Consider the following 56667-nt stretch of genomic DNA (forward strand, 5'->3'; position numbering starts at 1 on the left):
ACCGGCATTCGGGTCAATACAGTCTTTGACAAGAAAAGTATAGAAGAACGCTTGAAGGCGGAGGGGCCGGGAAGTCCCGCTGATCTGGTATTGACCGTTGATATCGGGCGGTTGAACGACTTGGTCGTGGCCGGTGTGGCGCAGCCTGTTCTGACGGATACACTGAAAGATAACATCCCGGAACAGTATCACGCTCCTGATGGAGCTTGGTGGGCACTGACATCCCGTGCAAGGGTTTTGTATGTTTCCAAGGACCGTGTTCCGCCTGGTGAAATTTCTTCTTATGCCGAATTGGCCGATCCCAAGTGGAAAGGGCGCATTTGCACGCGTCCCGGCGACAGTGACTATCATGTTGCCCTTACGGCAGCCATGATTGCCCATAAGGGTGTTGATGCAACACGCAATTGGTTGAAGGCCCTGAAGGCCAATCTTGCGCGCAAGCCTCAAGGCAATGATCGCTCCCAGGTCAAGGCTGTAAAAGAGGGCGTTTGTGATATTGCCATAGGTAATACCTATTACATGGCTGCGATGATTAAGGACCCTGAACAACGGGCTTGGGCAGAAGCCGTGCGGATTGTTTTTCCGGACCAGAAAGGGAATGGGACGCACGTGAATGTGTCGGGTATGGTTCTGACCAAATCTGCCCCGAACCGCGAGAATGCCATTCAGCTGATGGAATTCCTGTCATCAGACGAGGCACAAAAAATGTACGCCGAGATTAATAACGAGTATCCCGTCAAGCCCGGTGTTGAATGGTCTGCAACCGTTCGTGCGTGGGGTGACTTCAAGGCTGATATAATTCGTTTGGCCGAAGTCGCAGGTTATCGCACCGATGCCTTGAAACTGATTAATGAAGTTGACTTCAACGCCGGGGCATAATGCGCGCGTATACAGTTGTGCCTGACACGACCAAAGGAGCCGGGTGGGCTACGTCCATCCGGGCCTTTTTTGCTCCAAACTATTGGCTTCTTGGCAGCTTTGCCGTGGCCTGTATTGTTTTGTTGCCCGTTGTATCCGTTACGTATCTCGCCTTCTTCCCGGTTGAGAACATATGGCCACATCTTTTTGATACCGTTTTGTTCGGTTATATCCGCAATACGCTTTTGCTGATGATTGGTGTTGGAGTTGGGACGTTTCTGATTGGTACATCAACAGCATGGCTCGTTACAATGTGTCGCTTTCCCGGCCGTGCTGTGCTTGAGTGGGCGTTGCTTTTGCCATTGGCTGTTCCGGCTTTTGTTCTTGCTTATGTCTATACCGATCTTCTGGAATATGCAGGGCCTGTGCAGATAGCTCTTCGGGCATTATTTGGTTGGCAGTCTGCCCGGGATTACTATTTCCCGGATGTTCGTTCCTTGGGTGGGGCTGTCTTGATGATGACATTGGTCCTCTATCCATATGTTTATCTTCTGGCACGTTCAGCTTTTCTTGATCAATCAGTTGCGGTGATGGAAGCAGCCCGGACCTTGGGATGCACCCCGTGGCAAAGCTTTTTCCGGATTGCTTTGCCGATGGCGCGTCCCTCTCTGGTCATTGGATTGGCTTTGGCCCTTATGGAGACGCTGAACGATTTTGGAACCGTTGATTTCTTTGCAGTCAGAACGTTAACTGCAGGCATTTTTAATGTCTGGCTTCTTATGGGTAATCTGGGTGGTGGCGCCCAGGTTTCTCTCGTTCTTCTATTTTTTGTGGTGTCCCTGATTATCCTGGAGAGATATGGCCGGCGTGGTCGTCGTTATCATGATCTGTCAACCCGCCGTATGTCCTTGGTTCGGTTCTCTTTGCCGGGTATACGGCGGTGGATGGCACTTCTGATATGTGCGCTGCCTGTTGTTCTGGGTTTTATTATACCAGCACTTCAGCTTCTTTTTTTTGCGGTCAAGCGCTTTGAAGAAAGCTGGACCCCACAATTTGCTGATTATGCTTTGAACAGCTTGCTGGTGTCATCTGTTGCTGCGGCTGTGGCAGCCCTTCTTGCCTTGTTCATGGGATATGCAGGCACTATACGTCGGGGGCGGAAACTGGCTTCTTTCTTCGTACAGTCAGCATCCTTAGGGTATGCCATTCCAGGGGCGGTTCTGGGTGTTGGTATTCTGGTGCCGGTTGGTTATTTCAATACAGCCTTGCAGGAGTGGGTTTCCGGAACATTCGGTATTTCGATGGAGCAGATCCTGTCCGGATCTTTTATTGGTCTTGTTGTGGCATATGTGATCCGGTTTCTGGCGCTTTCTCTTGGCACTGTGCAGGCAGGCTTTGGTCGTATCCGGCCTTCTCTGGGCATGGCGGCTCGAACACTTGGCTGTTCACCGCGACGTGTTCTTTGGGCTGTGCATGTCCCTATGCTAAGGGGCAGCCTTTTGACAGCAGTTCTTCTGGTGTTTGTTGATTGTATGAAGGAGCTGCCTGCAACCTTGCTTCTTCGTCCTTTCAATTTTGAAACTTTGGCAACGCACATTTACCAGTTTGCCAGTGAGGAAATGCTGGAACAGGCCGCGTTGGCTTCTCTGGCTATCGTTCTTACCGGTATTGTGCCTGTGATTATTCTCAGCTTCTCCATATCAAGCACACGGTCCAGGAAAGATGCGGTCTAGTACTTCGACTTCCACGTCAGGACAAGCTCTGCCTCTGCCCGTTTGGCGGCCATCAGCCAAGCTTGCACATTATTCCGGACCGGCTCTGTTCGTTGCTCTGTAATTGTCATGCCGTCGTACAAAGATCTTTCTTTTTGATCATCGCTCATGATGCACCAAGCAAGCTGCCTTCCACTGTCAGCCCGGATTGTTCCCGCTAAGGCACGGCCATAGTAAATGGTCCCAGTTTTTGCGTGCAGGGGTGATGAGCTTTCCGGCAATTCATCGGGTCTCCCGAAGGGGATCAGTTTCAGGCCGGGAAGCAAAGCTGACAGTAGCTTGCCGTTGACGCGCGTCGTTGCCATGTAACGAACCATTGCAGCGCATTGTCCCGGCGACATGCGGGCCTCGGACGACAAGCCAGACGCATTAGGAAGTTCTGCGTTTGTCCATGATACGTGAGGCATGACATCCTTGACCTTTGATAGCAGTACGCTTGCAGATTTCTCTAACGTCCTTTCACCGGTTACGGAGAGTGACATCATTTCAAAGGCCACATTATTGGAGTAGTGAAAGGCGCGGCTGATTGCTGTGTACAGGCTATCTCCAAGGTAGGACACTAATTCTGTCCCATCTGGAATAGAGTCAATGCGCTCGGGCGCTGACATTTTGATGCCGTTCTTTTCAGCTACAGCACGAAAGACAGCTGCGGCAAAGGGACCGGGATTATTGACTGGCAGCCATTCGCGGCTTCTGTCTGTGTCAGCTGATTCCAGCAGCTGTGAGCTGACGGGAAGGGGACGGAGAGGAATTTCTACCCCCTCTGCCTGACCATTTCTCCAAGCCACCCGATAGCGATTGAAATTGATGGATAATCCTGAAACTCCGGGATTATAGGGTGCATCGGCAGGCTGCTTGGCATTGATGGCAGGATGATGAGGAAGGGCGCCATCATAAAAAAGGAAGCTTCCACTTATGCTTTTAATTCCTTTTTTTTTCAGATCACCAACCATTTTTTCTGCTGCAGGTGTATCAAACATCGGATCCCCGCTGCCGACAAGGACCAGGTTCCCACGCACAACACCCTTGTTAACGGGGCCCGTTGCAATAATACGGGTCTTGGGCCTTTTTGTCACATCAGTCAGGCTTGTCAGAGCGATGAGAGAAGGGATCTTGGCTACAGAGGCTGGTATGAAGGTCTCTCGTGCCTGTTCCGCATCCAGGACGGCTCCTGTTTTGATATCAATCAGGACATAGCCTGTACGTAGCCCCTTTCTGATCGTCTCTGCCATCATGACCAGGGATGGTTCCGCTTTCTCGATGATATCACCTTCCACATATGCATCGGTATTGCTTGAAGCAGCCAGCGAGGTTCCGGCAAAAAGCCAGATCAGGGTGCTCATGCTCAAGAAGCGGGTCCGGGTCATATGCCGCATTTTTTCCATGGTCCAATATCAAGGTGAAGGTGGTCGTGGTGGTCCCTATCAGAGTTTGGGGTCAATACCACACTGAACCATTTACAGGCCGATTGTGACAGTTTTCTGAGGAATTCAGTTTTCTTGCCAGCATCTTTCCAGTCTTTGGCAACAGAGATCCGGGTGCCATCCCTGAGTTCAAAAACGCCGATGTCCAGTGCTTTGCCATAGCTGTGTTCAGACAGCCGTTTGCGGTTTGAGCTGCGACCCCGGCAAGCATAGGCCCCATAGTGGTGGTAGACCTGCACTTCCTGATGAAAGATCTCTCTTGCCAAGGGTTGGATGGAAGCGGTCTCAAAGACTGAAAAGCGTAAGGCTAACGTACAGTCCATCAGCGCGGGTCTGGACAGGGGAACCTGAGTCCCGGACAGGGAAACTGGTGTTTCGACGGGGCAGCCTGTTTTCATGCCGGTTTTCTTTGCCGCAGTATCAAATGCTGATGCATGATAGGATAAAGAAACAAGGCAGGCAGAGCCACGTTCCCGGGGAATAATGTGGCTGTTTGTATCACTGCTGCAGGCAGAAAGGGCAAGTGCGAGTGATATAAGGCCAACAAGGCGGTAAAGTATTCCAGATTGTGTCACGTGGGCACTGCAATCCTTTAGCTGTTCTTTTATATGTGAGAGCACGCCTGAAGATCGGCCTTGTATCCATGGCTCTTGCATGGATTGCCTGCATCGGTTAGGTCTACCTCTTCCCGCTTCTGTTATGTTGCCCAGGCGATCGTATTCCATGTCCAATCTTTCCCATGCCGTATCCCGGCGGCGCACGTTTGCTATTATTTCGCACCCTGATGCCGGAAAAACAACACTGACTGAAAAGCTGCTCCTGTTCGGAGGTGCGATTCAGGTGGCCGGTGCTGTCAAGGCAAGAGGAGAACAAAGACGTGCTCATTCTGACTGGATGAAGGTCGAGCGGGAAAGGGGCATTTCGGTCGCGTCTTCAGTCATGACCTTTGACTATGCAGACTGCACATTCAATCTTCTGGATACGCCTGGTCACGAGGATTTTTCCGAGGATACTTACCGTGTCCTGACAGCCGTTGACAGCGCTGTCATGGTTATCGACGCGGCCAAGGGAATAGAAGAGCAAACCCGTAAGCTGTTCGAGGTTTGTCGTCTGCGTGATGTTCCGATTATGACGTTCATCAACAAGTTAGATAGGGAAGGGCAAGATCCTTTCCACCTGCTTGATGAAATAGAGCAGAGTTTGGCACTGGATGTAACGCCCGCCTCTTGGCCGATTGGAATGGGGAAGGCCTTTCTGGGATGTTATGACCTCTGGAAGGATCAGTTGATTCTGATGGAGCGTTCAAAGGGAGGAATGCCTGGGCTTGGGGCATCCTGTACCGGTCTGGATGACCCCGAGCTGGATCGGCAACTGCCTGCCTTGGCCGTGGAGGCTTTGCGGCATGATGTTGAAATGGCTCGTGCTTTCTGCAAACCATTCGATATCCAGGCGTATCGTGAAGGTCATATGACCCCCGTTTTTTTTGGATCGGCGGTCAATAATTTTGGTGTCCGGGAGCTTCTGGACGGCTTGGCGAGTCAAGCTCCTCCCCCTCGGCCCCAGCCTTGTGTTGAGCGCCCGATCATGCCGACAGAGCCGCATGTTACGGGTGTTGTCTTCAAGGTGCAGGCCAACATGGATCCAAGGCACCGGGATCGTATAGCCTTTGTCAGGCTGGCGTCCGGTCACTTCAAGAGAGGGATGAAGCTCAAGCATGTGCGTTCCGGCAAGATCATGACCATGCACAATCCGGTCATGTTTCTGGCACAGGATCGTGGATTGGCTGAGGAAGCGTTTCCCGGCGATATCATTGGAGTTCCCAATCACGGCAATCTGGCTATTGGTGATGCCCTGACAGAGGGAGAAGAGCTGCATTTTACCGGTATTCCCCGTTTTGCTCCCGAGCTTTTACAAAAAGTTCGTCCACACGATCCCTTGCGGGCAAAACACTTGAGCAAGGCGTTGCTCCAGCTGGCTGAAGAGGGAGCGGCTCGTGTCTTCAAGCCCCGCTTCGGTGCGGACTGGATTGTTGGTGTAGTCGGGGCATTGCAATTTGAAGTTATGGCGGATCGTATTCGTACAGAATATGAGGTGCCGGTTGTTTTTGAACCAACGCCTTTGTATACAGCCCGCTGGGTTGAGAGCACAGATCCTGTAGCCCTGAAAAAAATGATTGATGCCAACCAAGCCTCAATAGCTGATGATCATGAGGACCAGCCTGTTTTCCTCGCCCGCAATGCTTGGCATCTGGATCGTACGGCAGAAGACAATCCTGACGTCCGTTTTCTCAAAATAAAGGGGTAACTGGAAAGGGATAAGCCGGAGACCTCGGTGTGGTTCCCGGCCTATTCTAGAATTTCGACCGGCGGATTGCGTCTGCCTCTCCAGAGTTGTTGAGTGCGTTGAGCGACTGTTGCAGCCTGTCTATTATCATATCATCAATATTGTTGTTGCATGCAATGCCCATGATATTTTTCTCAATCTCAAAGGCTTCTTCGATTTCAACGTCTGCTTTCCGTGCCAAAGTCAGGGCAGAAAATTCTGTTGTTGCCCAGACGTCGATGCTTCCCTGCTCAAGTTTTTTCGGGTTCGCGTCATCAACAGTTTCATAATTGACCTTCAGCCCAAGGCTTTTGACATAGGCGCTGACACTGCCCCCTATATAACCACCAATGGTTTTGCCTTTCAGGTCCCCCAAGTTTTGCAGGGCCAATGTGCTGTCCTTTTTCTTGTAAACAACCCACCGATTCATTTCTATCGGTGCAATCCACTTCAGCTTCTTGCTGGATTCATCAGAGAGGGGCACGGGAAACGAGCAGTTAAAGCTCTTGCTCATCGTCATGTTATAGGATCGTGCCCGTGGATGGACGGCAATTGTGTATGCGATGCCTGCATTCTCGGCCATAAGCCGGACAATCTGTGTCGCAGTTCCCACGAATGTTCCGCGGCTGCTATAGCTGTAGGGGTACCATTCCTCCGTATTGAAGACGAAGGTCTGGGCTTTTACCCCGCCGACATTAAGGACGACAGCCACAGAGACCGCCGCGCCATACAGGGACTTCAGCATCACGACCTCTCGATGAACACATGATCCTCGCAATCATGGCCTGATCCCTGAGAAGGGGAAGCGACCATATGTATCGGTCGCTTCCTTCTGAGAGATCACCGTTTCTTCAGTGGCACAAACTTGCGTTGGGCGTGTCCTGTGAACAACTGGCGTGGGCGGCCAATCTTCTGGTCCGGATCGCCAATCATTTCATTCCACTGCGATATCCACCCGGTTGTCCGGGCCAGTGCAAAGATGCATGTGAACATGCTTACAGGTATGCCCATAGCCCTGAAGATAATCCCGGAATAGAAGTCTACGTTGGGATAGAGCTTCTTCTGGACAAAGTAGTCATCTTCCAGGGCAATACGCTCCAGCTCCATCGCGATCTGAAGAAGAGGCTCATTTTTCATGCCCAGCTCATCGAGCACTTCCTTGCACGTCTGTGCCATGATCTTGGCGCGGGGATCGTAGTTCTTGTAAACACGATGTCCGAAGCCCATCAAGCGGAATGGATCATCTTTGCTTTTGGCGCGTTTGATGCATTCCGGAATCCGCTTCACTGTGCCGATTTCAGCCAGCATTTTGAGAACGGCTTCATTGGCACCACCATGTGCTGGTCCCCACAGGGAGGCAATGCCCGCTGCAACGCAAGCAAAGGGATTTGCGCCGGATGACCCTGTCAGGCGTACTGTTGATGTCGAGGCGTTCTGCTCATGGTCAGCGTGCAGGATCAAGATGCGATCCATGGCTTTTGCCAGTGTTGGGCTGATTTTGTACTCCTCGCATGGAGTGGCAAACATCATCCGCAGGAAATTCTCGGCGTAGCTCAGCTCATTCTTGGGATAGATGAAGGGCTGGCCTATGGAGTACTTATAAGCCCATGCCGCTATGGTTGGCATTTTGGCAATCATGCGGTGCTGGGATATCATGCGATGGTGTGGATCGCTGATGTCCAGTGAATCATGGTAGAAAGCAGACAGCGCACCAACGACCCCGCATATGATGGCCATCGGATGGGCATCCCGGCGGAAGCCTTGGTAGAAGCGTGTCACCTGCTCATGGATCATGGTGTGATAGGTGATCGTGCCCTCGAACTCTTTCAGTTCTTTCGGGTTGGGCAGCTCACCTCTCAGAAGAAGATAGGCAACTTCCAGGAACGTGCAGTGCTGGGCCAAGTCCTCTATGGCATATCCGCGATGACGCAGAATGCCTTCATCGCCATCAATATAGGTGATCCCGGATGCGCAGGACCCCGTTGACGTGAAGCCAGGATCATATGTGAACATGCCTGTATCGGCATAGAACTTGCGGATATCCACGACACTGGGGCCAATGCTGCCGTCCATGACGGGGTATTCCCAGGACTTTCCGTTCCGGTTGTCTGTGACCGTGACTGTCTTCTTGGTTTTCGACATGTTGGTAAACCCCTCTGGAAATGCGTTGGTACAAGGCCTCTTTCTTGAAGAGCAACCTACGGGCAGCAGTGAACATCACGCAATGGCACGGTTGAGCGCATCACGCAGGCGAGCCAGGCTTTCCTGTTTTCCTAAAAGCTCCATAACCTCAAAGATGGGTGGCGATACGGTTGAGCCAGAGAGTGCAGCCCGTAACGGTTGGGCAACCTTTCCCAGTTTCAACAGTTTCTCTTCTGAATAAACACGCGCAAGGTCTTCCAGCGCTTCTCTGGAAAAAGGCTCTGCGCTGTCAAGGCGAACGATCAAATCTTCCAGAACCTGTCGGGCGCCATTGTCGTCCAGTTGCCGCGCTGCTTTTTCCTCAAGCACCAGTGGTCGGGGCTGCACATAGAACAGGGCTGATTGTGCCAGCTCGTTGATCGTTTTTGCCCTTTGTTTCAGGCTATCCATGGCTCGGAGCAGAAGGTCCTTGGCCTTTTTGTCCAGAGATTGGCGTGTCTCTTTCTCAAGGAGCGGAATAATCAGGTCGCACAGGCGGCCATCATCAGCCTGACGGAGGTAAATGCCATTGAGGTTGGTCAGCTTGGCCATGTCAAAGCGGGATGGTGCCCGGCCTACATCGGCAATATCAAACCATTCAATGGCCTGTTGTGTGGAAATAATCTCCTCATCACCACGACCCCAGCCAAGACGCAGCAGGTAGTTGCGCATGGCTTCGGGCAGGAACCCCATGTCACGGTAGGCCTCTGCCCCCAATGCGCCATGACGTTTGGACAGTTTTGCGCCATCCGGTCCATGGATCAGGGGAATATGGGAGAAGACCGGCAAGTCCCAGCCGCATGCATGATAAAGCTGGATTTGTCGGAATGTGTTTGTCAGATGATCATCGCCACGGATGACATGGGTTATGCCCATATCGTGGTCATCGACCACTACGGACAGCATGTAGGTTGGTGTGCCGTCTGCGCGCAGCAGGACCATATCATCCAGTTGTGCATTGGCAACACGCACTTCCCCCTGAACCAGATCGGACAAAACCGTCTCACCGTTCTGGGGTGCCTTCAGGCGGACAACGGGTTTGATGCCGGCTGGCGCATCTGTTGCGGGGCGGTCACGCCAGCGACCATCGTAACGCATAGGCAGCCCGGCGGCTTTCTGCTCGTCTCGCATGGCTGAAAGCTCTTCTGGAGAGCAGTAGCAGTAATACGCCTTGCCCTGCTCCACGAGCGTGCGGGCAACTTCAGCATGCCTCTGGGCTTTGGAAAACTGGAAGACAGGCTCCTCATCCCAGTTTAGCCCCAGCCAGCTCAAGCCGTCAAAGATGGCGTCAACGGCATCCTGGGTTGAGCGAGCGCGATCCGTGTCTTCAATCCGGACAAGAAATTTTCCGCCGTTATGTCTGGCGTACAGCCAGTTGAACAAGGCTGTTCTGGCACCGCCAATATGAAGAAAGCCCGTAGGCGACGGTGCAAATCGTGTAACAACATTCATAGACAAAGCCTAGGTTTGGGGCCGATGCCAAAAAAAGGATCCTATACTGCCCTGCCTCAGAGGCTATTTGCAAGCAGCAGCCCTTCGTAGCATATTCTTTGCGCACTTGCAGCAGGGAGATCGTAAACATGTACGCCCGGACGTGGCTGTCAGCCACGGTGTTCCTTCATCTTTTCCTTCGCATATCACATATTTTTGATCAAATTCGTTGGAAAATGGCGGCGGAGCAGGATTGGGGCTTGCCGTGGGGGGCTGTCTTTCTTGCCAGTGGGGCAGGGGTTTACTTCTCTTTGCATATAGAACCATCCATCTACCTCATCAGCGCATTGGTCTTTATCGCTGTTGTCAGTGCGTGTGTCTTGGCATGGTCTGTTTATGTGCGGCGTGGTTTCTGGATGGGGTGCGCTATTGCCAGCTTGGTTTTTCTGGCTGGTTTTATGTGTGCACATCAGTCTGCGGTGAGGGTCTCCGCCCCGGTCCTGATGCGGGAGGTTCCTCCTGTCATTCTTGAGGGGGTTGTTGTCAGGATCGAGCCATTACCGGTCGGATCCCGTATTCTTCTTGAAGATGTTGTTATTACGGGATTTAAACCTGAAAATACACCAAATCGCGTGCGTTTGATTATGCGCAGGGGCTTTCACGCATTACCAGGCCAGAGAATACGTCTACGGGCGGGTCTTTTGCCACCATCACCGCCGTCTGCACCGGGTAGCTATGACTTTCAGCGTATAGCCTGGTTTGAGAAGATCGGAGCGGTTGGTTACGGTGTCAGTACCCCAGAGTTTATTGGTGAGGATCTGTCTGATTCTGTCTGGGCTTTTGCCGAGACAGTGCGTCAACGTGTTGGCCAGCGACTGAGAGAGGGTATTCCGGGTGATGGGGGGGCTGTTGCGGCAGCCTTGGTGACCGGAGAGCGGCAGGCTATTTCTTCTGCCACAATTGATGCCTATCGCGATGCCGGACTGTCACACCTTTTGGCTATTTCTGGTTTGAATATAGGAATTTATGCCGGAATTATCTTTGTCGTCGTGCGTGGTGGGCTGGCTATGGTACCCGCCGTGGCGTTGCGGTGGGATGCCAAGAAATTGGCTGCGGTTCTGGCTCTGTTGGCAACAACTGTTTACCTCTTGATCTCCGGAAGTGGCATACCAGCTGTACGTTCCTGGATTATGAGCGGGGTTGTGTTGTGTGCCATTGTCCTTGACCGCAAGGCCCTCTCATTCCGCGTTCTCGCGGTTGCGGCCCTGTTGATCCTGCTTTTCCGGCCTGAAAGTATTCTTGGCCCCAGTTTCCAGATGTCTTTTGCTGCCGTTCTGGCTTTGATATCGGGTTATATGATTCTGCAACCGCGCCTGACAAACTGGCGTGCCCAGTCAGGTGGCCCAGTGTCGGCGGCTTGGAGATCAGGTGCTGTTTATGTGTTTGGTATTGTTTCTGCCACTCTGTTGGCAACTGTTGCAACGGCCCCATACGCCATTTATCACTTTCATCGTCTCCCTCTTTACGGGCTTCTGGCCAATCTGGTTGCTGTGCCTGTAACAGCCGTCTGGATCATGCCTTGGCTGGCTCTGGCCTTGGTTCTGGTGCCGTTTGATATGGAAGCGTTGGCCTTGATTCCCTTGGCGTGGGGCGTGGATCTTGTCCGGGAGCTTGCTATTCTTATTTCAGCTCTCCCGCATGCGAGCCTTCATACACCCCCTATGACCTCGGTTGCCTTGGTTGTAGCAACTTTGTCAGGTTTTTGGCTTTGCGTTTGGCAAGGTGCATGGCGTTGGTGGGGAGTACCTGTTCTGCTGATTTCGCTCGTGTCGCCTTGGATATGGCGGGATATTCCCCAGCTTGTTGTCAGCGGAGACGGGAAAGTGATCGCCGTGAGTGACAGCGAAGGATTGATTCTCTTGCCCGGGCGTTCCGGTCGTTTTACCCGCTCTACATGGCTGGAGAGGTGGGGGCAAAGTTCGGAAAGCTGGGATCGCTGGAGTACGGGGGAAGGGCCTTGGCGCTGTGACCCGTATGGTTGCCTGTATAAGCATGGTGGGCATCGTCTTGTACTGGCCTATCGTGAAGAAGCGATCCTTGAAGACTGTAGCCAAGTGGACGTTATTGTGACGCCTCTGAAAGTTCCCTCAAGCTCTTCCTTGCGAAGCAGGTGTAAAGAAAATCGCTTTATTGATGGCTGGGTTCTTGAGCGAGCAGGGACGCATGTTTTCTATTTTGATAATACGGGCATACAGGTCCGTACGGTCGTTGACGACCAGGGGGAGAGGCTATGGAGCCACTCGCAACAGCCCGTATCATGGGGCAATGAAGATGAAACGGAAGGTTCTATGCCAATGGCGGATGTCTTCTGATATCTCTAGTAGCTTCTCAGGAGTCCAACCAGTTGTCCCTGTACCGTAACCCGATCCGGGCCAAATATACGCGTTTCATACGTACGATTGGCGGGCTCGAGCGCGATTGCATTGCCCTTGTGGCGCAGACGTTTGAGGGTTGCTTCTTCGTTATCAACCAACGCAACAACGATAGTGCCGTTTTCGGCTTTCTCGCAGCGCCGTATAATCACGGTATCACCATCAAGAATGCCGGCCTCTATCATGGAATCGCCCTCCACGGTAAGGGCATAGTGATCTCCTCCCGACAGAATGGATGCAGGAACTTCCACCAGGCTTGTTTGGTCACACAGCGCTTCGATCGGCGTTCCGGCAGCAATCTTGCCATAGAGAGGGAGTTGTACGGCCTCGCTGTTACCGGGGATGGGAATCCCTGACAGGGGTTGCCCGAATTTGCTGCGAACATGACTGATTGTCCGCACTGTTTCGTCAGGCCGTCCTTTTGTTCCTGCTTGCCCAGATGATTTTTCGGGCATGCGTATAACTTCAAGCGCCCGGGCGCGGTGGGGCAGGCGCCTTATAAAGCCACGCTCTTCCAATCCCGTAATCAAGCGATGAATGCCAGATTTTGATTGTAGTCCCAAGGCATCCTTCATTTCGTCAAACGACGGTGATACCCCATTCTCGCGTAGCCTGAGATCAATAAAGCAGAGAAGCTGGTGCTGTTTTTTTGTAAGCATGGACCCCACCCTACCCAGCGCTGTAGGCGCCAGCCAAGAGATCAGAAGAACAATAGTATGTTCTACTTTAGTTCTTTCGTCAGGTCAACGCCAACAGGCTGTATGCGAGAAGAGGTTTTACAGCATCATGCGACAGCAAGCCTCAGTGTAGCAGTCTCAACATCCTCTTGGCGCATCAAGCTTTCACCAATAAGAAACCGTCTGGCTCCTGACTGTGCCATTCTGTCGAGATCTGCTTTTTGTTTCAGTCCACTTTCTGAAACAAGGGTGCGATCTTTACCAACCATGGCAGCCAATGCCTCGGTTGTTGCCAGATTGGTTTCCAGGGTTCGCAGATTGCGGTTGTTGACGCCGATCAATCCTGATTGTGTATGACGTAAAGCGCATTCCATCTCAGATTCATCATGGACTTCAATCAGGGCATCCATTCCCAGCGACAGGGCCAGTGACTCCATTTCTGCCAGCAAGGCTTTATCCAGTGCTGCAACAATCAATAAGACACAGTCGGCTCCCATGGAGCGGGATTCAACGATCTGCCATGGATCAAGCATAAAGTCCTTGCGCAGGACGGGCAGGGAGCAAGCGGCGCGGGCCGCAACCAGATAGGCATCCGATCCTTGGAAGAAGGGAACATCTGTCAGAACAGAGAGGCATGATGCCCCACCTTTTTCGTAGGCTTTGGCCAGTGCAGATGGATCAAAGTCGGGGCGTATCAATCCACCGGACGGTGATGCCTTCTTGATTTCACAAATCAGGCCATAGCGTCCCTGCTCCACGTGCTGGTCCAAGGCGTTGGCAAAGCCACGGGCCTGGTCAGCGGCTGTAGCTTTGTCTTCCAAGTCACGCAGGGAAAACTTCTTCTTCCTTTGCTCCAGATCCAAACGGGTTTGTGCGCAGATGCGTTCGAGCACATCACTCATACGTTGACCTCACGCACGCTGACAGAGTGATGCGATCCATAGAGGCGTACCAATGAAGCCAGTATGCTGGATGCCTTGCCGCTGTCGATTGCGCGACAAGCCAGCTCGGCACCTTCACGCAAGGTATTGACCCTTTCGGCTGTCACAAGCGCTGCGGCTGCATTCAAAACCACAATATTACGGAATGGCCCCGGCTCACCCCCCAGTATTTTGCGGATCATTTCCGCATTATGCTCGGCGGTTCCCCCTTTCAACTCAGCTAAAGTTGCCCGCGGCAGGCCTGCATCTTCCGGAACAATCTCAAAGCATCGGACGTTGCCATCTCTGAGTTCGGCGGCATAGGTTGGGCCTGTCGTTGTTACTTCGTCCAAGCCGTCGTGACCGCATACGACTGTTGCCCGCCTGAGTCCCAGCTTTCCCAAACAGTGGGCAACCGGTTCAAGCCACTTGCGATCAAATACACCCATCAGCTGATAATCAGCACTGGCAGGATTGGTCAGCGGCCCAAGGAGATTGAAAATCGTCCTTACCCCAATTTCCCGGCGTGCGGGGGCAACATGCTGCATGGCCGAATGGTGGCGAGGAGCCATCATGAAACCAATTCCAATCGTGTGCATGGCCTTTTCGACAACTGTGAAATCGGCGTCCAGATTCAGGCCAAGTGCGCACAGAACATCCGCAGATCCCGAGCGCGACGATGCAGCGCGATTGCCGTGCTTGGCAACAGGAACCCCTACCGCAGCGACAACAAGGGCCGCAGCGGTGGATATATTATAGGTTCCGCTGCCATCACCACCGGTTCCGACAATGTCGATGGCGCCGGGTGGAGCCTGTATCCGCACAGCATGAGAGCGCATTGTCCTGGCCGCTGCTGTTATTTCATCAACGGTCTCACCTCTCAGGCGCATGGCCATCAGGAAGGCACCGACCTGAGCAGGGGTAGCTCGTCCTGACATGATGACATCAAAAGCCTCGGCGGCCTCTTCTGAAGACAGAACCTCGCCATCAGCCAGGCGCGGCAGAAATTTTCCCAGTCCTCCGCTCATGGTTCAGGCGGCCCTTTCATTGCAAGTATAACCAGCTATATTCAGAAAATTACGGAATATATCATGGCCATGTTCGCTGGCGATGCTTTCCGGATGGAACTGAACGCCATGAATTGGCATGTCGCGGTGCGACAGGCCCATAATCAAACCGTCTTCAGTTTGTGCCGTGATTTCAAGGCAGTCCGGCAGGGAATCGCGAGCGACCAAAAGAGAGTGGTAGCGCGTAGCCCGGAAGGGATTGGGCAGGCCTGAAAAAAGCCCTTGCCCGGTATGGTGGACAGGAGAAATCTTGCCATGCATTGGCTCTGGCGCGCGGACAACACGCCCTCCAAAAACTTGGCCTATGGCCTGATGCCCCAGGCATACCCCCATGACCGGAACCTGTCCGGCAGCCTTTTCAATCAGCTCCAAGCAAATGCCGGCCTTGTCAGGGTCACATGGTCCGGGTGACAGAACAATCCCTCTTGGTTGCCACGCCATGACATCCTTGGCTGTTACAGCATCGTTGCGCACAACTTTTGCTTCCACTCCCAGCTCTGCCAGATAATGCCAGAGGTTCCAGGTAAAGCTGTCGTAGTTATCGATCAAAACCAATGGCATGACTGTCTGTTCCGGGGATTGGGACTGCACGTCTATGGGCATTTTTTTGTTACACCATGCTAACCAGGATACAAGCACACAATGTGGTTGTGCATTTCATTTCTGTTGACCCATATCCCTGCCTGTTATTACGAAGGGATAGCTTCTGACATGCCTACTGCACGTCGCCCGTTCTTGGTACATCGTGCCCGGAGAGATGTCTATGGATTCTCGTCGCACCCAGGTTGCATCGTCTGCCGGTCATATAGGCCTTTCCGTACAGGGGATGACCTGTGTTGCCTGCGCATCACGTCTTGAGAAAGTCTTGTCCAGGCTGGAGGGCGTGGAGCATGCGAGTGTCTTGTTCCCCCTAGAGCGGGCCGATATCTGGATGAGTGCCTCATTCGCCGGTGGGCAGGAGGCGCTGCATCAAGCAGTTCGGGATGCCGGTTTTATTCCAGGAGACCTGCCCGAAACGGCGGCGGGATTTCGGGCCTACGAGCATGAAAAGAAACAGAGACAGCGCCGTGAGATTGTTCTTCTTGTTGGTGTTGGACTGCTTTCTCTTCCCCTTGTCGCTGATATGGTTTTGCACCTGCTGTCTTCTCCATGGCGTGTTCCTGTACTGATACAGGCGGTATTGACGACCGTTGTGCAGATAGCCGGAGGAGCCCGTTTTTATCGTGGTGCCTGGTCTGCCCTGAAGAAGGGGTATGCCACAATGGATTGCCTTGTGGCCCTTGGAACATCTGCTGCGTGGGGTCTGTCCGTCCAAAGGGTCATATGGGGCACCGGGGGACATCACCAGGACTTGTACTTCGAGGGATCTGCGGTGGTTATCACCTTGGTTCTTCTTGGAAAGTGGCTGGAGGGAAGGGCACGTGACGCATCCGGTGCAGCACTGCAGTCCCTGATGAAGCTGCGTCCTGATGAGGTGTGCGTCCATATACCGGACAAGGGGCTGTACATGCTGCCCGCTGCACAGGTAGTCCCGGGAATGGTGGTTTGCGTTCGTCCGGGCGAGAGAATACCGGTTGATGGATGTCTTGAGGAGGGAATGGGCGATGTGGATGAATCCCTTCTGTCCGGTGAGAGTATGCCGGTATCAAAACGTGTTGGTGATGCCGTTGTCGGTGGGTCCCTGAATATCAATGGTGTTCTGAGAATTCGCGCACAGGCCGTTGGTGCAGAATCTGTGCTGAACCGCATCATTCATCTTGTCGAGACCGCCCAAGCTTCAAAGCCACCCGTGCAAGCTTTGGTGGACAGGATTTCAGCGATTTTCGTGCCCTGCATTATGGTTCTTGCCTTGATGACCATTACGGGGTGGTGGGTGATTGCCGGAAATCTCGAGGTGGGGATGATCGCGGCAATTTCGGTGCTGGTGGTTGCCTGTCCTTGTGCACTGGGCCTTGCGACACCAACGGCACTTGTTGTCGGTACATCTGTTGCTGCCCGCCATGGTGTTCTTCTGCGTGATGCGGCGGTGCTTGAGAAGATACGTACGCTCTCTACCGTTGTTATGGACAAGACAGGAACCTTGACGGAAGGCCGACCAGTCGTGGTTGATTGTCTCGCTGATGATCTTGGTGCCATGCTGACTGTTGCCGCCAGCCTTCAGCAGGGGAGCCTTCATCCCCTTGCCCGTGCTTTTGTGGAAAAGGCAGAGGATGAAGGGTGTGAGGTCACGCATGTTACAGACTGGATTGAAATGCCCGGCCTGGGTATACGCGGAAAGATTGGGGGGCGCGGCTGGGTTCTGGGATCATCGGTCTGTATGCAGCAGGAAGGCAAGGAATGTGAGCCATGGCAGGAGTGGGCCGATCTTCGGCGGGACAAGGGGCAGACTTTGGTATGGCTGGCCCCGGATGATGGCCCGGTAGCAGCAGCTTTTGCTTTGGCAGATCGTATTCGTCCTGAATCGCCGGGAGTTGTTCGGTGGCTGAAGTCCCGGGGCCTGGATGTTGTGATGTTGACAGGTGACAGCGTGCGTTCTGCTCGCTCTGTTGCCATGGCTGTCGGAATTTCCAATGTCTATGCCGAGACGCTTCCACAGAAAAAAGCGGACATTATTGTATCTCTCAAAACTGCAGGGCATGGCGTTGGCATGATTGGCGATGGTCTCAATGATGCCCCTGCACTTGCGATGGCTGATGTTGCGATTTCAATGGGATCGGGTGTAGATGTCGCTATGGAATCATCGTCTGTTGTCTTGATGCGCGGGGATATTGCCCTGTTGCCATATGCTTTTGCTATTGCTGAAGCAATTCTGGGTAGAATACGTCAAAATCTTTTTTGGGCTTTTGTATACAATATCTCGGCTGTTCCAATGGCTGTTGCGGGTCTTCTTGATCCGGTGATTGCCGGAGCAGCCATGGCTTTTTCCAGCGTCAGTGTTGTTCTGGGCTCGTTGGTGCTTTTGCGCTGGAGCCCTCCCGATTTATCCCGCAGGTGACACACCGGGATAGAACAGGGGTGGCACCTTGAATCCTTGGCACGTATACTGCCCCCTTTCATAATAGAGTAAAGACAAAACAGGATCAGGACCTTGCCAAAACAGCGCCTTTCGCGTACCGGACCGACGCGCTCCAAGGTTTCGTCTTCCCGCAAAACCGTACGAGGACGAAAGGAAAGGCGAAGTGTCCGGAAAGGGGCAGGTAGCTTGGGAGGGCTTTTATCCTTCTTTCGTTTTTTTGAGAGAATTTCTCAGCGTCCTGCGATATTTGGTGGCATGGTCGCTGTTGTACTGGTTCTGGCTGTCGTCATCGGCTTGGTGATCGGGCATATTTACCGTTCTGGTTCGCCTGTATTTTTAGCTGCTCAGGGCATTGATCCCATTGGAGTCATGGCAGATAACATAACCCGTGGCCGGGATCCGTTGTTTCCAGAACGTGCCGATGTCCCTTTGCAAGGTGTTTCGCCCTTGGCAGAACCAGAGGCGTACTCGGATCAGTGGCGCTCTGCCCCACGCGAAGCGCCTTCAAAGCCATCGCCAAGTACGTCGGCAGAGAGTGCGGTTGCCCCGTTGTTGCCTGTGTCTGACTCTGCCAAGGAGAAGGCAGCGTTACCACAAACACAGAAGCCTGAAGTAAAAATCGCGTCCTTGCCTCCTGCCTCTTCACATCCTAGATCACCACATTCCACTGTTTTTGTTGCTATTGTCATTGATGATATGGGCGTTGACCAGGTTCGAAGTCGGCGTGTTATTGATTTACCGGGACCGTTGACGACATCTTTTCTTACGTTTGCGCGTGACCTGAAGCGTCAGGCGCGTTCTGCTGCCGCTGCTGGACATGAGTTGATGATGCATATGCCGATGGAGCCGAAGGGAAAGGTATCTCCTGGTCCAGATGCGTTGCTTGTTCGCATGGGGAAAGAAGAGATTGCAAGCCGGGTACACAACATGTTGGACCGTATGGAAAACTATGTTGGTATCAATAATCATCAGGGAAGCAAATTTACAGAGGATGAAGCCGGTCTGAAAGTTGTGATGACTGCCCTGAAGCAGCGAAGGCTGTTCTTCCTGGATTCACGCACCAGTGGGCAAAGTGTCGGTGGTCGCGTTGCAGAGGAGGCGGGTGTGCGTACCATTGATCGCGACATTTTTCTCGATCATGAGAACAGGCCGGGTTATGTCGAGAAACAATTGGCACTGACAGAGGCTTTGGCCAAGAGGCGTGGATACGCCATAGCCATTGGTCACCCGCGCGACGCCACCATAGGGGCCCTGCGTCGCTGGTTGCCAACTCTTTCCGGCAAGGGTATCGACTTGGTTCCTGTGTCGATGCTGATTGACATGTGCTACGGAACCCCGGCCGCTGATTTAATCAAACCAAAGAGAGCAGGTAATGGTTAAGCTTACAATAAAGATTTCCGGTATGACGTGCACTGGCTGTGCCCGTACTGTAGAAAAAGCCGTTATGAGCATTCCCGGTGTGAACTCGGCTCGCGTTGATCTGTCGCGCCAAGAAGTAACTTTTGAGGCCCAAGAGGCTCTACAGCTTTCCGCTGTGCAACAAGCTGTAGAGCAAGCAGGATTCGATATTCGGGCAGACTAGGTATTCCAGTCAGATACAGGCTTGCTCTTCTGCTCTGGACAGAGACTCTTCCGCTGTCTGTGCAGAGCGCACGAGCGCCATCGCCTTGTTGATGCACTCTTCATATTCGCTGTCAGGGTTGCTATCAGCGACAATGCCAGCACCAGCCTGTATAATCAATTCACCGTCCTTGATCAGACCGGTCCGTAGTGTAATACAGGTATCAAGCTGCCCGTTTGCCGAGATATAGCAAAAAGCACCCGCATAGAAGCTGCGTTTCTCACTTTCCAGTTCATCAATAATTTCCATGGCCCTGACTTTCGGGGCTCCTGATACTGTTCCGGCGGGGAAACCAGCCATCAGTGCAGCAACGGCATCATGGTTGTCTGCAATCTGTCCTTCGACATTGGAAACGATATGCATAACGTGCGAATAGCGTTCGACAGACATTTTTTGGGTCACGCGAACGGTTCCGGGGCGTGCAACGCGCCCGACATCGTTCCGCCCAAGATCCAGAAGCATCAGATGTTCTGATATTTCCTTTGTATCCGCAAGAAGGTCTTCTTCCAGCAGCTTGTCTTCTTCTGGCGTTGCGCCGCGCTTTCGTGTCCCTGCCAAAGGACGAACCGTTACAGTCTTGTCATGGAGGCGGACGAGTATCTCAGGGCTGGATCCAACCAGCGAGAATTCACCTTGGTCAAAAAAGAACAGAAACGGGGATGGGTTCGTGCGGCGCAGGGCTCTGTAAAAAGAGAGAGGTGATGCCTTGAGCGGGATGCGGAAGCGTTGCGACAGAACAACCTGAAAGACGTCGCCACTTGCAATATACTCCTTTGCCCGTTCCACCATGCCCCTGAATTGTTCGCGCGTTGTGTTCGAGCTTGGAGCAAGGGATCTGTTATTGGCCGGCAAATCTTCTTTCCAAGCTGCGGTGGTTTCCGTGGCGGGCTTTTGCAAACGTGCAATGGCTTCATTGATACGGCCCAAGGCTGCTTCAAACGCATGTTCCGCAGACATCGCACGATCTGGCCTGACAGGCGTTATGATTGTCAGGATATCACGCGCGTTGTCCAGAACAGCCATGATCGTTGGCCTGATAAAAAGGCTATCCGGTATGCCAATGGTATCGGGGTTCGGATTGGAAAGCTTTTCAGCCAGCCGGACCATGTCATACCCCATATAGCCCGCCAAACCGGCTGACATTGGGGGTAGGTGGTCCGGAAGATCAATGTGGCTTTCTTCGATAAGGCGCCGCAGTGATTCCATTGACTTCCCGTCATGCGTAAAGCAGTTGGGGTCAAGGCTGGCTGCGCGGTTAATTTCGGCACTGCCAGACAGACTGCGCCACACAAGATCAGGATTGAGGCCCATAAAGGTATAACGCCCCCTGATAGCTCCACCTTCGACGGATTCCATGATAAAGGCGAGGGGATCTGACTGCTTCAGCTTGATAAAGACGGACAGGGGGCTGTCCATATCTGCGGATATGCTGCGCCAGAGAACCTGTGCTTTTCCAGCCTTCCAAGAGGACTCAAACGTCTGGAATGACACATTGGTTTGCATGGCGCGCAAGACTCCTTATAAGGGAACAGTGCGGGGCCTTGGTGTAAGCCCCGCACACGTCTGCGGTTAAAGCATGCCGTATGATTTATGGCAACAGGTTGTTTATAACGTCTTGATTGACATGCATGCCATAACGGTCAAGCAGAGTATCTGTAATGATTCTGGTTACATCGTTGACCAGTGCAGAGTGTACATTATTCCGCATGGTCGTTACCTCGTGGCTGTCTTTGCTTGGATCTGCCGGTTTGATCATGTCCATACGCAAGACGTAGACATTCTGATCATCCTTGACCACAGAAGTTTTTCCAGTAGGCAGGGTAAAGAGGGCCTGCACAATCTGTGGGGGCATGGGGGTGTCTGTCTTGTTGACTTGCCGTCCGTCCCGGCCAATTCCCGATATCTTGCTGACCGTTATGCCGCGTGCCTTGTTAATGATGTCGTTCGGCACCTTCCCGGATGTCAGTTCGGCTGCAAGTTGTTCGGCCATAGCAGCAGCAGCAGTCTTTTGTGCATTTTTCTTCCACAAGGCCTCAACTTTTTCCCGTACATCTTGAAATGGCTGGATTGTCTGCGCATGAACGGCATTGACCTTCACAACGAAAGCGCCGCCATCCACGTGAATAAGGCGGCTTTCTTCGCCCTGTGCCAACGCAAAGGCTTCTTTCAGAACATCTTCTTCCAGATCGGCTGGCAAGAGGCTCGATCCATCCGCCGCAATTGAATCAGCAGCTACAAGCTTGATGCCGAACGTATCTGCAATCTCCCTGTGGTCTTTTCCAGAGGCAAGGCTATCTTCAATGCGCTGTGCGATATCATAGAATGCCTCGGCAGCTTTTTCACGCTTCAGCTGGGCCTTGATCTCTTCTGACACAGTTTCCAGTCGTTTTGTCTGTGCCGGAACAAGAGGTCCAGCAGAAAAGACATGCCACCCCACAGCTGACTGAACAGGCTGTGACACGCCATTTCCGGGCAAGGACCAGACGACGGCTGCAATATCTTCAGGTAGGCTATTTTTGGTAATGAGCCCCATATCCAAAGGCTTCCCTGAGCCTGTTTTGATCGCGGCATCAGCAAGGCTTGAGCCGGCCTTTACCTGCCCCAAGATATGGTTGGCGGTATCTTCGGTTTCAACAATGACCTGCGTAACCGGCCTGCTTTCTGGGGTCGTGAAGAGATCCTGGTTTGTACTGTAATAGTTGGCAACATCCTCATCGCTAATCGTTATTCTGCTTTCAAGCATGGTTGGATTCATGACGAGAACAGAAAGATCCCGTGTCTCTGGCACTGCAAACACACTTTTATTCTCTTCGTAGAAGGCATGCAGAGTGCCGTCATCCGGCCGAGCTGCCACGTCCTGTGCGGCTGTACTGATTTGCAGGACATGAGCGTCGCGGCGTTCCTCGCGAATGCGGTATAATACTTCTGCCATTTTGAGCGGTGTCACAATGCCGCTGGTCAAGGCATCCTCAAGGCGGGCGCGAACCAAGTCCTTGCGGGCTATGTCAAGCCAGCCTTGTTCTGTCAGGTTATTGGCGGCAAGAACTTGGTTAAATCGTGTACGGTCAAATGTGCCCTCGGCATTCTGGAAAGCTGGCTGTTGTATGGTGACTTCTCTAAGGGCGGTATCAGAAACGACGATGCCAAGATCACGTGCCAGCATTTCCTGAGCGGCAGAGGCTGAAAGCGATGAGACAGTGCTTTCTATCAAGCCAATCTGCCGGGCTGAATCAGCATCAAAACCGGGACCAAAGATCTGACGGAGCCTGTCCATCTGGCGTGCCAGTTGGTCCTTGAGCATAAGGCCGCTGATATCTATAGCGCCTACCGTGATGGCAGGCTTGTTGTTGGCTCTGGAATTGACAACATCCCCGATCCCCCAGATGCCAAAGCTGAGTATCAGAACAGCAAAAAGAATTTTCGCCACCAGAGAGCCGGTGGATTTACGCAGCGCATCAAGCATGTTTGTTCCTGGTTCAGTCCAGAGTGACATCGGGAAGCATATGATAAGCATACCATGGCGTACGGGCAACCGGCATCCTGGATCGAGCGTGATGTTCAGCATGGAAATTTTCTTTGCAAATCCATTTTCTGGCGCGTTCGTTCATTGGAAAGGTGCTCTCAACGTGTTAGATAGGGGGGGCTTTTGTTCGCTCCATTGTTGTGCGAAATCAAGTAGACAGACATGAACAAGAAGGTAAGGAGCTGACCCATGGGGCAGAAGCGCCTTTTGGTTGCCGGAAACTGGAAAATGAATGGCCTGCGTGCCGACGCCGAGCTTATGGTGGAAGGCCTTGCATCCTGCTGCCATGCCATGGGGAATGTTGCTGTTGATATTGCGCTCTTTCCCCCGGCAACCCTGCTGGACTACATGGTACGTGCCCTTGATGATACGCCTGTTGCCATAGGAGGACAGGACTGCCACCGTGCCGAGAAGGGTGCCTTTACCGGTGATCTGTCGGCTTGGATGTTGCGCGATGTTGGTGCTTCTCATGTTCTGCTGGGTCACTCCGAGCGGCGTACGGGACATGCAGAGAGCAGTGCGCAGGTCAAGGACAAGGCTCAGGCAGCCCAAGCTGCTGGCTTGGTTGCGATTATATGCGTTGGCGAGAACAGCTCGGAAAGAGACAGGGGGGAAACTCTTGCTGTTGTCGGGCGACAGGTGCAGGAATCACTCCCAGCAGGTGCGACGTATGCCAACACGATCATAGCGTATGAGCCCGTGTGGGCCATCGGATCCGGTCAAGTGCCGACGATGGAAGAGATTGCGAATGTGCATGGAGAGATACGGCGTCTTCTTGCAAAGATAATCGGGGATGATGCTGGTGCCACACGCATTCTCTATGGTGGTTCTGTGAAGCCTTCCAATGCGGCAGAGATCCTTGGCCTGGGGGATGTTGATGGTGCCCTTGTCGGTGGAGCCAGTCTTATCCTGGATGATTTCTGGGCCATTGTGACTGCCGCTGTCAGATAAATGGTAATTTGTTCTGGCATCCTGACATCAAGGGCATTAAAAATGCCCGTTTGATGATTCAGGCCGTGCGTTGAAGTCCCTGATGTCCATGTGAGTTTGGATTCGGGTGTCGCAGACCAGCCCTTTGACAGGTTGCACTATCTCATGATTACGGTTGTCCTTGTTATTCATCTTCTGATTGCCATGGCTCTTGTGGGCGTCATTTTGCTTCAGCGTTCCGAGGGAGGTGCTCTTGGCATCGGTGGGAATGCGGGCTTTGTCTCGGGGCGTGCAGCGGGCAACATTCTGACCCGCGCTACAGCCCTTCTGGCTGTTGCATTCTTTTCGACCAGCATGATCTTGGCTGTTCTGGCGGGTGGGAACCGGGCTGGTTCCATTCTGGATGTTCCGGAGCAACCTGCTTCTGCACCGTCTGGCCAGCGTTCGGGTGAGCCTTCGGTTCCCCTTTCTGAGTAAAGTCAGGGGTGGCAGACACCCTGCTTGTGCAGGGATTGTCGGGCATTATTCCCTTGGCCTTGTTCTGGTCTGTGGCAGTTCTGCGTGTTGGCTGTATGCAATATCCAGGCTTTGTTCCGGTGCTTGTCAATCTGGGCTTCTGCGTCGTTTTTATTTTGAAGGCAAGAGTTAGCGGACCATGACCCGTTTTATTTTTATTACAGGCGGTGTAGTTTCCTCCCTTGGCAAGGGGCTTGCCTCTGCCGCGCTGGGGGCCAGTCTGCAGGCAAGGGGATACAAGGTACGGCTTCGCAAGCTTGACCCCTATCTTAACGTTGATCCCGGCACCATGAGTCCGACCCAGCACGGTGAGGTTTACGTCACCGATGATGGTGCGGAAACTGATCTTGATCTCGGTCATTACGAGCGTTTTACAGGCGTCGCATCGCGTCGTTCCGATAACGTAACCGCGGGTCGTATTTATCGTACCGTTCTGGAGAAAGAGCGTCGGGGCGATTATCTGGGGGGAACCGTTCAGGTTATTCCCCATGTTACGGACCAGATTAAAACCTTTATTCTGTCTGATCTGACCGATGAGGACTTCTGCTTGTGTGAAATTGGGGGTACGGTTGGTGACATAGAAAGCCTGCCGTTCCTTGAAGCTATTCGCCAGCTGGGTAACGAGCTTGGTCGCGAACGGGCGATGGTGATCCATGTTACTCTTCTGCCCTATATTCCGACGGCTGGTGAGCTGAAGACCAAGCCAACGCAGCATTCCGTCAAGGAGCTTTTATCGGTCGGGATCCAGCCTGATATTCTGATGTGCCGTTCCGATAGGCCTATACCGGAAAGTGAACGTCGGAAGATTGCGCTGTTTTGCAATGTCAACGAGAAGAACGTAATTGCGGCCCTTGATGCTCCCACGATTTATCAGGTGCCAATAGACTATCACGCACAGGGTCTTGATACGCAGGTTTGCCGTCATTTTGGCCTGCCCTCTGATGTTTCCCCGGATCTGGGGCGTTGGCACACCATCGTCGGACGGGTTACAAAGCCCGAAGGGGTTGTGACGATTGGTATTGTTGGCAAATACACAAGCCTTCTTGATAGCTACAAGTCTCTTTCCGAGGCTTTGGTTCATGGCGGTATCGCCAATAATGTCAAGGTTCAGCTTGAGTGGTTTGATTCCGAGATTTTCGAACGAGAGGATGCTGCGCGTTTTCTTGAGTCCGTTGATGGCATTATGGTGCCCGGTGGCTTTGGAGAACGCGGAGCTGAGGGCAAGATCCGTGCCGCCCGCTTTGCGAGAGAGCATAAGATTCCTTATTTCGGCATTTGTTTCGGTATGCAGATGGCCGTTATTGAATGCGCACGCCATCTGGCCAATCTGCCTGATGCGTCGTCCTCGGAGTTCGGTCCGACCAGTGAGCCTTTGGTTGGGTTGATGACAGAATGGCTGCGCGGCACAGAGCTTGTCAAAAGATCCTCTACCAATGACATGGGCGGAACCATGCGCTTGGGGAGCTATGAGTGTCTATTGGCAGAGGGTAGCAAGGTACGGTCTATATATGGGCATGAGCGTATTTCTGAGCGCCATCGGCACCGTTACGAGGTGAATGTTCACTACCGTGAGCAGCTTGAAGCGGCTGGCCTGCGTTTCTCCGGGCTTTCTCCGGATGGCTTGTTGCCGGAAATTGTTGAGTATTCAGATCATCCGTGGTTCATTGGCGTACAGTTTCACCCGGAGTTGAAATCCAAGCCATTTGATCCGCATCCACTGTTCACATCCTTTATTCAGGCTGCGGTTACAAAGTCCCGTTTGGTTTGATGGATTGTGTGGCTTAACCCTGTCAGGACGGTTTTGATGTCAAACCCAGTTACTCCGCCGCGCCATGTTTCTATCGGCAGTCTTGTTCTTGGCAATGATCTGCCGATGGCTCTCGTCGCAGGACCGTGTCAGATGGAGAGCCGTGCTCATGCACTGGATACAGCCGGTCGTCTCGTCGAGATCTGTGCCGAGGCTGGTATCCCGCTGATTTACAAGACGTCTTTTGATAAAGCCAACAGGACATCTTCCAGTGGGAAGAGGGGAGCAGGTCTGGAGGCAGCTCTTCCTGTTTTTGACGACGTTCGCAGGCTCTTCTCGATCCCGGTTCTCACAGACGTGCATGAGCCGTGGCAGTGTGCGGAGGTGGCCTCAGTCGTTGATGTATTGCAGATTCCGGCTTTCTTGTGCCGACAGACAGACCTGTTGGTAGCGGCGGCCGGTACGGGGCGTGTGGTTAATGTTAAGAAGGGACAGTTTCTGGCGCCCTGGGATATGAAAAATGTTGTCTCCAAACTGGATGAGGCCGGGAATTCCTCTGTGCTTTTGACGGAGCGTGGCGCGTCCTTTGGTTACAACACGTTGGTTGTAGACATGCGGGGCTTGCCCATTATGGCGCGTGATACGGGGTGCCCGGTTATTATTGATGCAACGCATGCCGTGCAGCAGCCAGGCGGACGTGGTTCTTCTTCTGGTGGACAGCGTGAGTTTGCTCCTGTTATTGCCCGTGCTGCCCTGTCTTTGGGGCTGGCCGGTGTGTTTATAGAGACGCATGAAGATCCGGACAGGGCACCTTCTGACGGCCCGAATATGATTCCCCTTCACCAGATGCCGGCTCTTTTGCGCGAACTTTCCGCATTTGATCGCTTGGCCAAACAGCATCCGGTACACCTTGCCTGAGGAGTTTGTTCTGCCATGACCGTTATTGTCGACGTGCACGCACGTGAGATCCTTGATTCACGTGGGAATCCGACCGTTGAGGTTGATGTTATCTTGGAAAGTGGTGCTTTTGGCCGTGCTGCGGTTCCTTCTGGGGCGTCAACAGGTGCCCACGAGGCTGTTGAACTGCGTGACGGAGACAAGGCCCGTTATTTGGGCAAGGGTGTTCTGAAAGCTGTTGACGCGGTCAATGAGGAAATTTTTCCAGTTTTGGCCGGTATGGATGCTGAAGAGCAGATTGACATTGACCAAGCCATGGTTGACCTCGATGGCACGCCAAACAAGGCTCGTCTGGGGGCCAATGCGGTTCTTGGTGTTTCCTTGGCTGTTGCCAAGGCTGCGGCTGATGAGGTCAGTCTGCCTTTTTATCGGTATGTTGGTGGCGTTTTCGCCCGGACCCTTCCGGTTCCGATGATGAATATCATTAATGGTGGTCAACATGCTGATAATCCAATTGATATTCAGGAATTCATGATTATGCCGGTTTCCGCCGACAGTATGGCGGATGCAGTACGTATGGGTGCAGAAGTTTTTCATGCGCTGAAAAAGCAGTTGAGCGACGCAGGTCACAACACCAATGTAGGTGACGAGGGTGGCTTTGCCCCCGGTCTGAAATCAGCGGATGAAGCGCTTGGTTTCATCGTGAAGGCTGTCGAGAAGGCCGGTTACAGACCGGGGGACGACATCGTTCTGGCGCTTGATGCAGCCTCGACAGAGTTTTTCCGTGATGGGCGTTATCATATGGAAGGTGAAGGCAAGGTGCTCGATGCGGGTCAGATGGTCCGCTATTATGAGGATCTTTGTGGTCGCTACCCGATCTTTTCCATTGAGGATGGATTGGCTGAGGATGACTGGGGGGGCTGGAAACTTCTTACGGATGCGCTGGGTAAGAAAGTTCAACTTGTTGGTGATGATCTTTTTGTGACCAACGCTGAGCGCCTTTCCCGTGGTTTGAGCGAAGGTGTTGCCAACTCTATTCTGGTTAAGGTCAACCAGATCGGCACGCTATCTGAAACTTTACAGGCCGTAGAGGTTGCGCATAGGGCAGGGTATACTTCTATTCTTTCCCACCGCTCTGGTGAAACAGAAGATAGCACCATTGCTGATATTGCTGTGGCGACCAATTGCGGGCAGATCAAGACGGGTTCGTTGAGCCGGTCGGATCGTATTGCCAAGTACAATCAGCTTATTCGGATTGAGGAGCTGTTGGGCGCTTCTGCTGCTTATGCCGGGCGCAGCATTCTGCGGGGTTAGTCTTTAGTGCATAGCAGGCGGTGCAGAGATGTTACTGCCTGCTGCGCTGTATGGCGTGGCACTATTGACCCACATGAGATTGCCGTGTTTGTTGTAAGACATGTCCATAGTTGAAGAAATACGTCGAAGGCTGAACAAGGCCATTGCTCCACTGTTGGGTATGGCTGCTGTCTTCTATTTCGCATTTCATGCCATCCAAGGTGACCGTGGCCTGTTCTCGTGGTGGCAAATTCGTCAAGAAATAGTGCGAGCAGAATCCGCCCTTCAGGCATTGCAGGCAAAGCGGGCCGATCTTGAAAATCGGGTCTCCTTACTCCGGCCAGAAGGGATAGATCCGGATCTTCTAGAGGAGCGGGCGCGTGTTATGTTCAATATGGGTCGTCCGGGTGAGCAGGTTATTCTCCTTCCGAAATTTTCTACCGAAGATAAGTCCTTGTTGCCTTCCGAGCCGCACCTTTTACAGTGAGAGTGCTGCTCTTCTTCTGCCTTACCTGCGTTCCTGGAAGCATATTTTTGCTGTCAGAGTCGATTTTTAACGCAATAACAGTGGCTGGCAGCTTGGTTTCTGCTTATATCCCATCTACACTTGGTGCTCAGGGCTGTTTTTCACGGCTCTTGCCTTGATTTTGAAGTCACAAAAGCGACTTGGTGCCTCTGAGAGGGCCGGTTGCTGGAAAGAAGAGGTTCATTGTGGAGACGGGCTCATTGCAAACTTTCCCTGTCCTGCCCTTGCGGGATATTGTCGTCTTCCCACACATGATTGTCCCACTGTTTGTGGGTCGTGAGAAGAGTGTCCGTGCACTTGAGGATGTTATGACGGATGACAAGCAGATCCTGCTTGTTGCCCAGAAAAACGCATCACAGGACGACCCGTCTCCGCAGGATATCTATGATGTTGGGACGCTTTCGACGGTTTTGCAGCTGCTGAAACTGCCTGACGGGACGGTCAAAGTTCTGGTGGAAGGTGGGCAACGTGCCCGTATTTCTGCTTATGGTCCGCGTGAAGAGTTTTATGAAGCAGGGGTCGTTCTGCTGGAAGAAGAAGAGGGTGACAGTCAGGAGCTTGAGGCTCTTGCCCGTTCTGTAACCAGCCGTTTCGAACAATACATAAAGCTCAACAAGAAAATACCGCCTGAAGTTCTTGTCTCGATCAATCAAATTGAGGATTCTGCCAAGCTGGCAGATACCGTAGCCTCTCACCTTTCCCTGAAAATTTCCGAGAAGCAGGAACTTCTTGAACTCCAGACCATTACAGAGCGCCTGGAGCGGATCTTGGGGCATATGGAGTCCGAGATTGGTGTTTTGCAGGTTGAAAAGCGTATCAGTAACCGTGTCAAGCGGCAGATGGAGAAGACCCAGCGCGAGTATTATCTGAATGAGCGCATGAAGGCGATCCAGAAAGAGCTTGGTGAAGGTGAGGATGGCAAAGACGAAATTGCCGAGCTTGAGGAGCGCATAAACAAGACCAAGCTTTCCAAGGAAGCCAAGGAAAAAGCTCTGGGCGAGCTGCGTAAGCTGAAGTCAATGAGCCCCATGTCGGCAGAAGCAACAGTTGTTCGCAATTATCTCGACTGGATGCTTTCTATTCCTTGGAAAAAACCCTCTAAAGTGCGCAATGACGTCAAGGCAGCGGGTAAAGTCCTTGATACGGATCACTATGGCCTTGAGAAGGTCAAGGAACGCATTCTGGAGTATCTTGCTGTTCAGCAGCGTACGCGCAAGCTGAAGGGGCCTATCCTGTGCTTGGTGGGGCCGCCCGGTGTCGGGAAGACGTCTCTCGGTCAATCCATCGCAAAATCGACAAATCGTAGCTTTGTTCGTGTCTCGCTTGGTGGGGTGCGTGATGAATCCGAAATACGGGGACATCGTCGCACCTACATAGGGTCGATGCCGGGCAAGGTTATTCAGGGCATGAAGAAGGCCAAGACATCCAACCCTCTGTTCCTTCTGGATGAGGTTGACAAGTTGGGGCAGGATTGGCGCGGGGATCCGTCCTCTGCCTTGCTGGAAGTGTTGGATCCCGAGCAGAATACCACCTTCCAGGATCATTATCTGGAGGTGGATTACGATCTTTCCGACGTGATGTTTGTATGCACGGCCAATACGCTTAGAATGCCGCAGCCTTTGCTTGACCGCATGGAGATTATACGGCTGTCCGGGTATACTGAGGATGAGAAAGTGGAGATCTGTCGGCGCCATTTGATACCCAAGCAAATGGAAGCCCATGGCCTGAAGAAAGATGAATGGTCTATTACGGATCAGGCTCTTCGTGATTTGGTTCGCTATTACACGCGTGAAGCCGGCGTTCGTAATCTGGAAAGAGAACTGGCAACCTTGACCCGCAAAGCAACCAAGGAAATTTTGTTGCGTGGTCTGAAAAAGGTCGCGGTTAGCCCAAAAAACCTGGAGAAATACGCCGGGGTCCGCAAGTACCGCTATGGAGAGGCGGAGCTGGAGGACTTGGTCGGCGTTGTAACAGGCTTGGCTTGGACAGAGGTCGGTGGCGATCTTTTGTCGATTGAGGCGGTTACTGTTCCCGGGAAAGGCAAGTTTACCGTTACGGGTCAGCTGGGCGACGTCATGAAGGAGTCTATAGAAGCGGCTCGATCCTATGTCCGCTCACGGGCAACGACGTTTGGTCTGAAGCCCACCATTTTTGATCGAAAAGATATCCACGTTCATGTTCCCGAAGGGGCGACACCTAAAGACGGGCCTTCTGCCGGGGTTGCAATGTCGACAGCTATCGTGTCGACGCTAACGGGCATCAAAATCCGGGCTGACGTCGCGATGACCGGCGAAATAACTCTGCGGGGGCGGGTTCTGGCAATCGGCGGACTGAAGGAAAAATTGTTGGCGGCTTTGAGGGGTGGTATCAAAACTGTTCTGATTCCGCAGGAGAATGAGAAGGACCTGGCTGAAATCCCTGACAATGTAAGGAAAGGTCTGCGCATCATTCCTGTTTCGACAGTTGATGAAGTCTTGGATCATGCCTTGGTTGAGCGTCCTGTGCCGATCGAATGGTCAGAGGATGAAGAAAACAAGGCTGCTGACATCGCACGTTCCCGTGACGATGATGTGACGGATATTCGACCTCATTGAGTGTTCCTACCTGTCTGAAACACGCGCCTGACGGGGTCCTTTCTGGACCCCGTTTTGTTATTGCATGCTGTTGATGTATGGATTTCTATTGGAAATATATCAATCCACAATTTAGGTAAGAGATGAAAAGAGAGAAATATACTCTTCCTCTATCAGTATGACGTTGACGGAATGCAGCGCTGATGATCTGATTTCTATTGTGCAGGTCCGGTTCTTCCGCAGATTCTGCCAGTTCTGTTTTTGTCATGACAGAAGGGAGCTTCACGTGAACAAAAGTGAATTGATTGCTGCCGTTGCCGAGACAAGCGGGTTGAGCAAGAATGATGCGGGGCGTGCTATTGACGGTATATTCTCCACAATCACCTCATCCCTCAAGAAAGGTGACGAGGTGCGGCTTGTGGGGTTTGGTACGTTCTCCATATCCCGGCGCGCAGCGACAGAAGGGCGCAACCCGCGTACAGGGGATGTCATAAAGATTCCGGCATCCAAGCAGCCAAAATTCCGGGCCGGCAAGGGCCTGAAAGAAGCCGTTCAATAAGAGGGAATTTCGTAAAGAATGCCGGGGCTTTTATCTCAAGGCCCCGGCACTTCTTTATGCGTCAAGTATTGGCAAAAGCGAGGCAATAACGCGCTCAAACATATCAAGCGTTAGACGCCCCGTATTCACGTTGTAGCGTGAGGTATGATAGGTGTTCACGACAATAGCCTTGCCTGGAATATGGTGTATGCGCCCATGGGAAAACGGCCACAGTGACTTTCTCTCATTCAGGACAGTCAACACAGAATCGTGTGCGATACGGCCCAATGCAAGAATGGCCCGCAAATCAGGCATGGCCGCAATATCGGCAGCAAGAAATTGACGGCATTGCCTCTGTTCTTCGGGTGTTGGTTTATTCTCGGGCGGAACGCACTTGACGGCATTGGTAACACGGGCTCCGGATAGCTCCAGCCCATCAGATGGGTCGGCCCGGAAGATACCTTGAGCCAAGCCATATTTTACCAATGTCGGATACAGGACCTCACCGGCGAAGTCACCAGTAAAAGGCCGTCCTGTGCGGTTGGCACCACGAAGACCGGGAGCGAGGCCAACGATAAGCAGCCGCGCATTCTTGTCGCCAAAAGGGTGCACAGGCCCATTGAACCAGCCCGGATTTGTCGTCCGGGCTTCTGCAATATAATGGTTCAGACGTGGGCACAAAGAGCAGTTGTGATCAGGAAGCAGCATTTTCGTCTTGCGTAACAGATACATCTTGTTGTGGTGCATTATGAGCTTGGTAATGCTGGCGTTCATCCTGACGAACAATACCGCTGCGGGAAATCAGGGGTTCGAGGTCCAGAAGTTCGAGGAAGTTGTCTGCTTGTCTGCGGAGGTCATCAGAGGCAATTGGCGATGAGGACTTGACCGTTGAAACAACTGTCACACGCAGCCCACGTTTCTGGACAGCTTCGACAAGTCGGCGCAGGTCGCCATCCCCGGAGAAAAGAACAATGTGATCCAGATGCTCGGACATTTCCATGACATCAACAGCCATTTCAATATCCATGCTTCCCCGTGCCTTGCGTCGGCCAGATGCGTCTACATATTCCTTTGTTGCAGGCTTTGTAACCATTGTGTAGCCGTTGTAGTCGAGCCAGTCGACAAGGGGCTTTATAGATGAATAGGGAGATTTGGTCTGTGGAACCGGTGAAGCCGGTGATTTAGCCGCGTAGTAATCTTGGTCTTCAATCAGTACGGTGTAGTAGAAGGCCCGGATAAGGCGTCCCTTGGTCGCAAACAAGTCCAGAAGCTTGCGGTAATCTATATCAAAGCCCAGTGCCCGGGCTGCCGCATACAGACTGGATCCATCAATAAACAGGGCAATGCGTTCAGCAGGGTAAAAAATCATGTCTTTTATTCCTTCAGTATGTTCGGTCAGGCATTGTGGTGCCGGAACGGTGGCAATACGTGCTGTCGTTAACTTCTGTGAAGGTTATAGTCCAGTGTTAAGAGAGGTCAACGGGGCTGCAAACAATTTTGCAGTATTCATCGCCAGTCTCGTTATGGGTATAGAGGGCAGGGAGCGTTTCTAGTGTCTGTTTTTGTTGCTTTTGGGGCAAATCTGGCAGGGCCTTGTGGTTCCCCTGCCCAAGCATTTGATGCAGCTGTTACATTGCTTGAGCGGCATAGTGTGCCTGTTACACAGCGTTCTTCACTGTGGGAGAGTGCTCCTGTGCCACGATCCGAACAGCCATGGTACGTTAATGCCGTTGTACAGGTTGATACAGATCTGGCGCCCCATGATCTTTTGGGTCTCCTGCATCGTATAGAGAGTGCAATGGGCAGGGTTCGTTCTGAGGCCAATGCTTCCAGGGCCATAGATCTTGATCTTTTAGCCTATCATGCTCAAGTCATTGGCCAGAAAGGTGGAGAGGGATTGATGTTGCCGCACCCACGACTGCATGAGAGGGCCTTTGTCCTGTTTCCCTTGCAGGAAATTGCTCCGAACTGGATTCACCCGGTTTCAGGAGCATGTATCCCCGATATGACGGCCGCCTTAGATCCTTCACAGGAAATCCGTTGCCTTGCCGCGCAGTAAGGATGGTTCTTGTCAGGGGGTGGACACTCGTTTATACAGGCAGACTTATCTGTCCTCCATTTTGTCCCTTGTTCTGTTTGCGGGAGAGCCCGATGGCCCGAGTTACCGTTGAGGATTGTGTTGTCAAGGTACCCAATCGTTTCGATCTGATTCTTGTATCTGCCCAAAGATCACGACAGATATCGTCCGGGGCTCCTGTGCTTGTCGAGCGTGATAACGACAAAAACCCCGTTGTTTCTCTTCGGGAAATCGCAGAAGACAAGGTTGATGTGAATAGCTTGCAGAGCGCTCTTGTCCAGGGGCTGCAGCGTCACGTCGAGGTCGATGAGCCTGAAGATGAAGACTTTGGCAGCCTCTCTGTTGAAGCGGTCGGAGAAATTGGTTCCATGATCATCTTGGATGATACGGATGACAGCTTGACCGTCCAGGATAGTGCGGAGACAAAGGGAGAAGGTGCCTTCGTCATGCAGGACAATGACTTTGATGAAGAAGGTTGATGGTCATATTTTGATATAAATCTCGGGTTAGTATTTGTGTTGCTGAAAGGGCTGTAATACCATGGTTATGGGTATGCAGCCCTTTCTTGTTCTGCCCTTGGCGTGTGTGTACCGGCCCCTTGTGTCGGACATGCTATTGGACTGATCTAGAAGAAAAAACAGGTGCTTGGCAAATGATGCGGCAGTATGAGCTTGTTGAGCGCGTCAAGGCCTATGATCCGACGGCGGACGAGGATGCCCTCAATCGTGCCTATGTTTTCGCTGTCCAAAGGCACGGATCGCAGTTGCGGGCGAGCGGGGACCCGTATTTCTCTCATCCTGTTGAGGTTGCTGGTATTCTTACCCGCTATCGCCTTGATACAGCGACTATTATTACGGCTCTTCTCCACGATACGATCGAGGATACGGATGTAACCCTTGATGAAGTTACACGCCTTTTTGGCGGTGATGTGGCGCGTCTTGTTGATGGTGTGACCAAACTGGCGCGCATAGAGCTTCAGTCAGACCAGACAAAGCAGGCAGAGAACTTCCGCAAGCTTCTTCTTGCTATGAGCGAAGATATCCGTGTTTTGCTCGTAAAGCTTGCGGATCGTGTGCACAACATGCGTACGCTGCACTACATCAAGAAGCCGGAAAAGCGTCGTCGTATTGCTCTGGAAACCATGGAAATATACGCTCCCTTGGCCGAGCGTATAGGCATGCAGGAGTTCAAGGTTGAACTTGAAGAAAGCGCTTTTGCAGAGCTGCATCCCGATGCGCATGCCTCGATTGTGGCACGCCTGCGCTATCTTGAAGAGCAGGGCGGAGATCTGGTTTCCCGCGTAATTGGTGAGCTTCGTGATACTTTGGCTCACGGGGGTGTGCAGGCAACATTATCAGGCAGGGAAAAAACGCCCTGCTCCATCTGGCGCAAGATGCAGCGCAAGGATGTCGCATTCGAGCAGCTATCAGACATTATGGCCTTCCGGGTTCTTGTTCCTTCGGTAGAAGACTGTTACCGGACGCTTGGGTTGCTTCATGCGGCCTATCCCATGGTTCCCGGGCGTTTCAAGGACTATATTTCAACGCCCAAGCCTAACGGTTATCAGTCTCTCCACACCGGTATTATCGGGCCACAGCGCCATCGGATTGAGATCCAGATCCGAACGCATGCCATGCATGATATCGCAGAGATGGGTGTTGCGGCGCACTGGAGCTACAAGCAGGTGGCGGTTCCTGCTGCTGGGACACTGACGGACGGGCGACAGTATCGCTGGGTGCGTGAGTTGTTGGAAATCTTGGATCACGCAACCAATCCAGAGGAATTTCTGGAACATACCAAGCTGGAGATGTTTCAGGACCAAGTTTTCTGCTTCACGCCCAAGGGAGATCTTATTGCCTTGCCGGGAGGCGCAACGCCGGTTGATTTTGCTTATGCGGTGCATACGCACGTTGGTGATACCTGTGTCGGGGCGAAGGTGAATGGCCGGATTGTTCCCTTGCGTTCCATTTTGTCCAATGGTGATCAAGTCGAGGTTATCACCAGCCCAAAGCAAACTCCCAATCCTGAATGGGAGCGTTTTGTTGCCTCCGGCAAGGCGCGCGCCCGGATTCGGCGCTATATCCGCAACCAGCAGAAAGACCAGCATACGGAGCTTGGGCGCAAAATCCTGTCCCAAGCCTTTCGTGATGAAGGGTACGAGATGACAGACAAGGCGCTGTCTGTCGTTCTGAAAAAATTCAAGGTTGATACAATCGATGATCTCTGTGCCCATGTGGGGGAGGGGATTCATACCGGGCGGGAAGTGGTTCTGGCCGTCTATCCGGGTCTCCGCATGGCCAAGCCTGTGGAAGAGACTCTGCCTCGGCCCCGGCATCTGGATGGTCGCCATCGAGAGAAGAATGGTAGCAGGAGGCATGCTGTTGCCATCAAGGGATTAATTCCGGGGATGGCGCTCCATTATGCAAAATGCTGCCACCCTCTTCCCGGGGATCGTATTGTTGGCATTGTAACAACTGGAAAGGGTGTTACAATCCATACTATTGATTGCGAACAATTGGGACCCTTTTCAGACCAGCCTGAGCGGTGGCTTGACTTGGCTTGGGATCAAGAAGGAACAGGGCAGAACTATATTGGTAGGGTTAATCTTGTTGTCTCTAATGAAACGGGCAGTCTTGGCGTTCTATCAACCATAATAGCCAAGAATATGGGCAATATAACAAACCTCAAGATAACTGGTCGAACTGCTGAGTTCTTTGATATGATTGTCGATATTGATGTTCGTGATGTGAAGCACCTTATTAATATAATAGCAGCCCTCAGAGCGACTCCTTCTGTCAGCTCGGTCGAGAGGGCAAGAAAGTAATTGTGCTTGTGATGGATAAGGCAATATGATGCCCTTTAATTGTAGAATCTTCTTCATGGTGGACGCGTGAGAGTTTCTTTTTTCTCGTTTGGCTTCTTTATTCTTTCTCTGTTGTCAGAGGGCGTTCTTGCTTCGTCTTGTCTCCACAAGGCCGATGATGAGGCGATTCGTGTTCGTCAACTTCATGTTGAGCTTATGGTTGCGGCTCTGAAATGCGGAAACGGTGGCTCTGGCCTTCGTGATAGCTATGGCCGTTATGTCCAAGCTCACAGCAGCGCGTTATCAAGTAATGCCAATGAGTTACGTGGCTACTTCAAGCGCTCTTATGGGAAGAACTCTGCCTATCATTTTGACCGCTTTATGACCCGCCTTGCCAATGACGCATCTATCCGCAGTCAGGGCATTACTTCATATTGTCAGGATGCGGCCAAGGTTCTTGATGCCGTCAATGCCTTGGAAACAGCCGAAGGCCTGAAGCGTTTTGCTGTATCTTCTATGCCCGCCCACGATGATAGCCTCCCACAGTGCAAGGTTTCAGGGCAGGAAGCCCGTACGGCAAGCCGCTAGCTCGCTGCTGCGTCCTGCTTCCCCGTAGTATATCAGCGCCACTCTCTGTTCAGGAGATGCCCAAATGCCTGAACCGCAGTCAGGAAGTACTTTGTGCCTGCGACCGGAGGGTTTTCGGCGTATGGCTTGGGTCGAGTGGGGACCGTCAGAGCATCCACTTGTTGTCTGCGCACATGGATTGACGCGCTCCGGGAGAGATTTCGATTTTCTGGCTCGCGCGTTGACACCTCGTTATCACGTTGTGTGTCCAGATATTCTGGGCCGAGGTCAATCCGACTGGCTGGCAGATTCTGCTGGTTATGCTTATCCGGGTTATCTGTCTGATATGACAACGTTGATATCCCGCTTTGGTTCTCCTCCTACCCTATGGATTGGAACATCCATGGGTGGGCTTATCGGTATGTTGTTGGCTGCCCTTTCCGGATCACCTGTTCAATACCTTGTCATGAATGATGTGGGGCCATTTATTTCCGATGCGTCATTAGAGAGTATCCGCAATTATGTAGGAGACACTCCCCTCTTTCCTGATTATTCTGACGCAAAAGCACAGATCCTTGATCGGTATGCAGATTTTGGTCCGATCCCGGAATCCCGCCAAGATCACTTTGTGCGATCTTCTCTCAAGTCGGATTCAGAGGGTGGGGGATTTCGTTTTCATTATGATCCGGCTATTGGGCTTCCATTGCGGGCTGCAGCCGGTCAGGATGTTGATTTATGGCCCGTATGGGAAAGCCTTACAATACCCGTGTTGGTTCTGCGAGGGGAACGATCCAGTCTTTTATCCCGTGAAACAGCGAACCGCATGGGCATGCGGCCCGGTACCAGCGTGATTGAAGTCAAAGAATGCGGCCATGCGCCATCTCTTATGGAGGAAGATCAGATCAGGCTTGTAACAAAATGGATTTTCTCAATACTGTGAATTACCACGGTCATCAGCTTCCTAAGTCACGGCCGATCCGGAAGGCGTCCTGAGTGTATCCCAGACGATAGCGATAAACAGCGACAGCTTCCATAACCCTTTGCACATAGTTACGCGTTTCAGGGAACGGAATGCGTTCGATCCAGTCAAGCATGTCAATTTCTCGGGTGCGGGGGTCTCCGTACTCACGGGCCCAGCGGGCAGGGCGTCCTGGACCTGCGTTATAGGCTGCAATGGCCATGGCATAGGACCCATCGAAGCGCCGTAAAAGCGTCGAGAGGTAATGTGACCCCAATGAGACGTTCAGATCCGGGTTCCGGTTCAGCACCTCGCTGCCTTTCATGGACACGCCGCGCTGCTTGGCCACAGCTTTGGCTGTGGCGGGCATTAACTGCATCAAACCGCGGGCACCGGCCGCACTGATTGCGCCGGTACCAAAGTTACTTTCTTGGCGAATAACAGCAAGAATCAAAGCCTTTTCCGGCCCATCAGGTAACGTAAAATCCGGCAGAGGATATGCCGTATTCAGGTCGTGATGCCCTTTTTGGGCTGCACGGCGCGCGATCGCAACGCCGGCCTCTGTCCCGGCTTCGCGTGCGATGTTCAGGGCAATGGCCCGCTCTCCTGGTGTTTTGGCATCTTCGATCAGGCGAATAAGAAACGGCATCATCTCTTGCTGCCGTCCTAGGGAGGCCAGGGCCAAGGCTGTAAGGGTCAGCGACCGTGCGCTGGCGGTTTCCTTCTCGTCGCCGGAAGCCTGTGGCGCGGGAGGCAGTGACGGTATGGTGCCCGTACGCTCGGCAGCTAGTTGACCGTAGAACGTTGTCGGTTCGTCGGCAGCCCGAAGATAGGCTTTCTTTGCTTCTGCGCTGTCACCAAGCGTTTCCAAGGCTCTCCCGATCCAGTAGTGAGCCCGGGCAACGCTGATAGGAAAGCTGACGGCAGACGCAACATTGCGAAAATGGGGCAGGGCCATTTTGGGGCGATCGAGAAAGCGCAGGGCAATCCACCCGGCCAGCCACTCTAGATCTGCGTAGACGGCTCCACCTTGAATGGCATGCCTACGAGCCATGTCATAGGCCCTGCGATAATTTCCCTTGTCGAGCATCGCTCTGGCCAGAACCAGTCTCTCTTTTGCCCATAGATCCGGTTTTCCCTTGTCCGCAGAGGGGTGACCAAGAAGTTCGGCAGCAGACTCTTCCAAGTTTTTCTGGCGTCGGAACACCATGCGGTCAAAGACAAAGCCCGGGTCGTCAGCGCGGTTGCGGGGAACGTTACGGACAAGCTTGTCTGCGGCACCAGAGCGTTCCTGCAGCGCGATGCGGGCCAAGGCAACCGCGCGGGTATCGGCATCGACCCGTTTCTCCTTCAAAAGGAAACGAGCATCGCCAAGATCCCCGGCCCACAGGCGCTCATCAAGACGTTTTCTGTGGTCCTGATTTCGAAGCCACTTCCCGAACCGGGCGAGCAGGCGGTTTTCATCGCTCCGTGCCAGTCCGTAACTGATCCATGTGTCACGGATCAACTCCTCGGCTTCGCCTTTCCTGCCTGTGGCCAGAAGGGCTTCGGCCATAAACATACGACCACGCCCTGTCCGTGGTGGCCAAGCTCGAAACCATTCGAGGAGATCTTCGGGGTCCTCATCGCCTGTCATTCGCTCCTCAGCCTTGCGCTGCAGGACCGACATCATGGGCCAGTCTGGATATTTTGCGATGAAGTCGCGGACATCGGAAAAGTTTGGGGTGCTGTCGTTATCAGTGAGCCAGCGCCACCTGAGATAGTTCACAAGCACCGGGTTGTCGGCAAGCTGTCCATTGCGCAGGGCATCATCCCATCGGTCAGAATCCGCATCCGACAAGGCCCGTGTATACAGAACCTGATCTCCAGCGTTCAACCCACTGAAATGAACGGATGCCAAGGCTGACGAGGTTGATACCTGTAACCCGGCAACAAAAGCCAGAACCGCGACGGAGTTCCGTATATCCCGCAAGATCAGCAACGCTCGGCTTGCCCCCAAGTTTGCAGGGTATGCCCTGCTTTCCGGAACAACTCTATACTTTTGGCTGTATAGCAGATAGGGCGTACTGTGGCATATGGAATTTGAATGACAGCAACATACTATATGTTTCTTGTTTTCGCAGAATTCATGGTCCAGGAATGCTTGCCCCTGGATTGATGGATCGTTATTGTCTTGCCTTGGCTTGGGGCCTTTGATGTGCCCGAACAAACCATGCCTGACGGAGCCAACCATGTACAGCGGGTCTTTTACAGCCCTGATTACGCCATTTTCTGCGGATGGGTCTGTTGACGAGCGGGCCTTCCAGGACTTTGTCGTGTGGCAAATCAACAAAGGTACCAATGGCCTTGTTCCTGCGGGAACAACGGGGGAGACGCCAGTACTCAGCCCAGATGAATACAAAAGACTTCTGAGATTGTGTGTCGAGGCCGCTTCTGGCCGTGCTGTCATCATGGCTGGATCGGGCACCAATTGTACTGCCGAATCCATAGAGCGCACACGGTACGCAGAACAAGTTGGTGCCAACGCAGTTATGGTTGTAACGCCCTACTATAACAAGCCCACACAGGAAGGACTGTACCAACACTACAAGGCCATACACGATTCCTGTAATCTGCCTGTGTTCATTTATAATATCCCCGGGCGGAGCGTTGTGGACATATCACTGGACACGATGAAGCGTCTTGCCGAGTTGCCGAGGATAGCTGGTATCAAGGATGCGACGGCTGACTTGTCGCGTCCGTCGCAGCTGCGTCTTGCCCTTGGCGACAGTTTTTGCCAGTTCTCCGGGGATGACCATACATCGGTTGCCTTTCTGGCCCAGGGTGGGCATGGCTGTATATCCGTAACTTCAAATATTGCTCCCCGCCTGTGTGCTGACTTGTACCGCGCCTGGGAAGAGGGAAACATGGAAAAGGTGAGTACCTTGCGCGATCGTCTCGTCCCGTTACACAATGCTCTGTTTTGTGAAACCAATCCGGCCCCGGTCAAGTATGCTGCCAGCCTGATGGGGCATTGTTTGGACCGTGTTCGTCTTCCCTTGGTTCCAGCCAGTCAGAATGCCCGGGAACGTGTACGCGCCGCGATGACGGATGCCGGCCTTCTGGAGGCTGTTTCCTGATATGTCAAAGCCTTCCGGGAATGGCCTCATCAGCAAGGGGCCTGTTGCTCAGAACCGTCGTGCACGTTTTGATTATGCGATCAGTGATACCTTTGAAGCCGGCATTGTCTTGACCGGTACCGAGGTAAAATCCTTGCGACACGGGCATTGTAATATTACCGAGGCCTATGCAGGGCGTATGGGCGATGGGATCGATGTCTGGCTTTACAACGCCTATATCCCCGAATATCAGTCCAAGTCCCCCTTCTCGCATGAAACAAGGCGTCCCCGTAAGCTTCTTTTGCATCGCAAGGAGGCGCGGCGTCTTCTTGCAGCCTTGGCACGGCAAGGCATGTCTTTGGTCCCGATGTCCTTGTACTTCAATGATCGTGGCATTGCCAAACTTCAGCTTGGCTTGGGTAGCGGCAAGAAGAAGGGAGACAAGCGCGAAACGGTCAAGGAAAGAGACTGGAACCGCCAGAAGCAAAGGCTGATGCGCGACAAGGGGTAAGAGAAAAGGCTGCATCCGGAAGTCAGATGCAGCCTTCTTTGTTTCAGGCCGGATTGATGGTGGTCAATGCCTGTTCCAAGTCTGCGATCAGATCATCCGGATCTTCTACCCCGACCGACAGCCTGACAACGCTGTCTGTAATCCCCAATGTCTGCCTGCGCTCTTCCCCCAAGCTGGCATGAGTCATCAAGGCCGGATGATTGACCAAGCTTTCAACACCACCGAGGGATTCAGCCAAGGTAAAGACTTCCAGCGCTTCCAGGAAACGCTTGGTTCCAGCCAGATCTGTGTTCAGGCGGATGGAAATCATGCCCCCGAACCCGCCTGTCATTTGCCGTTGTGCAACGCTGTGTCCGGCATGTCCGGGAAGGCCGGGGTACCAGACGTGGTCAACAAGCTTGTGTCCTGACAGGAAGGTAGCCAAGGTCATAGCGCTGCGGCAGTGACGCTCCATCCGCAAGGGAAGCGTCTTCAAGCCCCTCAGGGCCAGGAAGCTGTCAAAGGGGGACAAAATAGCACCCGATGCATTTTGCAGAAATTCAAGCCGTTCTGAAAGTTCTGGTGCGTCTGACGAGGTTACAACGGCTCCCCCAACCATGTCAGAATGTCCGTTCAGGTACTTGGTGACAGAGTGCACAACTAGATCAAAGCCCAGTTCCAGCGGGCGCTGCAGGGCTGGTGAAGCAAACGTGTTGTCGGCAACAGTCAGGATACCATGCTTGCGCCCAAGGGTTCCAATGGCAGCCAGATCAGCGATTTTCATCAGGGGGTTGGTCGGTGTTTCAACCCAGATCATTCTGGTATCAGTCTGGATCGCATCCCGCAGGGCATCGATGTTATCAGCAGGAACATACGAAACCCCGATATGCTGCGTACGTTTGCGAACGCGCTCGAACAGGCGGTATGTTCCTCCATACAAATCATCAACAGCAATAATGTGTGCGCCGGGGTCAAGAAGGTCAAGAATGGCTGCTTCTGCCGCCAAGCCGGATGCAAAGGCAAAGCCGCGGGCACCGGATTCCAGACTGGCAAGGCAATCTTCAAAGGCACGCCGTGTCGGGTTGCCGGATCTTGAATATTCCCAACCGGTGTGTTGCCCCGGGCTGCTCTGGGCATAGGTGGAGGTAGCATAAATCGGGGTCATAACGGCCCCGGTCGAGGGGTCAGGGGCCTGTCCAGCGTGCACGGCACGTGTGGAAAAGCCCCTGGAATGTTTTGAAGAGTGGGAGGACATTGGGAAAGGCTCCGTCAGCGGATCAGGTGTCAAGCCGATTGCGCAGGTGTGTGATCAGGTCTATGCGGGTAATCAGGCCATGGAAGGTCCCATCAGACCCGACGATCAACGCAGCACGGTTATGGTTGAACAGGCGCACCAGATCCCTGAGGGTGGCAGAGGGCAGAACGGTTTCCGGATTTTTTGTCATCGCCGAGGATACAGTGTCGGCCAAAGTATCCGGATCATCCAAGGCTGCGAGAAGGATATCGGACTCATCCAGTACGCCAACAAGCCGGTCGCCTGACAAGACGGGCAATTGGGACACGTCGGCTTGCTTCATCCGGTTACAGGCTGTTTTCAACGTGTCATCCGGGCCAACGGTGATGGTTTCTCCACGTTGGTGACTGCGACTGATCAAGTCACGCAGGTCACCGTGCTTCAAGCGGTCCAGGAAGCCGTGTTCATCCATCCATTGGTCATTGAACATTTTTGACAGGTACTTGTTGCCGCTGTCACACACAAAGGTGACAACACGCTGCGGCGTGTCCTGCTCCTGAATGTAACGTAATGCGGCAGCCAGAAGGACGCCGCAGGAGGATCCCCCCAGTATTCCTTCATGCCGAAGCAGGGAGCGTGCGGTTTCAAAGGCCTCCCGGTCACCGATCGTATAGGCATGTGAAACGTTTGAGAGGTCGGCAATGGGGGGGAGGAAATCTTCGCCTATTCCTTCGACCAGCCAGCTTCCGGCCTGTCCGATCTTGCCGCTCCGGATGTACTCTGCCAGAATACTGCCGCGTGGGTCAGCCAGTACAATACGCGTCTTGGGACTAACTCGTTTGAAAAAACGTGACAGTCCGGTCAGGGTGCCGCCCGAGCCAACACCACACACAACAGCATCAACATTGTGCTCCATCTGTTCCCAGATTTCAGGACCGGTTGTTTCCTCGTGAGCCGCTGGGTTGGCCGGATTGGCAAACTGGTTCACATAGACAGCGCCCGGGATGCTGGCAGCAAGGCGTTCGGCCTTTTCTTGGTAATAATCCGGGTGTCCCTTTTCCACATCAGAGCGTGTCATAACAATTTCTGCACCCATGGCTTTCAGGTGCTGTACTTTTTCTTTGCTCATTTTGTCGGGAATGACCAAGATCAACCGGTATCCACGGGTTGCCGCCACCAGGGCTAATCCAAGCCCGGTATTTCCGGCTGTAGCCTCCACCAAAGTGCCGCCAGGTTTAAGAGCCCCTGTTTTTTCAAAGGATCGAACCATGCTCAGGCCGATACGATCCTTGATGGATCCTCCGGGATTATGGTTCTCCAGCTTGGCAAAAAGACGTGATCCTTTTGTATCAAAAGACATCAGTTCAATCAGGGGGGTGTTGCCAATCAGGTCCAGACAGGTCTTCACAAAGTCGCTCCTGAAATATATAGCCAAAAGGGCAGGGCGATAGATAGCACAGGTCAATCGAGAGAAAACGATAATAACGGCAGAATACCTTTGTTTTTCGCCCGGAAGGCCGAAATCTTTTCTTGCAAACAAGAAGCGGGTGGGCTATTTACTCCCCCGCATCCACAGGTGGGGCGGTTAGCTCAGTTGGTAGAGCGTCGTCTTTACACGGCGAATGTCGGGAGTTCGAAACTCTCACCGCCCACCATGTACCGGGTTGAAAGTCAGCCGGACAGATGCCTGCCGAAATCGCGATTCATAGTCTTTGCTCCTCAGTAATGAGGAGGCTTGCGTGATTCATGGGATGGCTCCAGTGTTTCCAGAGCGTGGCGCAGGGCGTTTACCGTTTTGGCAAGATGCGTGACAGCGTCCCATTGACGGGTCATAACGTCACTCAATTCCTGCTGCGTCTTTTCAAGATGCGCCACGTGGATTTCCAGCTCATCAATACGGTGAAGCAGCTCATGTTCTGTTGTCATGGATGGCATCAGCTTTTCATTTGGATATTTCGTTTTCGGTATCAAGGGGTGCGCTTTCTTTCATTATGTCTTGCGGGGTGAGTTGGCGTCGCTGTGCTATTGTTTTCTGATACAGCCCGCCAAAGCATGTTTCCTTCTTCCATAACCAGCCTTCCATCCCTGCGCATATGTGGGAAATTTCATGTGCGACCATGCTGCTGGCATAGGGTTCCAGGTAATGAAAAACAGCCGACAGAACGGGGCGCAATGGATGCCATCGGGCAGGGCGATGGTAATCTATAAAAATGCAACGCCCTGACGGCGTGAGGCTCTCGAGAAGGTTTCTGACAATGGAAGGCCTGTCCTGCTTCGGAACTTCATGCAGAAGAAAAAAGCATACTACCGAATCATAGCGCTTTTTGGAAGGCTGGCGGGCATCGTGCTGATAAACATGCGCATGCGTGATGTCCTGCATTTTATGCGTTGTAAGTCGTACCTGGACAGGTGCGATATCACGTATATCAAGCAGACCGGTCGGGCCAACAGCGTCTGCCAGCTTACGCGAGAAATTACCGTAGACAGCCGCTGGCTGCATGATGCGGCTACCGGGCTGTATTTCCTTGCAGGCCCACGCGCACAGGCGCGACGCATTGCCCCATAAGATCGTGTTGACGATAGCCTGGCGATCAAAGAAGCGTGTGCCAAACGGTGAAAGATAGGCCCATGCATAGGTTTCCCTGAGATAGGTCGGCACAAGTGCTTCATTAGCTTCTGGCGCGACGCGTACGGGGCCCCCATTTCCATCAGGCATGTGTATTCGCCTCGGTCTTTGCATAGAGCGCATCAGCTCTTTTCTCGAAGGCATCAACAATACGCTGGATTGATGACTCGGAAAAAAGGCCGGAGAGCGTGTTCAAGGTTCCGGAGCGGAAGTCAAAATCCACGTGAAGCGTTACCAAGCATTTTTCGTGTGGCTCAGGCACAAAGGTCCAGTCGAGAAACATGAAGCGAAACGGTGTATCCTGACTTCGCACGGAGATTGACGATGGATAGTCCAGAAAAGTGTCTGTGTGGAAACTATAGCGCAAAGGACCGGCCCTTAGTATCTGTTCGGCCTTGTAGTGTTTATCTGTTGAGCTTTTTACACGAACCGCCTGCCAGAAAGGAACAAATTCAGGGTAACGGGCAACATCTGCAACCAGGGTAAACATCTGGGCTGTTTTATAGGGAACCTTCTTGCCAACAGTCAGGGATGTCATTGTCGTGCCCTCTTGGTTTTTACGGGGCATGTCAGCCCAGCGAGGTTTGCAGGCGTATGGTATGTTTCCGACAGACATATATGATCCAGAACTTGGTGTGTAATACTCCTGCCTACCCTCCTTGTGACGAGATGAAAACACCCCTGTCAATACGCATGTTTTCTTGACTTGGGACAATCACCCGGATTACATCACGCCGTTTCCGTATGGGCCCGTTTTTGCCGGGTTTTTCATCAAGCTTTGTCTCAGGGCATGCTTTATGTGTCTGGGGGGAAGTTTGTAACAGATCAATGACCTGTCCGTTGGATCAGGTCGGGTGTCTGGGTTAATATGGCGACGTTCCAGCGCAAGCTGGGCCCGTGCGGCATTTTGGAGAGAAGCACGCGGGTGGTTGTGTGTTGTACAGGAGAGGTGTGGATACTTCGGGCAGGAATCTATGGTTCTGCCTCCGGTTTCGTTTGATGCAGGCTGTTTGGTCTGTGTGGAATCCGTTGTATCCTCCAGTGTCTTTATCCTGATGCCACACTATCCGCTGTAGCAGGAGGTTGGAGCCACTCATGGAGGATCTGCTCCGCGAATACCTGCCGATTCTGATTTTCCTCGGAATCGCAGTCGCTATTTCAGGGATTGCCATCTTGGCATCCCGTATTGTTGCTTCCCAGCGACCTGATCCTGAGAAGGATTCGGCCTACGAGTGTGGCTTTGAGGCATTTGACGATGCGCGGGCCCGTTTTGACGTTCGCTACTACTTGGTCGCTATCCTTTTCATCATTTTTGACTTGGAAGTTGCCTTCCTGTTCCCGTGGGCTGTCAGCTTCGGAGACATTGGTTTGCTGGGATTTTGGTCGATGATGATCTTCCTTGGCGTGCTGACCATCGGCTTTATTTATGAATGGAAGAAAGGGGCTCTCGAATGGGAGTGAGCGGACAATCCGGCGCCGGTGTTCCGGTTGCGCCTTCCGGTCAGGGCGATTCCTTTGTCCAGACAGTCAATGATGCTTTGCAGGAACGTGGTTTCCTGCTGTCCTCCGTGGACAGTCTTGTCAACTGGGCACGTACTGGCTCCCTGTGGCCAATGACGTTCGGACTTGCATGCTGTGCCGTGGAGATGATTCACGCCTACATGCCCCGTTATGACCTGGACCGTCTGGGCGTGGTACCCCGGCCCAGTCCGCGCCAGTCGGATGTCATGATTGTTGCCGGTACATTGACCAACAAAATGGCGCCTGCCTTGCGCAAGGTGTATGACCAGATGGCTGAGCCACGCTGGGTTATTTCCATGGGCTCCTGTGCCAACGGTGGCGGGTATTACCATTACTCTTACTCTGTTGTGCGTGGATGTGACCGGATTGTGCCTGTTGATATCTATGTTCCCGGTTGTCCACCAACGGCTGAGGCCCTGGTATACGGGATTATGCAGTTGCAGAAGAAAATCCGCCGTACGGGCGGCCTTCACCGCTGATACGTGAAAGACAGTCGGAACAAGACGATGAAGCTGACCGAAGAGCAGGTACAAGCCCTGAAAGATCTGGGAGCGCATATCGCGGCCATGTTGCCCGATGATGTCGTCTCTGTTGCTGTGGTAAGGCAGGAGCTGGTGGTAACCATCAATCCTACCAGTGTCATCAGGGTGATGATGGCCTTGCGTGACGATGCGACCTGCAAATTCACGCAAATGGTCGAGCTTACCGCTGTCGACTATCCCGAAAGGGAAAACAGGTTCGAGATCGTATACTGCTTGCTGTCCATGACGCATAACCAGCGGGTTCGGGTCAAGTGTATGGTTGACGGAGAGATGCCCCTGCCGTCCATTACGTCAGTGTTCTCGGCTGCAAACTGGTTTGAGCGCGAAGTCTGGGACATGTACGGAATCTTTTTTGCTGAACATCCGGACCTGCGGCGTATTCTGACTGACTATGGTTTTCAGGGGCACCCCCTGCGCAAGGACTTCCCTCTGACAGGGTACGTCGAGATGCGCTATGACGAAGACCAGAAACGCGTGATTTACGAACCTGTCAAGTTGGCGCAGGATTTCCGCACTTTTGACTTCCTGAGCCCGTGGGAAAACATGACCACTCGCTGGCTGCCCGGTGATGAAAAAGCCGGCGTTGAACCGCCAAAAGCCGGGGAAAAGTAATATGGCAGAACAGCAGATCAAAAACCTGAACATTAACTTTGGTCCGCAGCACCCGGCAGCCCACGGTGTGCTTCGCCTGGTTCTGGAGCTTGATGGTGAGATTGTAGACCGTGCAGACCCTCACATCGGCCTTCTGCACCGGGGTACCGAAAAGCTGATCGAACACAAGACCTACGTACAGGCCTTGCCCTATTTTGACCGTCTGGATTATTGCTCCCCGATCAATATGGAGCATTCCTACGTCTTGGCCGTCGAGAAGCTTCTGGGCATCGAGGTGCCGGAGCGTGCGAAGCTTATCCGCACGCTTTTTGCCGAATTGGTGCGTATTGCCAACCACCTGCTCAACGTGCCTTCCTATGCCATGGACGTTGGCGCAATGACACCAATGCTTTGGGCCTTTGAGGAACGGGAAAAGCTTTTTGAGTATTGTGAAGCTGTTTGTGGCGCACGCATGCACATGGCCTATTTCCGGCCGGGCGGCGTTTCACAGGATATGCCGGCGGATCTTCCCGGTCGTATCCGGCAGTGGGCACATGAGTTTCCTGCGTACGTTCGTGATATGGAAACGATGATTACCAACAACCGCATCTTCAAACAAAGAACGGTTGATATTGCGGTGGTCACGCCTGAGCAAGCCTTGGACTGGGCCTTTACCGGCCCTAACTTGCGTGCATCGGGGATTGCCTGGGATCTGCGTAAGGCGCAGCCTTATGACTCCTACGAAGACATGGACTTCGATATTCCGATTGGCCAGACAGGCGATTGCTATGATCGTTATCTGGTTCGCGTTGAAGAAATGCACCAGTCCCTGCGCATTGTACACCAGTGCCTGGACCGGCTGGAAAAAGTGCGGGGTCCGGTCAAAACGGATGACAGGAAAGCGACACCCCCACGTCGTGGTGAGATGAAAGCATCGATGGAAGCCTTGATCCATCACTTCAAGCTGTTCACCGAGGGCTTTCGTGTTCCGGAGGGTGAGACCTATGCTGCAACCGAAGCCCCGAAGGGTGAGTTTGGGGTCTACCTTGTGTCCGATGGCACAAACCGCCCTTATAAATGCAAGATCCGTTCCCCCGGATATGTGCATCTTCAGGCGATGGACATGATGTCAAAAGGCCACATGCTGGCTGACATTCCTGCCATTATTGGTTCCATTGACGTTGTTTTCGGCGAGATTGACCGATGAGTTCGCACTATCCAGATCCCAACGTACCCCAGCCGGATACGTTTGCCTTCACGCCGGACATGCTGGCCAAGGCCAAGGTGTTTATTTCCAAATATCCAGCTGGACGTCAGCGTAGTGCTGTTATGCCTCTTCTGGATCTGGCACAACGGCAAAATGGGTGGCTTTCACGTGCAGCCATGGACTACATCGCCGGTATGTTGGAGCTACCGCCCATCAAAGTGTATGAGGTTGCGACCTTTTACACCATGTATCGGTTACGCCCGGTCGGCAAACACCATGTTCAGCTTTGCACAAACATTTCGTGTTGGCTGCGCGGTTCCGATGATGTGAAGCGCGCCGCAGAAGAGGTATTTGGTATTGCGTTTGGTCAGTCCTGTGCCGAAGCAACCCTGGAAGAGGTTGAGTGCGCCGGTGCATGTGTCAATGCGCCGGTTGCCCAGATTGGTGATGACTACTTCGAGGATCTGACCTACGAAAATGCCAAATCCCTGTTTCAGTCACTGAAAGATGGAAAGCCGGTCAAGGTTGGTTCACAGACCGGTCGTCAAACCTCCTGCCCCGAAGGTGGGCCGACCACACTGAAGGGAGGTGCCTGACATGTTGAAAGACAGTGATCGTATCTTCACCAACCTTTACGGGTTCAAGGATCCGTTCCTTGCCGGTGCCCGTGCCCGTGGTGATTGGGACAATACCAAGGCTATTCTTGAGAAAGGTCGCGACTGGATCATCGAGCAGATGAAGCAATCCGGTCTGCGTGGTCGTGGTGGTGCCGGTTTCCCCACTGGAGTCAAGTGGTCGTTCATGCCAAAAGAAGTTGGTGAACGGCCGCACTACTTGGTTGTCAATGCCGACGAAGGTGAACCGGGAACTTGCAAGGATCGTGACATTATGCGTCATGATCCTCACAAGCTTGTTGAAGGATGTTTGATCGCGTCTTTTGCAATGCGGGCCCACGCTGCCTATATCTACATCCGTGGGGAGTTTTATCGCGAGGCCGAGGCTCTCCAGAAGGCTATAGACGAAGCCTATGCCGCCGGGCTTATCGGCAAGAATGCCTGTGGCTCCGGGTGGGATTTTGACCTGTATATCCACCGTGGAATGGGTGCGTACGTCTGTGGTGAAGAAACGGCCCTTATAAACTCCCTTGAGGGGAAAAAGGGTCAGCCACGCCTGAAGCCTCCGTTTCCGGCTGGCGTTGGCGTGTTCGGATGTCCGACGACGGTCAACAATGTGGAATCTATTGCGGTTGCGCCGACTATCCTGCGCCGTGGCGGGGAATGGTTCGCGGGGTTGGGTCGTCCAAACAATACGGGGACCAAGCTGTTCTGTATTTCCGGCCACGTCAACAAGCCGTGTAACGTCGAAGAGGAAATGGGCATCCCGCTCAAGGAGCTGATAGAGAAGCACTGTGGCGGTGTTCGCGGCGGTTGGGATAACCTGCTGGCTGTGATTCCCGGGGGCTCCTCGGTTCCGGTTTTGCCGAAGCATATCTGTGATGACGTGTTGATGGATTTTGACAGCCTGCGTGCCGTTCAGTCGGGGCTTGGTACTGCTGCTGTTATTGTGATGGACAAGTCTACAGACGTCATTCGCGCTATTACCCGCCTTGCAAAGTTCTATATGCATGAGAGCTGCGGGCAGTGTACGCCATGCCGCGAGGGATCCGGGTGGATGTGGCGTGTCATGGAGCGTATTGCCAAGGGTAATGCCGATGTTGGGGAAATTGACATGCTGTTTGATGTTTCGAAGCAGATTGAGGGGCACACCATTTGTGCCCTTGGAGATGCGGCAGCATGGCCAATCCAGGGGTTGATCCGTCATTTCCGGCCGGAGATCGAGGCTCGCCTCGGTCGTCGGGCCGTCGCTGCTGAATAGGGAGTGCAGAGGGTTATGCCCAAGCTGACGATTGACGGCATCGAAGTTGAAGTACCAGCCGGTACAACAATTTTGCAGGCAGCGGAGCAAATCGGAATCGAGATTCCCCGTTTTTGCTACCACGAGCGCCTGTCCATTGCCGGAAACTGCCGTATGTGCCTGGTTGAAGTGCAGCCAGGCCCACCAAAGCCCGCAGCATCCTGTGCAATGCCTGTTGCTGATGGCATGGTGGTGAAGACCAACAGCCCGATGGCCGTGAAGGCCCGCAAGGGTGTGATGGAGTTTCTGCTGATCAACCATCCGCTGGATTGCCCGATCTGTGACCAGGGTGGGGAATGTGATCTGCAAGATCAGGCTGTTGCCTTTGGCTATGATCGTTCTCGTTATCGGGAAGGCAAGCGGGCGGTCAAGGACAAGTATATGGGGCCCTTGGTGGCCACAGAGATGACCCGCTGCATACAGTGCACCCGGTGTGTACGCTTTGCGCAGGAAGTTGCCGGTGTTCCTGACCTTGGTGGGGTTAATCGCGGGGAACACATGGAGATTGGCACCTATGTGGAAAAAGCCATCGGTTCCGAGCTGTCCGGCAATTTGGTTGATCTGTGCCCGGTTGGTGCACTGACCTCCAAGCCGTATGCATTCAATGCCCGTCCCTGGGAACTCAAGAAAACTGAAAGCATCGACGTGTTTGATGCGGTCGGTGCCAATATTCGTATTGATGCGCGTGGCAATGAGGTATTGCGGGTTCTGCCTCGCCTGAATGAATCGGTTAATGAAGAGTGGCTTGGTGACAAAAGCCGTCATGCCATTGATGGTTTGCGCCGCCAGCGTCTTGATACACCCTACGTTCGCAGGGACGGAAAACTGGTCCCCGCAACGTGGCAGGAGGCATTCTCTGCCATAGCCGCCAAGATCCGGGGTATGAGCGGTAACCGCATGGCCGCCATTGCGGGTGATATGGCCGATGCCGAGGCCATGATCATGCTCAAGGACCTGATGTCGGCTCTGGGAAGCCGTAGCTTGGAGTGCCGCCAGGACGGTGCTGCCCTTGATCCCGATAATCGCTTGTCGTGGCAGTTTAACTCCGGGATTGCGGGTATTGATGAAGCAGACGCCATCCTTTTGGTTGGAACCAATCCGCGGTGGGAAGCCCCCGTCCTTAACGCTCGCATTCGCAAGCGTTATCTGACTGGGCAGGTGAAGGTCGCTGCTGTTGGCCCGCAGATTGACCTGACCTATCGCTGTCAGCATCTGGGGACTGGGCCAGAGAGCCTGCAAGCCCTTCTTGATGGGCGCCATGATTTTCTGGGTGTTCTCAAGTCGGCCAAGAAGCCAATGCTGATCCTTGGGATGGGGGCACTGACCCGTAAAGACAGTAAAGCTGTACTTTCCTTGGTTTCAAAGCTGGTCGAAAGCACAGGCATGGTTCGTGCGGACTGGAATGGCTTCAATGTTCTGCACACTGCGGCTGCACGCGTTGGTGGATTGGAGCTAGGTTTTGTTCCCGGACCGAACGGGCGTGACCTGGAAGGCATCTTGTCTGGTGCCGAGAAGGGAGAGATCGAGTTTGTGTATCTCTTGGGCGCAGATGAACTGCCAATGACACGTCTTGGCAAAGCTTTTGTCGTTTACCAAGGCAGCCATGGTGATTCTGGCGCCATGCGTGCCGACGTCATTTTGCCCGGAGCCGCCTATACGGAAAAAAGTGCGACCTACCTGAATACAGAGGGTGTTGTGCAACGTACGGCCCGGGCTGTTTTCCCTCCCGGTCAGGCGCGAGAAGACTGGACTGTTATCAGAGCGTTGTCTGAAGTCATCGGGCGTAAGCTTCCACAAGATACGCTTGCGCAGGTTCGCGACCGGATGGCAGCTGTCAGTCCCGTATTTGACGATGATGCGGCTCCCCCATCTGTAACGTGGAGTTCTTTGGGCCAAAGTGGAGCGGTTGAGGCTGCTCCCTTTGCAAGCCCGATCAAGAATTATTACATGACAGATCCTGTCAGCCGTGCGTCGGCCACAATGGCTGAATGTACGGAGGTGTACGTAAACGGCAACCAACAGCGGAAGACCGGGACCCATGGATGAACTCTGGCAAGGATACGTCTGGCCTGGCGTTATAATTGTCGCCCAGTGCCTGGCTATTATTGTGCCGCTGCTGCTTGCCGTGGCCTATTTGACCCTGCTTGAACGCAAGGTTATCGGGGCGATGCAGATGCGTCGTGGTCCAAACGTGGTTGGTCCTTTTGGCTTGCTGCAACCGATAGCCGATGGCGTAAAGCTTTTCCTGAAGGAAACCGTCATTCCAACCGGTGCCAGCCGTGCTGTCTTTATTATGGCACCGATGGTCACATTCTTTCTGGCTGTTGTGGCTTGGGCGGTTATTCCCGTCAATGACGGGTGGGTTCTCGCCAATCTCAATGTCGGGATTTTGTATCTTTTCGCAATTTCCTCGCTGGGTGTGTACGGCATTATTATGGCGGGTTGGGCGTCCAATTCTCGCTATGCCTTTCTTGGGGCGATGCGCTCGGCAGCGCAGATGGTGTCCTATGAAGTGGCAATGGGCCTGATCATGATTTCTGTTCTTCTGACGGTTGGTTCACTCAACCTGACAGATATTGTCATGGCACAGAAGAACAGCGTGTGGTTCATTGTCCTGCATCTGCCTATGGCCGTTGTTTTCTTCATATCGACACTCGCTGAAACAAACCGCCATCCTTTTGATTTGCCCGAAGCCGAGGCAGAGCTTGTATCCGGTTATAACGTCGAATACTCGGCCATGACGTTTGCCCTGTTTTTCCTGGGCGAGTATGCCAACATGATCCTGATGAGCGGGATGACGGTCACTCTGTTTCTGGGAGGATGGTTGCCGCCGGCTAATCTACCGATCTTTACCTGGATACCTGGGCCAATCTGGTTCTTTATCAAGGTGGTGTTGCTTCTTTATGTATTTATCTGGGCTCGTGCGGCGTTTCCGCGGTATCGCTATGACCAGCTTATGCGTCTGGGGTGGAAGGTCTTTCTTCCCTTCTCGCTGATCTGGCTGGTTCTGACAGCTGCGGTGCTGAAAATGACCGGCTGGTCGCCGCTGGCCTGAGTAGGAGAGGGACAATGGCTTTTATTGACCGTACTGTCCGGTCTTTCCTGCTGACGGAGATTCTGCAGGGTATGGGACTGACCTTGAAGTATTTCTTCAAGCCCAAGGTCACCATTAATTATCCGATGGAAAAGGGGCCGCTAAGCCCGCGTTTCCGTGGCGAGCATGCTTTGCGCCGTTACCCAAACGGCGAGGAGCGCTGTATTGCCTGTAAACTGTGTGAGGCTATCTGCCCGGCCCAAGCCATTACGATTGAAGCTGAGCCGCGGGACGATGGAAGCCGTCGTACCACGCGTTATGACATTGATATGACAAAGTGTATCTACTGTGGGTTTTGCCAGGAGGCGTGTCCGGTTGATGCCATTGTCGAGGGGCCGAACTTCGAGTTTGCCACGGAAACACGCGAAGAGCTGCTCTACAACAAGGACAAGCTGCTTGCCAATGGTGACCGCTGGGAAAAAGAACTGGCAAAGCGGATTGAACTTGATGCCCCGTATCGCTGATTCAGAAGACCCGCTCTATGTGGGATATCTTCTCAAGGTTTGGAAAATGCATTGTCTGATTTATGTACCCGGCGTATTCGGGAAGGGGGACCGATGATCCTGCAGGGCTTGGCATTTTATCTTTTTACTGTAGTGGCTATTTTCAGCGCCGCCATGGTAATCACAGCCCGTAGTCCGGTTCATTCCGTGCTTTGGTTGATACTGACGTTTTTCAATGCTGCGGGTTTGTTCATCCTCCTCGGTGCCGAGTTTCTGGCGATGTTGCTGGTTGTTGTCTACGTCGGTGCGGTTGCGGTGCTGTTCCTGTTTGTCGTGATGATGCTGGATCTCAATACCCTGCGTCTGCGCGAGGGAATGGCCGAATACATGCCGGTCGGAGTTGCAATTGGTGCCATTCTTTTGGCGGAGATTGTGGCAGTAACGGGTGGCTGGGTCTTGTCGCCTGATGTTCAGTCGGTGCGCGAAGCTCCTATTCCTCCGCTCTCGGAGGTTCATAACACAGCGGCTTTGGGTAACCTGATCTATACGGATTACATCTATCTGTTCCAAGCCGCCGGTCTTATACTTCTTGTGGCCATGATTGGCTCCATCATGTTGACGCATCGCGTGCGTCCGGGCGTGAGAAAACAGAACATTACCCGCCAGCTTGATCGTGGGCGTACGGTAGAGCTGAAAAAAGTTCCGACCAGGGGAGGGATCTGATGCTACAGATTGGTCTGTCGCATTATCTGACAGTCGGCGCGATACTCTTCGTGCTGGGTGTGGTCGGGATTTTCCTGAACCGCAAGAATGTCGTGATTATCATGATGTCGATCGAGCTGATGCTTTTGGCCGTCAATGTCAACATGGTGGCTTTTTCCTCCTTTCTGGGGGATCTGGTCGGTCAGGTATTTACCTTGTTCATTTTGACAGTTGCTGCTGCTGAAGCCGCTATTGGTCTTGCAATCCTGGTTGTGTTCTTCCGTAACCGGGGTTCAATTGCTGTTGAAGACATCAACCAGATGAAGGGCTGAGAAAGCAGATGTACGTCGCAGCCATATTTCTGCCTCTGCTGGCAGCCGTAATCGCCGGGTTCTTCCGTCACTGGTTGAAAGATACCGGTGCCCAGGTGGTCACCACATCCGCTGTTCTTTTATCAGCAGCGCTGTCAGTTGCTATTTTCTTTGAAGTTGCCATAGGGCAAAAGCCGGTTACGGTTGAACTCCTGAAATGGATTT

53 protein-coding genes and 1 tRNA gene (2 of these 54 only partly in view) are annotated in these 56667 nt (G+C 53.0%); 35 read left to right on the plus strand and 19 right to left on the minus strand.

The annotated features are described in order from the left end of the window. Both HEQ72_RS01005 and HEQ72_RS01010 read left to right on the plus strand, forming a co-directional pair. On the plus strand, positions 1 to 879 hold the 3' portion of the coding sequence (locus HEQ72_RS01005) for a Fe(3+) ABC transporter substrate-binding protein (RefSeq protein WP_168022341.1). It extends 147 nt beyond the left edge of the window; 879 of the gene's 1026 nt are visible here — the last part of the coding sequence; the start codon falls outside the window, past its left edge; it ends in the stop codon at positions 877 to 879. After that, positions 879 to 2591, plus strand: a complete 1713-nt coding sequence (locus tag HEQ72_RS01010; protein ID WP_168018998.1) for an ABC transporter permease — start codon at positions 879 to 881, stop codon at positions 2589 to 2591. The genes HEQ72_RS01005 and HEQ72_RS01010 overlap by 1 nt, the downstream gene beginning before the upstream one ends. Here HEQ72_RS01010 and HEQ72_RS01015 read toward each other — a convergent pair. After that, positions 2588 to 3973: a D-alanyl-D-alanine carboxypeptidase gene (locus tag HEQ72_RS01015; protein ID WP_168018996.1), complete on the minus strand. Its 1386-nt coding sequence runs from the start codon at positions 3971 to 3973 to the stop codon at positions 2588 to 2590. The genes HEQ72_RS01010 and HEQ72_RS01015 overlap by 4 nt on opposite strands. A 20-nt stretch (positions 3974 to 3993) precedes the next feature. Next, positions 3994 to 4629: an extensin family protein gene (locus HEQ72_RS01020; protein ID WP_209316152.1), complete on the minus strand. Its 636-nt coding sequence runs from the start codon at positions 4627 to 4629 to the stop codon at positions 3994 to 3996. Positions 4630 to 4777: 148 nt separating this feature from the next. On the opposite strand from HEQ72_RS01020, the gene HEQ72_RS01025 reads away from it, so the two are divergent. Next, positions 4778 to 6358 carry a peptide chain release factor 3 gene (locus tag HEQ72_RS01025; protein ID WP_168018994.1) on the plus strand — a complete coding sequence of 527 codons (1581 nt, stop codon included), beginning with the start codon at positions 4778 to 4780 and terminating at the stop codon, positions 6356 to 6358. A 46-nt stretch (positions 6359 to 6404) separates the two neighbouring features. Here the strand turns inward: HEQ72_RS01025 and HEQ72_RS01030 are convergent, their stop codons facing one another. The 3 genes from HEQ72_RS01030 to gltX all read right to left on the minus strand — a co-directional run bounded on the left by HEQ72_RS01030 (position 6405) and on the right by gltX (position 10009). After that, on the minus strand, positions 6405 to 7121 hold the full coding sequence (locus tag HEQ72_RS01030; protein ID WP_168018992.1) for a substrate-binding periplasmic protein: 717 nt from the start codon (positions 7119 to 7121) through the stop codon (positions 6405 to 6407). Positions 7122 to 7216: 95 nt separating this feature from the next. After that, complete coding sequence (gltA, locus tag HEQ72_RS01035) at positions 7217 to 8518, minus strand: citrate synthase (RefSeq protein ID WP_168018990.1); 1302 nt, start codon at positions 8516 to 8518, stop codon at positions 7217 to 7219. A gap of 75 nt (positions 8519 to 8593) precedes the next feature. Beyond that, on the minus strand, positions 8594 to 10009 hold the full coding sequence (gene gltX, locus HEQ72_RS01040) for a glutamate--tRNA ligase (protein ID WP_168022342.1): 1416 nt from the start codon (positions 10007 to 10009) through the stop codon (positions 8594 to 8596). 128 nt (positions 10010 to 10137) lie between these two features. On the opposite strand from gltX, the gene HEQ72_RS01045 reads away from it, so the two are divergent. Next, positions 10138 to 12360, plus strand: coding sequence for a ComEC/Rec2 family competence protein (locus HEQ72_RS01045; RefSeq protein WP_168022343.1), 2223 nt, complete (start codon positions 10138 to 10140; stop codon positions 12358 to 12360). 5 nt (positions 12361 to 12365) lie between these two features. On the opposite strand, the gene lexA is transcribed toward HEQ72_RS01045, so the two are convergent. The 4 genes from lexA to HEQ72_RS01065 all read right to left on the minus strand — a co-directional run bounded on the left by lexA (position 12366) and on the right by HEQ72_RS01065 (position 15645). Beyond that, on the minus strand, positions 12366 to 13079 hold the full coding sequence (gene lexA / locus HEQ72_RS01050) for a transcriptional repressor LexA (RefSeq protein WP_168022344.1): 714 nt from the start codon (positions 13077 to 13079) through the stop codon (positions 12366 to 12368). A gap of 125 nt (positions 13080 to 13204) precedes the next feature. Continuing rightward, the gene (gene trpC, locus HEQ72_RS01055; RefSeq protein ID WP_168022345.1) at positions 13205 to 13999 is read right to left on the minus strand and encodes an indole-3-glycerol phosphate synthase TrpC; all 795 of its coding nucleotides are present in this window, start codon (positions 13997 to 13999) and stop codon (positions 13205 to 13207) included. Beyond that, on the minus strand, positions 13996 to 15045 hold the full coding sequence (gene trpD, locus HEQ72_RS01060) for an anthranilate phosphoribosyltransferase (protein WP_168022346.1): 1050 nt from the start codon (positions 15043 to 15045) through the stop codon (positions 13996 to 13998). The genes trpC and trpD overlap by 4 nt, the downstream gene beginning before the upstream one ends. 3 nt (positions 15046 to 15048) lie before the next feature. Beyond that, positions 15049 to 15645, minus strand: a complete 597-nt coding sequence (locus HEQ72_RS01065) for an anthranilate synthase component II (protein ID WP_168018982.1) — start codon at positions 15643 to 15645, stop codon at positions 15049 to 15051. A 202-nt stretch (positions 15646 to 15847) separates the two neighbouring features. On the opposite strand from HEQ72_RS01065, the gene HEQ72_RS01070 reads away from it, so the two are divergent. The 3 genes from HEQ72_RS01070 (at position 15848) to HEQ72_RS01080 (ending at position 19682) form a co-directional block, all read left to right on the plus strand. Continuing rightward, entirely contained in the window at positions 15848 to 18079 is a 2232-nt protein-coding gene (locus tag HEQ72_RS01070) for a heavy metal translocating P-type ATPase (RefSeq protein WP_245184045.1), read from the plus strand. A gap of 276 nt (positions 18080 to 18355) precedes the next feature. Next, complete coding sequence (locus tag HEQ72_RS01075) at positions 18356 to 19480, plus strand: divergent polysaccharide deacetylase family protein (protein ID WP_209316153.1); 1125 nt, start codon at positions 18356 to 18358, stop codon at positions 19478 to 19480. Next, complete coding sequence (locus tag HEQ72_RS01080) at positions 19473 to 19682, plus strand: heavy-metal-associated domain-containing protein (protein WP_168022349.1); 210 nt, start codon at positions 19473 to 19475, stop codon at positions 19680 to 19682. The genes HEQ72_RS01075 and HEQ72_RS01080 overlap by 8 nt, the downstream gene beginning before the upstream one ends. 9 nt (positions 19683 to 19691) lie before the next feature. On the opposite strand, the gene trpE is transcribed toward HEQ72_RS01080, so the two are convergent. Then, positions 19692 to 21224: an anthranilate synthase component I gene (gene trpE, locus HEQ72_RS01085; protein ID WP_168018975.1), complete on the minus strand. Its 1533-nt coding sequence runs from the start codon at positions 21222 to 21224 to the stop codon at positions 19692 to 19694. A gap of 85 nt (positions 21225 to 21309) precedes the next feature. Further along, positions 21310 to 23286 carry a peptidyl-prolyl cis-trans isomerase gene (locus HEQ72_RS01090; RefSeq protein ID WP_168022350.1) on the minus strand — a complete coding sequence of 659 codons (1977 nt, stop codon included), beginning with the start codon at positions 23284 to 23286 and terminating at the stop codon, positions 21310 to 21312. A gap of 147 nt (positions 23287 to 23433) precedes the next feature. Here HEQ72_RS01090 and tpiA point away from each other — a divergent pair, with 147 nt between their 5' ends. The 8 genes from tpiA to HEQ72_RS01130 all read left to right on the plus strand — a co-directional run bounded on the left by tpiA (position 23434) and on the right by HEQ72_RS01130 (position 32285). Further along, positions 23434 to 24195, plus strand: coding sequence for a triose-phosphate isomerase (gene tpiA / locus HEQ72_RS01095; RefSeq protein ID WP_168018971.1), 762 nt, complete (start codon positions 23434 to 23436; stop codon positions 24193 to 24195). 90 nt (positions 24196 to 24285) lie between these two features. Continuing rightward, entirely contained in the window at positions 24286 to 24651 is a 366-nt protein-coding gene (gene secG / locus HEQ72_RS01100; protein WP_322099166.1) for a preprotein translocase subunit SecG, read from the plus strand. Between the two features lie 178 nt (positions 24652 to 24829). Continuing rightward, a complete protein-coding gene (locus HEQ72_RS01105; protein WP_168018969.1) occupies positions 24830 to 26458 on the plus strand; it encodes a CTP synthase in 1629 nt (542 codons plus the stop codon). A gap of 36 nt (positions 26459 to 26494) precedes the next feature. Continuing rightward, positions 26495 to 27355, plus strand: a complete 861-nt coding sequence (kdsA, locus tag HEQ72_RS01110; RefSeq protein WP_168018968.1) for a 3-deoxy-8-phosphooctulonate synthase — start codon at positions 26495 to 26497, stop codon at positions 27353 to 27355. Positions 27356 to 27370: 15 nt separating this feature from the next. Next, positions 27371 to 28648 carry a phosphopyruvate hydratase gene (eno, locus tag HEQ72_RS01115; RefSeq protein WP_168022351.1) on the plus strand — a complete coding sequence of 426 codons (1278 nt, stop codon included), beginning with the start codon at positions 27371 to 27373 and terminating at the stop codon, positions 28646 to 28648. A gap of 100 nt (positions 28649 to 28748) precedes the next feature. Further along, a complete protein-coding gene (locus tag HEQ72_RS01120) occupies positions 28749 to 29114 on the plus strand; it encodes an FtsB family cell division protein (protein ID WP_168018961.1) in 366 nt (121 codons plus the stop codon). A 290-nt stretch (positions 29115 to 29404) separates the two neighbouring features. Continuing rightward, complete coding sequence (lon, locus tag HEQ72_RS01125) at positions 29405 to 31747, plus strand: endopeptidase La (RefSeq protein ID WP_245184079.1); 2343 nt, start codon at positions 29405 to 29407, stop codon at positions 31745 to 31747. A gap of 265 nt (positions 31748 to 32012) precedes the next feature. After that, positions 32013 to 32285 (plus strand): HU family DNA-binding protein, encoded by a 273-nt coding sequence (locus HEQ72_RS01130; RefSeq protein ID WP_066136840.1) that lies wholly within the window; start codon positions 32013 to 32015, stop codon positions 32283 to 32285. A gap of 54 nt (positions 32286 to 32339) precedes the next feature. Here the strand turns inward: HEQ72_RS01130 and HEQ72_RS01135 are convergent, their stop codons facing one another. Both HEQ72_RS01135 and HEQ72_RS01140 read right to left on the minus strand, forming a co-directional pair. Next, on the minus strand, positions 32340 to 32972 hold the full coding sequence (locus HEQ72_RS01135) for a uracil-DNA glycosylase (RefSeq protein WP_209315581.1): 633 nt from the start codon (positions 32970 to 32972) through the stop codon (positions 32340 to 32342). Beyond that, a complete protein-coding gene (locus HEQ72_RS01140; RefSeq protein WP_168018957.1) occupies positions 32959 to 33633 on the minus strand; it encodes an NYN domain-containing protein in 675 nt (224 codons plus the stop codon). Before HEQ72_RS01140 ends, HEQ72_RS01135 begins: the two co-directional genes overlap by 14 nt. Positions 33634 to 33816: 183 nt before the next feature. Between HEQ72_RS01140 and folK the strand changes: the two genes are divergently transcribed. The 5 genes from folK (at position 33817) to HEQ72_RS01165 (ending at position 38651) form a co-directional block, all read left to right on the plus strand. Continuing rightward, complete coding sequence (gene folK, locus HEQ72_RS01145; RefSeq protein ID WP_168018955.1) at positions 33817 to 34323, plus strand: 2-amino-4-hydroxy-6-hydroxymethyldihydropteridine diphosphokinase; 507 nt, start codon at positions 33817 to 33819, stop codon at positions 34321 to 34323. 92 nt (positions 34324 to 34415) lie between these two features. After that, entirely contained in the window at positions 34416 to 34820 is a 405-nt protein-coding gene (rpoZ, locus tag HEQ72_RS11675) for a DNA-directed RNA polymerase subunit omega (RefSeq protein WP_168018953.1), read from the plus strand. 173 nt (positions 34821 to 34993) lie between these two features. Continuing rightward, positions 34994 to 37165, plus strand: a complete 2172-nt coding sequence (locus HEQ72_RS01155) for a RelA/SpoT family protein (RefSeq protein ID WP_168018951.1) — start codon at positions 34994 to 34996, stop codon at positions 37163 to 37165. Positions 37166 to 37231: 66 nt separating this feature from the next. Beyond that, positions 37232 to 37732 (plus strand): hypothetical protein, encoded by a 501-nt coding sequence (locus HEQ72_RS01160; RefSeq protein ID WP_168018950.1) that lies wholly within the window; start codon positions 37232 to 37234, stop codon positions 37730 to 37732. 64 nt (positions 37733 to 37796) lie between these two features. Then, a complete protein-coding gene (locus HEQ72_RS01165; protein ID WP_168018949.1) occupies positions 37797 to 38651 on the plus strand; it encodes an alpha/beta fold hydrolase in 855 nt (284 codons plus the stop codon). Between the two features lie 13 nt (positions 38652 to 38664). Here HEQ72_RS01165 and HEQ72_RS01170 read toward each other — a convergent pair whose 3' ends face one another. Then, a complete protein-coding gene (locus HEQ72_RS01170) occupies positions 38665 to 40668 on the minus strand; it encodes a lytic transglycosylase domain-containing protein (protein WP_168022353.1) in 2004 nt (667 codons plus the stop codon). A 232-nt stretch (positions 40669 to 40900) separates the two neighbouring features. On the opposite strand from HEQ72_RS01170, the gene dapA reads away from it, so the two are divergent. Further along, positions 40901 to 41788 carry a 4-hydroxy-tetrahydrodipicolinate synthase gene (gene dapA, locus HEQ72_RS01175; RefSeq protein WP_168022354.1) on the plus strand — a complete coding sequence of 296 codons (888 nt, stop codon included), beginning with the start codon at positions 40901 to 40903 and terminating at the stop codon, positions 41786 to 41788. A gap of 1 nt (position 41789) precedes the next feature. Further along, positions 41790 to 42278, plus strand: coding sequence for an SsrA-binding protein SmpB (smpB, locus tag HEQ72_RS01180; RefSeq protein ID WP_168018946.1), 489 nt, complete (start codon positions 41790 to 41792; stop codon positions 42276 to 42278). A gap of 43 nt (positions 42279 to 42321) precedes the next feature. On the opposite strand, the gene HEQ72_RS01185 is transcribed toward smpB, so the two are convergent. Together HEQ72_RS01185 and HEQ72_RS01190 are read right to left on the minus strand one after the other, a co-directional pair. Continuing rightward, on the minus strand, positions 42322 to 43512 hold the full coding sequence (locus tag HEQ72_RS01185; RefSeq protein ID WP_168018945.1) for a trans-sulfuration enzyme family protein: 1191 nt from the start codon (positions 43510 to 43512) through the stop codon (positions 42322 to 42324). A gap of 22 nt (positions 43513 to 43534) precedes the next feature. Then, entirely contained in the window at positions 43535 to 44899 is a 1365-nt protein-coding gene (locus HEQ72_RS01190) for a cystathionine beta-synthase (protein WP_322099458.1), read from the minus strand. 171 nt (positions 44900 to 45070) lie between these two features. Between HEQ72_RS01190 and HEQ72_RS01195 the strand changes: the two genes are divergently transcribed. Further along, positions 45071 to 45146 (plus strand) — tRNA-Val (locus HEQ72_RS01195). Positions 45147 to 45210: 64 nt separating this feature from the next. Here the strand turns inward: HEQ72_RS01195 and HEQ72_RS01200 are convergent. The 3 genes from HEQ72_RS01200 to HEQ72_RS01210 are packed head-to-tail and all read right to left on the minus strand — an operon-like array spanning position 45211 to position 46655. Then, the gene (locus HEQ72_RS01200) at positions 45211 to 45426 is read right to left on the minus strand and encodes a SlyX family protein (protein WP_168018944.1); all 216 of its coding nucleotides are present in this window, start codon (positions 45424 to 45426) and stop codon (positions 45211 to 45213) included. A 7-nt stretch (positions 45427 to 45433) separates the two neighbouring features. Further along, a complete protein-coding gene (gene rquA / locus HEQ72_RS01205) occupies positions 45434 to 46207 on the minus strand; it encodes a rhodoquinone biosynthesis methyltransferase RquA (protein WP_168022355.1) in 774 nt (257 codons plus the stop codon). Further along, the gene (locus HEQ72_RS01210) at positions 46200 to 46655 is read right to left on the minus strand and encodes a type II toxin-antitoxin system RatA family toxin (RefSeq protein WP_168018941.1); all 456 of its coding nucleotides are present in this window, start codon (positions 46653 to 46655) and stop codon (positions 46200 to 46202) included. The genes rquA and HEQ72_RS01210 overlap by 8 nt, the downstream gene beginning before the upstream one ends. A 557-nt stretch (positions 46656 to 47212) precedes the next feature. Here HEQ72_RS01210 and HEQ72_RS01215 point away from each other — a divergent pair. From HEQ72_RS01215 to nuoL, 12 genes are all read left to right on the plus strand, one after another. Beyond that, entirely contained in the window at positions 47213 to 47578 is a 366-nt protein-coding gene (locus HEQ72_RS01215) for an NADH-quinone oxidoreductase subunit A (RefSeq protein WP_168018940.1), read from the plus strand. Next, positions 47569 to 48117: a NuoB/complex I 20 kDa subunit family protein gene (locus HEQ72_RS01220; protein ID WP_245183049.1), complete on the plus strand. Its 549-nt coding sequence runs from the start codon at positions 47569 to 47571 to the stop codon at positions 48115 to 48117. Before HEQ72_RS01215 ends, HEQ72_RS01220 begins: the two co-directional genes overlap by 10 nt. 27 nt (positions 48118 to 48144) lie before the next feature. Further along, positions 48145 to 48792, plus strand: a complete 648-nt coding sequence (locus HEQ72_RS01225; RefSeq protein WP_168022356.1) for an NADH-quinone oxidoreductase subunit C — start codon at positions 48145 to 48147, stop codon at positions 48790 to 48792. A gap of 1 nt (position 48793) precedes the next feature. After that, positions 48794 to 49978, plus strand: coding sequence for an NADH-quinone oxidoreductase subunit D (locus HEQ72_RS01230; protein WP_066135696.1), 1185 nt, complete (start codon positions 48794 to 48796; stop codon positions 49976 to 49978). Continuing rightward, on the plus strand, positions 49975 to 50574 hold the full coding sequence (gene nuoE / locus HEQ72_RS01235) for an NADH-quinone oxidoreductase subunit NuoE (protein ID WP_168022357.1): 600 nt from the start codon (positions 49975 to 49977) through the stop codon (positions 50572 to 50574). Before HEQ72_RS01230 ends, nuoE begins: the two co-directional genes overlap by 4 nt. A 1-nt stretch (position 50575) precedes the next feature. Next, positions 50576 to 51853 carry an NADH-quinone oxidoreductase subunit NuoF gene (nuoF, locus tag HEQ72_RS01240; RefSeq protein WP_168018936.1) on the plus strand — a complete coding sequence of 426 codons (1278 nt, stop codon included), beginning with the start codon at positions 50576 to 50578 and terminating at the stop codon, positions 51851 to 51853. A gap of 15 nt (positions 51854 to 51868) precedes the next feature. Continuing rightward, a complete protein-coding gene (gene nuoG, locus HEQ72_RS01245) occupies positions 51869 to 53938 on the plus strand; it encodes an NADH-quinone oxidoreductase subunit NuoG (protein ID WP_168022358.1) in 2070 nt (689 codons plus the stop codon). After that, positions 53931 to 54947, plus strand: coding sequence for an NADH-quinone oxidoreductase subunit NuoH (gene nuoH / locus HEQ72_RS01250; RefSeq protein ID WP_168022359.1), 1017 nt, complete (start codon positions 53931 to 53933; stop codon positions 54945 to 54947). Before nuoG ends, nuoH begins: the two co-directional genes overlap by 8 nt. Positions 54948 to 54961: 14 nt before the next feature. Further along, positions 54962 to 55450 carry an NADH-quinone oxidoreductase subunit NuoI gene (gene nuoI, locus HEQ72_RS01255; RefSeq protein ID WP_066135681.1) on the plus strand — a complete coding sequence of 163 codons (489 nt, stop codon included), beginning with the start codon at positions 54962 to 54964 and terminating at the stop codon, positions 55448 to 55450. 93 nt (positions 55451 to 55543) lie between these two features. After that, positions 55544 to 56152: an NADH-quinone oxidoreductase subunit J gene (locus tag HEQ72_RS01260; RefSeq protein WP_168022360.1), complete on the plus strand. Its 609-nt coding sequence runs from the start codon at positions 55544 to 55546 to the stop codon at positions 56150 to 56152. Then, on the plus strand, positions 56152 to 56463 hold the full coding sequence (gene nuoK, locus HEQ72_RS01265; protein ID WP_066135676.1) for an NADH-quinone oxidoreductase subunit NuoK: 312 nt from the start codon (positions 56152 to 56154) through the stop codon (positions 56461 to 56463). Before HEQ72_RS01260 ends, nuoK begins: the two co-directional genes overlap by 1 nt. An 8-nt stretch (positions 56464 to 56471) precedes the next feature. Continuing rightward, positions 56472 to 56667: the start of an NADH-quinone oxidoreductase subunit L gene (gene nuoL, locus HEQ72_RS01270; RefSeq protein WP_168022361.1), read on the plus strand. Its footprint extends 1736 nt past the window's final position; the window shows 196 of its 1932 coding nt (coding positions 1-196); its start codon is at positions 56472 to 56474; its stop codon lies off the right edge, out of view.

Source organism: Haematospirillum sp. 15-248 (assembly GCF_012102665.1).
Lineage (GTDB): Bacteria > Pseudomonadota > Alphaproteobacteria > Rhodospirillales > Rhodospirillaceae > Haematospirillum.

What these genes read in the sequence shown, in the direction of transcription:
- nuoE (WP_168022357.1), top strand. Translation starts at nt 49,975, where the DNA reads ATGAGTTCGCACTATCCAGATCCCAACGTACCCCAGCCGGATACGTTT.
- HEQ72_RS01105 (WP_168018969.1), top strand. Translation starts at nt 24,830, where the DNA reads ATGACCCGTTTTATTTTTATTACAGGCGGTGTAGTTTCCTCCCTTGGC.
- HEQ72_RS01135 (WP_209315581.1), bottom strand. Translation starts at nt 32,972, where the DNA reads ATGCTGCTTCCTGATCACAACTGCTCTTTGTGCCCACGTCTGAACCAT.
- HEQ72_RS01210 (WP_168018941.1), bottom strand. Translation starts at nt 46,655, where the DNA reads ATGACATCCCTGACTGTTGGCAAGAAGGTTCCCTATAAAACAGCCCAG.
- nuoF (WP_168018936.1), top strand. Translation starts at nt 50,576, where the DNA reads ATGTTGAAAGACAGTGATCGTATCTTCACCAACCTTTACGGGTTCAAG.
- tpiA (WP_168018971.1), top strand. Translation starts at nt 23,434, where the DNA reads ATGGGGCAGAAGCGCCTTTTGGTTGCCGGAAACTGGAAAATGAATGGC.
- gltA (WP_168018990.1), bottom strand. Translation starts at nt 8,518, where the DNA reads ATGTCGAAAACCAAGAAGACAGTCACGGTCACAGACAACCGGAACGGA.
- HEQ72_RS01220 (WP_245183049.1), top strand. Translation starts at nt 47,569, where the DNA reads ATGGGAGTGAGCGGACAATCCGGCGCCGGTGTTCCGGTTGCGCCTTCC.
- lexA (WP_168022344.1), bottom strand. Translation starts at nt 13,079, where the DNA reads ATGCTTACAAAAAAACAGCACCAGCTTCTCTGCTTTATTGATCTCAGG.
- HEQ72_RS01155 (WP_168018951.1), top strand. Translation starts at nt 34,994, where the DNA reads ATGATGCGGCAGTATGAGCTTGTTGAGCGCGTCAAGGCCTATGATCCG.
- kdsA (WP_168018968.1), top strand. Translation starts at nt 26,495, where the DNA reads ATGTCAAACCCAGTTACTCCGCCGCGCCATGTTTCTATCGGCAGTCTT.
- lon (WP_245184079.1), top strand. Translation starts at nt 29,405, where the DNA reads ATGATTGTCCCACTGTTTGTGGGTCGTGAGAAGAGTGTCCGTGCACTT.
- trpD (WP_168022346.1), bottom strand. Translation starts at nt 15,045, where the DNA reads ATGAGCGGAGGACTGGGAAAATTTCTGCCGCGCCTGGCTGATGGCGAG.
- trpC (WP_168022345.1), bottom strand. Translation starts at nt 13,999, where the DNA reads ATGAGTGATGTGCTCGAACGCATCTGCGCACAAACCCGTTTGGATCTG.
- smpB (WP_168018946.1), top strand. Translation starts at nt 41,790, where the DNA reads ATGTCAAAGCCTTCCGGGAATGGCCTCATCAGCAAGGGGCCTGTTGCT.
- HEQ72_RS01120 (WP_168018961.1), top strand. Translation starts at nt 28,749, where the DNA reads ATGTCCATAGTTGAAGAAATACGTCGAAGGCTGAACAAGGCCATTGCT.
- HEQ72_RS01010 (WP_168018998.1), top strand. Translation starts at nt 879, where the DNA reads ATGCGCGCGTATACAGTTGTGCCTGACACGACCAAAGGAGCCGGGTGG.
- HEQ72_RS01045 (WP_168022343.1), top strand. Translation starts at nt 10,138, where the DNA reads ATGTACGCCCGGACGTGGCTGTCAGCCACGGTGTTCCTTCATCTTTTC.
- HEQ72_RS01075 (WP_209316153.1), top strand. Translation starts at nt 18,356, where the DNA reads ATGGTCGCTGTTGTACTGGTTCTGGCTGTCGTCATCGGCTTGGTGATC.
- HEQ72_RS01030 (WP_168018992.1), bottom strand. Translation starts at nt 7,121, where the DNA reads ATGCTGAAGTCCCTGTATGGCGCGGCGGTCTCTGTGGCTGTCGTCCTT.
- nuoH (WP_168022359.1), top strand. Translation starts at nt 53,931, where the DNA reads ATGGATGAACTCTGGCAAGGATACGTCTGGCCTGGCGTTATAATTGTC.
- HEQ72_RS01200 (WP_168018944.1), bottom strand. Translation starts at nt 45,426, where the DNA reads ATGCCATCCATGACAACAGAACATGAGCTGCTTCACCGTATTGATGAG.
- HEQ72_RS01015 (WP_168018996.1), bottom strand. Translation starts at nt 3,973, where the DNA reads ATGAGCACCCTGATCTGGCTTTTTGCCGGAACCTCGCTGGCTGCTTCA.
- HEQ72_RS01215 (WP_168018940.1), top strand. Translation starts at nt 47,213, where the DNA reads ATGGAGGATCTGCTCCGCGAATACCTGCCGATTCTGATTTTCCTCGGA.
- HEQ72_RS01080 (WP_168022349.1), top strand. Translation starts at nt 19,473, where the DNA reads ATGGTTAAGCTTACAATAAAGATTTCCGGTATGACGTGCACTGGCTGT.
- eno (WP_168022351.1), top strand. Translation starts at nt 27,371, where the DNA reads ATGACCGTTATTGTCGACGTGCACGCACGTGAGATCCTTGATTCACGT.
- HEQ72_RS01185 (WP_168018945.1), bottom strand. Translation starts at nt 43,512, where the DNA reads ATGTCCTCCCACTCTTCAAAACATTCCAGGGGCTTTTCCACACGTGCC.
- HEQ72_RS01230 (WP_066135696.1), top strand. Translation starts at nt 48,794, where the DNA reads ATGGCAGAACAGCAGATCAAAAACCTGAACATTAACTTTGGTCCGCAG.
- HEQ72_RS01025 (WP_168018994.1), top strand. Translation starts at nt 4,778, where the DNA reads ATGTCCAATCTTTCCCATGCCGTATCCCGGCGGCGCACGTTTGCTATT.
- HEQ72_RS01260 (WP_168022360.1), top strand. Translation starts at nt 55,544, where the DNA reads ATGATCCTGCAGGGCTTGGCATTTTATCTTTTTACTGTAGTGGCTATT.
- HEQ72_RS01165 (WP_168018949.1), top strand. Translation starts at nt 37,797, where the DNA reads ATGCCTGAACCGCAGTCAGGAAGTACTTTGTGCCTGCGACCGGAGGGT.
- rquA (WP_168022355.1), bottom strand. Translation starts at nt 46,207, where the DNA reads ATGCCTGATGGAAATGGGGGCCCCGTACGCGTCGCGCCAGAAGCTAAT.
- nuoI (WP_066135681.1), top strand. Translation starts at nt 54,962, where the DNA reads ATGGCTTTTATTGACCGTACTGTCCGGTCTTTCCTGCTGACGGAGATT.
- nuoK (WP_066135676.1), top strand. Translation starts at nt 56,152, where the DNA reads ATGCTACAGATTGGTCTGTCGCATTATCTGACAGTCGGCGCGATACTC.
- nuoG (WP_168022358.1), top strand. Translation starts at nt 51,869, where the DNA reads ATGCCCAAGCTGACGATTGACGGCATCGAAGTTGAAGTACCAGCCGGT.
- gltX (WP_168022342.1), bottom strand. Translation starts at nt 10,009, where the DNA reads ATGAATGTTGTTACACGATTTGCACCGTCGCCTACGGGCTTTCTTCAT.
- trpE (WP_168018975.1), bottom strand. Translation starts at nt 21,224, where the DNA reads ATGCAAACCAATGTGTCATTCCAGACGTTTGAGTCCTCTTGGAAGGCT.
- HEQ72_RS01090 (WP_168022350.1), bottom strand. Translation starts at nt 23,286, where the DNA reads ATGCTGAACATCACGCTCGATCCAGGATGCCGGTTGCCCGTACGCCAT.
- HEQ72_RS01225 (WP_168022356.1), top strand. Translation starts at nt 48,145, where the DNA reads ATGAAGCTGACCGAAGAGCAGGTACAAGCCCTGAAAGATCTGGGAGCG.
- HEQ72_RS01140 (WP_168018957.1), bottom strand. Translation starts at nt 33,633, where the DNA reads ATGATTTTTTACCCTGCTGAACGCATTGCCCTGTTTATTGATGGATCC.
- HEQ72_RS01070 (WP_245184045.1), top strand. Translation starts at nt 15,848, where the DNA reads ATGGATTCTCGTCGCACCCAGGTTGCATCGTCTGCCGGTCATATAGGC.
- dapA (WP_168022354.1), top strand. Translation starts at nt 40,901, where the DNA reads ATGTACAGCGGGTCTTTTACAGCCCTGATTACGCCATTTTCTGCGGAT.
- HEQ72_RS01065 (WP_168018982.1), bottom strand. Translation starts at nt 15,645, where the DNA reads ATGCCATTGGTTTTGATCGATAACTACGACAGCTTTACCTGGAACCTC.
- rpoZ (WP_168018953.1), top strand. Translation starts at nt 34,416, where the DNA reads ATGGCCCGAGTTACCGTTGAGGATTGTGTTGTCAAGGTACCCAATCGT.